The organism is Paenibacillus sp. FSL H7-0735 (assembly GCF_038008505.1).
Classification (GTDB): domain Bacteria; phylum Bacillota; class Bacilli; order Paenibacillales; family Paenibacillaceae; genus Paenibacillus_AQ; species Paenibacillus_AQ odorifer.
Map to the genome: position 1 here is coordinate 4152352 of NZ_JBBOZH010000001.1, position 57671 is coordinate 4210022.

The window sequence follows — 57671 nt, forward strand, 5'->3', positions numbered from 1 at the left end:
TTTTATAATTTTAGATCATAAGTACAATTGCAGTACCGAACTTCAGGAGGATAACGATGTCTAGACAATTTGTGACGGAAGCCGTCATGATGGCGATTTACGGCCAGCTTCTCGTATCGAGCAGCCCTGTAGAATATATAGTGCCTTATACTACTGTGATGGAACTATACGAACTGCGAGACAGCGATGATCCGTTGATGAACCGTCCGGACGACGACAAGCATGTTAAGTTGAAGATTAGTGAGCTCATTGCTTATTTTGAAGAACCGCTCAACGCGAAGAAGATCAACCGCTGTTTAGCAGTGCCATGGGCGAAAAGCTCAGGTATTCTCCTTGGCGGGCAATCCAAAATCACCATCATTAACAGTATGGATACCGCTGTCTACGGTGAGATGTTCGATCCCATCGAAACAGAGCTTCTGCTGTCCTCACAACGTGAGAAAGTACCTATCCTAACGGATCAATTTGAATTGATTCAACGGATCATCGAGGGTGGAGTTCCAGTTCAGGTGTACGATATTGACGACTTCGACTTCGCTCTGGAGGAAGAAACCTCTCGCAATTTGCACTGATAACACCTATGTATTTCCAACTGGAATACCCTCATTTTTAAAGACAGCATTTGAAAAGCCCCTGCCTTTTGGCAAGGGCTTTTCCTGATTAAAATAAACAATCATTAAGACAACGATACCTGCACTTCGCCGGATACCGGCTTTGGTTCGTACTTATATTCAATGTCATCCTCTGACTCAGAGTATACGATAGATAGGTCATAACCTTCCATATACCACAAGTCCTGCTCCTCCATGTAGAACACAATATCATCCTGTTTGACCTGAATAGCTGGACGCCCAGGCGCTTCTGTAGCAATGCCCAGCGAAAAACCGGGGTGAAGTCCACCTCCCGAGCTATAACGGGGAAATAAACGAATATAGTCTCCATTCTTAAGGTCCAATTCTCTCTTAAACCAAGCTGCCGCTGCTTGACTAATTTCCATGTTCATTTCTCTCAGCTCCTTTGTATATTCTAATCATAACGAAAATAAGTCGATATTCAAACAACTTTATGCAATTAATGATTTCCCAATCCATTTAAAATTAAGTTTGACAAATTCGCGAACCGGATGATAAACTCTGAACATAACTAAACGTCTTCTAGTTATTACCAAATTAATGAAAGGGGTGAGCGCGGTGTTTACGAAGTTACAGCCATATTATTTTACTATTGTTGGAATTTTTACTCAACCGAATACCGAAGCAGCCCAAGTGATTAAGCCATCCTGAAGTTTTTGCGAGTCTTATGGACCGTATAACTTTAGTTCTTGAAGGTCTCTCACATGCTTGGTGCTGTAACGCACCGTGCGCATGATAGCTGTAAATTACAGGCATATCGTCCGTTTTCGGATGATATGCCTTTTTTGTTTGCTGAAGAGATAATCACTTGCGCTTTTATCAGCATCACAAGCAATCATTACAACCTGAAAGGAAGGGATTTACTTGTTCTCTGTTCTTCGCGATCTCGGCTGGTTTTTTCGCCGAGAAAAAAGGCGTTACCTGATTGGACTCATATTACTCATAGGTGTAGGCGTTCTTGAATTACTCCCTCCACGTCTGCTAGGCAATGCCATTGACGACATAGTACGCGGTTCGATTACTACAGCTTCGCTTGCCAAATATATCGGCATGATCTTTATTTTGCTGCTAGTTATTTATTGGATTACCTACATATGGATGCACAAACTTTTCGGAGGTTCCAACCTTGTTGAGCGCCTGCTGCGCTCCCGATTTATGAATCATCTTATGACTATGACACCCTCGTTCTTCGAAAAAAATAGAACTGGTGACCTCATGGCCCGGGCAACCAATGATATCAGAGCCGTCTCAGCTACCGTAGGATTCGGGATGCTTACACTGGTGGATTCTACAATCTACCTCACGGTTGTGTTGTTTGCGATGGGCTTTCTCGTGAGTTGGAAATTGACCCTTGCAGCAGTATTACCATTACCCCTAATTGCAATAGCTATGATTTTTTATGGTAAAGCTATTCATGATCGTTACAGCTTAGCGCAGGATGCATTCGGAGATATGAATGACCAAGTGCTCGAATCTGTCTCTGGTGTACGCGTAATCCGTGCTTATGTCCAAGAGCGTCTTGATGAAAAACGTTTCTCGGATATTACTGAAGATGTTTACAACAAAAATATGGCCGTAGCTCGTGTCGATGCTTTCTTCGAACCAACTATCCGCTTCTGCGTCGGACTCAGCTACATTATTGGTCTTACTTATGGGATTTACCTTGTATTCCGCAATCAGATCACACTGGGTGATCTAGTCTCCTTTAATATGTACCTCGGTATGATTGTATGGCCGATGTTCGCTATTGGAGAATTGATCAACATTATGCAGCGTGGTGGAGCTTCCCTCGAACGTATCGACGAGACGTTAAACTCCAAACCCGATGTTCAAAATGCTGCCCATCCTGTTCAAGTTCCCCACCCTACTCGAATCGAGCTTAACGATGTGACTTTCCGTTATCCTTCTTCGACGATAGACAATCTAGTCCATGTCAACTTAACCCTGAACCAAGGGCAGACATTAGGTGTAGTCGGGCGTACAGGAAGCGGGAAATCTACACTGCTCAAACAATTGCTCCGCGAATATCCGACAGGTAATGGAGAGATCCTTATCTCTGGCGTGCCTATTCAACAGATTTCCCTGGATCAGCTGCATAGCTGGATGGGTTATGTTCCGCAAGAGCAAATTCTTTTCTCCAAATCCGTTCGGCAAAACATTCAGTTTGGTCTAGACAACGCCGATGACGATACGATTATGCAAGCCATTACAGCTGCCGCTTTCCAGAACGACCTGGGCACATTGTCCGATGGTCTGGATACTCTGGTGGGTGAACGTGGTGTATCTCTCTCCGGTGGACAAAAGCAACGTGTCTCTCTGTCCAGAGCTTTTATCGCTAATCCTGATATTCTTATTCTGGACGATGCCTTATCAGCCGTTGACGCTCGTACGGAAGCTCAGATTATCGACAATATCCGGAATGAACGTGCCGGAAAAACCACATTAATCTCTACTCACCGTCTCTCCGCCGTCCAACATGCCGATATGATTGTTGTACTGGATAACGGACAAATCGTTGAGCGAGGTACACATCAGGAGCTGTTGGATTTGAATGGCTGGTACCGTGAACAATATGATCGGCAGCAAGTCGAAAATAACTTATCGAATGATTAAACTACAACCATAAATAAACGAGCTACGACTACGCAAAACATTTTAGGAGGTGTCACGGTTGACACAAAGTACAGGCAAACGCCTGCTGGAATATGCATTGACCGCAAAGAAAACCTTTATCGCAGCCCTTCTGCTGCTTTCAATCGGGGTAGCGGCAGAGCTGGCAGGTCCATTTATAGCCAAAAGCATGATCGACAATCACATGCTGGCCATCGAGAAGCCCTATTTCAGCACCACGTCTCCCGATAAGGCGGCTGAATATAACAATAGTTTATACAAACGCGGCGATCGCTTTGAGCCTGGTGAAACTAAAGGCCAAGAAATTCGTGTTCTTCAAGCAGGGAGAAGTTTTTATTTTATTAACGAAGCTGTAACACAGCCTGACGGTGAACGAAAGTTCATCGATGGAGAGATGCATATCACCCGTGGTGATAACGAAGTTATCTATCCGGCGGTTAAGCTATCGGCCGATGAGCTGTTCGCTTTTTACAAACCTGAGCTTCCTGGAATCTATCAGTTGGTCGGAATGTATGCTATTTTTCTTGTAATCTCCATCTTTGCTGAATTCGGAAAAACCTACTGGCTGCAATCTTCGGCGAATCAGGTAATCCGGAAGCTGCGGACAGATGTATACGCACATATCCAGCGACTACCCGTTCATTTTTTTGACAATTTGCCTGCTGGTAAGGTAGTGTCGCGGGTTACAAATGATACCGAGGCGATTAAGGATCTATTCATTGCCGTTCTTTCCAATTTCAGCACCGGTATTATCAATATAACTGGCGTATATATCGCTCTGTTCTTACTTGATGTCCGTCTGGGTCTGATCAGCTTGTTCATTGTACCTATTCTTGTGCTGTGGATCGTGCTCTATCGCAAAATTGCGACCAAATACAATACGATCATTCGCTCACGTCTAAGTGAAATTAACGCCATTATTAATGAATCGATTCAGGGGATGTCAATCGTCCGGATATTCCGCCGTCAGAAGCAGCTTAGTGCAGAATTTGAGAACCTGAACGATGATTACTTGAAATATCAGAATAAAATGTTAAATCTGAATGCTTTCACGTCCCACAATCTGGTGAACTCACTTCGTAGTCTCTCTTTTGTGATGGTGCTTTGGTATTTCGGACATGGCAGTATTACTGGTTCAACCTTTGTATCCTTAGGCGTTCTGTATGCCTTTGTCGATGTGCTCGGACGTTTGTTCCAACCTATCACAGGTATGGTGAACCAGTTGGCGAACCTGGATACTTCTATGGTATCTGCGGGACGTGTGTTTACGCTTATGGATGAACCTGGAGAGAATGTTACTGACGGCTCCATGCCACGCTACAAAGGAAAAGTGGAATTTAAGAATGTATCTTTTGCTTATAAAAAAGACTACGTCCTTCGCGATATCTCCTTTGAAGCACGCCCGGGTGAAACTGTCGCTCTTGTAGGTCATACGGGTTCCGGCAAAAGCTCAATCATCAATCTGCTGTTCCGGTTCTATGATCCACAAAAAGGCGATATTACGATTGACGGTCAAAAGGTTACGGATATTCCGAAGCAGTGGCTGCGGAATCACATGGGCATCGTGCTGCAGGATCCGTACCTCTTCACGGGCACCATTGCTTCGAACGTCAGCCTAGGGGATGAACGAATTTCACGTGAACGTGTAGAACGTGCATTGCGTGAGGTTGGTGCGGATAAGTTGCTCGCTCATCTTCCACAAGGATTTGATGAACCGGTAATTGAGAAAGGAAGTACTTTATCTGCGGGTCAGCGGCAATTGATTTCTTTTGCGAGAGCTCTCTCCTTTGACCCAGCTATTCTTATTCTAGATGAAGCTACCTCCAACATCGATACAGAAACGGAAAGCGTCATTCAGGATGCGCTGGAAGTTCTCAAAAAAGGACGCACCACTTTCATCATCGCTCACCGCTTATCCACGATTCGCAGTGCAGATCAGATTCTAGTCCTACATCACGGAGAGATCGTAGAACGCGGTAGCCACGATGAACTGATGGCGCTTGGCGGAAGATACTTCCGTATGTACCAGCTGCAAGTAGGTGCCGCTGCTAACAGCTCTGACGATAACGCTGGCGCAAGCAACCGTCCAGCACTCGGAAACTTGCAACCCTCTCTTGAGAAAATGTAATTTACAACCCTGAGTCACTTCATTGTGATTCAGGGTTTTTTCCTGCTTGATCTTAGAACAGATGTTCTGTATTATGGGAATTAATACATATCCTTGGAGGAGTAAACGATGCTTACTTATAATCTGACTAAGAAACAAGCCAGGCTGTTTCTGCTATCTCATCAAAAGTTAACTGCCGGAGCTATCCCTTCCGGAAAACTTAGTATTTATGACTATGTTCGTCACGTAGGCTGCATCCAATATGACCCCCTTAATATTGCCGGCCATAATCATGAGCTGGTCCTCCAAGCACGGATTCCGGGATTTACGCCAGAACTGGTCCAAGAGCTTCTGTATAAAGACAGGTTGCTCGTTGATGGCTGGGACAAGAACATGTCTATTTATTGTACAGAGGATTGGCCTTATTTTAAGCGGAGAAGAACAGCTGCTGCCTCCCACCATCAGGCTAATGAGCCTGTAATGGTCGCTGTAGCACAGGTTCGTGAAGAGCTTCAGAAGCGCGGCCCCCTCTCCTCTTTGGATTTAGACGGAAAGGAGAAAGTAGATTGGGCTTGGGCTCCGACAAGATTATCACGAGCTGCAATGGAAAGCATGTACTTTTGGGGAGAGATTGTTGTCCACCATCGTGTACATACTCGGCGATATTATGATTTCGCTGAACGTTTGTTACCCTCAGAGCTGCTGAGTTCAGCCGATCCAAATGTCACGGAAGAACAATTTCACGATTGGTATGTGATACGTAGAATAGGAAGTATCGGCTTGTTATGGAATAAATCTGGAGACGGATGGCTGGGCATATCCGGACTGAAGAGCAAAGAGCGTGCGGCGGCGATTCAGAGATTGCTGGAGAAGGATAGTCTCAGAGAAGTTTGGGTCGAGGGGATTAAGGTTCCGCTTTATATCCGCAGTATAGATGCTCCAACCTTGGAGTCTGTGATGCTGCAAGAATCTGAAGAGATTGGGCTTCAACCACGTGATTCATTTGCGGCTGTTTTGGCTCCGCTGGATAATTTGTTGTGGGAACGCGAGCTGGTTCGGCAATTATTCGGATTTCATTACCGCTGGGAGGTCTATAAGCCGGCAATAGAACGAGAATATGGTTACTATGTACTGCCAATATTATATAATGATCGTTTTGTTGGCAGATTTGAACCGGTGATGGATAAGAAGAAGCAAACATTGAATATTAACAATTGGTGGTGGGAACCTGGAGAAAGCCTAACACCGGAGATGATTCCGGCATTAGGCGAAGCTTTAACTGCACTCTCTCGCTGTGTTAGAGCTTCTTCGGTTCATTTTAGACCAGAGGTTGTAACAGCTTGCGGCTTAGAAGGATTATTACAATAAGTTTTCCTCCTCTAATCCAAGCTTCGTGAACATTTCTGTGCAGTAGCCTTGCAGTTTAACTTCAAGTCTACTTGCTTTATTTTTAAAACGTTTCAGCTCCCGAATCATTTTAGCTCTTCCGGCAGGCGTAAAGGTTTCCTGTATACGCTCTTTAAAGTAATCATGAACGATGTAATTACGTTGTTTCCACACTTCCTCCAACTGAGCGGTTTCTTGCTCCGAGAAAGGAAAATGATGTTGGATTTCTTTGATGAGTTGGCCGAGTGAATTGCTGAGTTTTCGCTGATAAAGGTCTGTCAGATCTGCTTCTGTTGGCGTTTTTCCTTGTGATAGCTTAGTAAGCAATAGCAAGTTGGTAAGCTGCTGCTCGAGGGCCTGTCCATAATAAACTGCCAGTCCAAAATAGGCGAATAACTCTTTCGATTGTTCACTCTCAGGTACATATGTATCCTTCATCTTTTCCCCCACTTCTGTATCCTTGTTCCTTTTATCTATACAAGTTATGTTTTGTTGTAATCCCTCTGTCTTGATCTGTACAAATAAAAACCGATAAGCAGTGTTATATATACTAATGCTTGTGCAAATGAACCTAACAACTCCGCTAATGACAATGTATCAGCTTTCATCATGGCCTCCATTACAGGAGTTACTGGCGGCAACAACCAGATCAAAAAATGAAATATACCAGGCAAACTTTCGCTGATTTGTGCTCCACCCAGTGATAATACAACGATAGCTAATAACATACCTGTTGCGTGACTGCCTTTTTGAATCCAAGAAGATTGAAAGAATAGGGCAATAGCCACACCAAGCATACCCAACAATCCATGTCCTATAAGCGCTAGAATTAACCGATATGCCCCAGGTGATTCTGCGAAATGACCTGTTACCCAAGGATAAAGGACAATCAATAGATCTATCAGCAACGTTAGAAAACAAAGCGTTAAGATACTACCTGCACTATGTTTTGCCGCACTTCGCATGTGAACAACTGCAATCTGCCGATGAACAGCGTGCTCATGATTCAAAAAACTAAGACTCATCCAAGCGCAGCTTATAAAGAGCATTACTGCTGTAGCGGCATAGCTATTCATAACTGGATTGGGCTTATAAGAATACAATATCAAGACTGCAATCACAATCCCCGCTAACGGGCCGAAATAACGCTGAGATCGAGTATAACTTCGCAGCATGTAAACGATAAACGGATACACGTTAGCCCCCCTTGGTTCAACTCCTAGGATTCATCCATTTTTCTAAGTCATGCGATCCTCCGCGAGGTTCTACCGATTGTATTGAACCACCCGACTCCAAGATAACCCGCAAAAAAGCATCTGATACTGAACTTGTTACTGTCAACGCTGTACGTGCTATGTTACAACTATCCTTAAACGTATTTATTGCAATAAAACCTGCCATTTCCTTCAATTGCTGCAGTTTCTGAATCGACAGATTAGACAATAGTATGTATGTAGAGGGTTTAAAGTTCAGCTTCTCTGACCCCTGAATTGACTTTACAATTTTCCCTTCATGTATCACATGAACCTGATCCGCAAGCAATTCAATCCATTGGGGTTCATGTACAGAGAAGACTATAGCAGTACCCTTATTTCTCAAACCAATAAGAAGCTCAGCTAACTTATTCATTGAGGGGAGATCAAGGCCCGACATAGGCTCATCAAGAAGCAGCAACGAGGGACTTCCCAGCAAGCTTTGAATCAAATTAATTTTTTGCAGCATTCCTTTGGAGAAATTTAGCATCGACTGCTTGCGAAAGTGCTCCAGCTTAAAAAGTTGAAATAACGTTGTTAGCTCCTGCTCGATCAGGACTGGCGCAAGGCCGCTAATCTGTCCCATACTTCGCAAGTACTGTTCTGGGGTCAGCTTCAACCCTGGAAACATCTCAGGTGCATAACCAATTCTCAGATTTGAATCCTTACAACTCAGCTTTCCAGAGGAAATATGGACCAGTCCAGCTAAGATTGACAACAGCGTACTTTTGCCGGATCCGTTCCGTCCGATCAGAGCAGTTGCAGTCCCCTTTTCAATAGTAAACGATACATCTTCCAATACGGGTCGGCGTCCATACTGTTTACTGATCTGTTCTAATTCTATCAGGGGAATAGCAACATCTATACTACCGCTGGCAAAGTTACGATCTACTAAGTTCGCCACTTAACATTCTCCCTTCATATCTACTGTTAATTCTCCGGTTCCCTACGAATTTCCTCTTCTAGGAATCAAAAAAATGAAAGAACTGCCATAGCAGCCCTTTCTAAAACTTCCTTTCTATCCAGTATTCCTCCCCTTTTTTTCTACCAGTAGCATTAATCAAACAGACCTGGATATAAAAAACCAGACTATTGCTATATTTCTACAGCAACAGTCTGGCTATTAGTTCATATATGAGAGTTAAGCTATACGATCTTACGCATATACCTCAACAGCATCGCTAATCAAACGGCATGCCTCTGCAGCTTTACGGCAGGCATTAATACATTCTTGGCAGTGATTATGTATATGCTTGCTGCTCTCATCTGCGCATGCTTCACAAATCTCCGCACATAGTTTTAGAATTCCAGATACAAACGGACTTTGACGAGTCATTGCTTGAATGGCATAAGAACAAATATCCGCACATTCACGATCGAGTCGCATGCTCTCACGAAGTGATGCAAGATCATATTCTTTTAGGCTTGAGACATAGCTGTAGTTACAGGCATTCATACTTTCGAGACAAGCGTCAATGCACTCCTGATATTGAATTCGGGTCATAGCCTTCAACCTCCTGCATTTTTAATGGGTATGCCTTACTATTAACCTACAAGATTAGGAATGAACCACAGCTTCTTCTGAAGCAGAACGGATTACAGGCTTCTTTTGATCGTGCCAGGCCGAACTAAAATACGTCCTTCCATCTCCAGCAGCTTCGTGCGTAACTCACTGGATGAGAAGTGTTCCCCGATAAATACAGCTACGTCTGGGACTTCGCCTTGAGGTGTGATTTTCATAAAATCAGCTTCACGGTAAGCATATTGAAAAAGAAAACGACTGGAGGTGTCATTAAAGGTCACAATGCCTTTAGCCCTATAAACATCCCGCGGAAGCTCCTTGACGAACTGTTCAAAGGTCTCGCTGTTGACAGGTCGTTTGAAGTAATGTGTGTATGCCATCACGTGATCATGAGAAGCATGGGTGCCTCCTAAAGGTAGTTGAGCTTCCTCATGCACTTGGCTTTCGCTGTCGCTCTCTTCAAGCTGTGTATCCGTAAGAACTCCACCTGCACTACGCAGGAGCTCCTCTGTGTCGATCTCACAACGCTCCGCTGGCATAATCGGTGCATAAGAATTCCATTTTCGCAGAACAGTTGTGATCTCTTCCGCTTCATCTGCTGAGACACGGTCAGTTTTATTCAGAATCAAAACAGATGCGCAGCGAATTTGCTCCTGCATCAGTCGATAGGTTGCCCCCTGCTGCGCACGGTACAATTCGAGCAGATGCGCGGCGTCAACGACGGTGATCAAGCTTTTTAGCTCGACTTTTTGATACAGTGAAGTTTCGGTTACACCATCTACAATTTCCAACGGGTTCGCCGCACCTGTGGCCTCAATAACAACCACATCAGGTGATTCCTTCTTGATAAGAGTAGTTAGCTCTGTGCTAAGATCCCCTCGGATAGAACAACAGATACAGCCGCCGAGCAGCTCTGCCATAGGAACGGTTTGCTCAACCAGCAGCCCATCCAGGTTCACTTCACCCAGCTCATTCATCACTACTGCCGGGCGCAAGCCCTGATCTTTCCAATGTTCCAGCAGGCGCTGCAGCAGGGTAGTTTTGCCGCTTCCCAGAAATCCTGACAATATATACACAGGTACAACCTGTTCCATGATTCATCGCTCCTTGCAAATTACGGGTATGGTAGCGAGTTTACTACATGATGCCAAAGCACGCAAGCGGCACACCTATAACCTCAAAAGAATAGCGATTGATAACAAAACTTGTCTTTGCCTTCCCCATACCCTATCATGAGAACATCTCTAATTTAGGAGCTGATCTCATTGTCATCCGTTGAAGAACATCGGAAGGAAGCACCACAATCCGTTTCCTGCTACATCATTACCGTCTCAGACACCAGAACTACTGAAACAGATACCGGTGGAGCATTAATCAAATCCATGCTCGAGGCTGCCGGGTATGAAGTTATTGGTCATACCATTATCAAAGACAACTATCAGGACATTCGTGAACTACTCTATAAAAACGCTGATCACACTGAAGTTGAGGCCGTGTTGCTGACAGGTGGAACAGGAATCTCTCCCCGTGATACCACCTACGAAGCAGTTTCATCCTTGCTTGATAAAACGCTACCGGGCTTCGGTGAGATTTTTCGAATGTTAAGCTACACAGAGGACATTGGTTCGGCGGCAATCCTTAGCCGGGCAATTGCAGGTACGATTGGCAACACAGCTGTTTTTTCTATGCCTGGCTCCACTGGAGCCGTTAAATTGGCTATGGAACGGCTCATTATCCCGGAGCTTCGTCATGTAATGCGAGAGATATACAAACAATAATCCCACCCATTTTTTTATAAACTAGACAAATAACCAAGCATGCCTTTGTTCTGTGCGTATAATACGGTAAGTTCACACACAAAGGAGCTGAAGGAAATGTCAGAAGGATGTCCAAAATGCCCGGCCCAAACTGTCACTGACCCACCTAAGGTGGTTTATCAAGATTACTACCACCCTCAAGTTGTGAATGTTATTCACCCGGTAGAAATCGTTAGACGCCATCACTGTGTCCCAGTTCCTCGTCATTGCTACACCTATTCTGTTAAAGATATCATGTGCGATAACTCCATGATGCCTAGAGGCAGAAGATAACTCTACTTCATAACTCTATCAAAAGAATCCTATAAGTGAGAGAAACATCCATGTCCATCGCATGGGGATGTGCTCTCGCTTTTTTCTGTATAAAAGATTTGACAAACTTGACCATTCCCCCTATAATTTTGAACACTTTACGCGAAAGTGGTTTTTGATTAACCAAACAGTTAATCGGAAAGGAAAGAGATGAGCTCACTCCAAACTTTAAATCGAAAGATCAAAACGGTCGTCAGTCCTTTTCATGAGTTATTATGCAGTCTGCATGTCTTCCATCAACCAGAACACCATCCAACAAGATTACAATGGGCTCTGGAGCTCAAGAAAAGGATGCCTCTTGCTCTACAGGAGAACATCCACACACTTGGGCAGTTGTCAGACCGTTGGATCGCTCTGCTAGATTTACCGGACCGTATGGGTGTCCCTATTTCTTGCAATCAAGGAATCACCCTACTCAAAAAACTTCCGGATGCAGAGCTAGTGTATCTATTTATGAATCAAGAAATTGCACTAAGTACCCTAGTCGAATGGCTGAATGAATCTGAAAGCAAGCGTTCGCTGATGAAGTTGAGTGGAAACGTGAAGTACCTGATAAACAATCTGGCTAGTGTTCGCAAGCTGTTAATCTCAACATTAATTACATACGAACATGATTATTTCGGGCAGGAATGGGACTATATTGAACCATTTATGAACATCTCAGCCGCTCAGTTTCAAGACTTAGCCAGTCGATCCCCGGAAAAGGCACTAAATACGCTCCACCCACGCCTCCTCGCAGAGAACGGGACTCTAACAGTTCAAAAGGCAGTAACGTATTACTTTTCTTATGAACAGCTTGGACAAGTGTACGTTTTTCCTTCTACTTTCATATTTCCGCATCTGCTTGTTGGCTGGTACGAAGATACTTTATTTTTACCACTCACGGTGGATGTTCCCGGTCTTGCCTTTAGTGAAGGACCGCCGAGTGACCTGTTGCGCCAACTCAAAGCTTTAAGTGATGATACGCGGATGCGAATTCTGAAACTACTGTGGAAAAATCCACATTGTACCAAGCAGCTTGCGCCAATATTGGGTATTTCTGAAGCTGCGGTCTCTAAACAGCTAAAACAACTAAGTGAAGCAGGATTTACCCAATCACAGCGAAAAGGGAATTATTTATTTTATTCAGTGAACAAAGAAGTCTTTGATAATCTTCTCGTTCTGCAAAGGCAGTACCTTGAACAATAAGGTTAATGAAAGGTGTGAGTACAGTTGTGGCATATCGCTATCGCAACTCTAAAAAGAAACCAAAAATCTAATCTTAGAGCCTTTCCCTGGACCTTTACATTCGGGCACATTATTGATGGAGTTTATCTAGTCATCATCTCTTATTTTTCTTATGTGTATCTAATCAATGGGGATATAGATTCAAAATTCGCTATCTATAGTGGCAGTGATGACTATCTGACCTATGTAATTATTGGAGGTATGCTCAGTATATTTTCCGTCAGTATGATGATGAATGTATCCAGGGCACTTATTACCGAATGGAGAGAAGGTACACTTGAGGCACTGTTGCTCTCCCCTTCAAGCCGGAGCGGTTATTTTCTAGGAAACGCAGTCCAGCAGTTGTATCGAAGCGGGGCGGAATTGCTGGTGGTTCTCTTCTTTGGCCTTTTGGCAGGACTTCGGCTCCCCTCTGTTCACTTTATATCTCTCCTCGTGGGAATTTTGCTGTTTTTACTATCATGTTATGCGATGGCGCTGGTGCTAGGAAGCATTATGCTTTATACAAGGGACACCTTCATTGTTCAAAATACTCTATTTACGATAACTGCTCTACTATGTGGATTTCAGTTTCCAAGGCAATACTTGCCTGACTACTTGCAGGCTATAGGTGAGATTTTCCCATTGACCTATGCGCTACAACTGCTACGAGGCACGCTGCTAACTGGAGAATCAATACGATTAATTGATGCATTGCCTATCATACTACTTAGTGTTGTATACATAACGGTTGGTCAATGGACAAATCGGCGCATAGAGCGCGGGTTGTTCGAACGTTTCTAAAACCTTGGAGGGTGAAAACCATTGATAAACATGCATGAAGTTACTAAAATTTACGAAAGCAAACACAGACTGGGCTGGTTCCGTTCGGAAAAAAGATCAGTGACTGCAGTGAAATCACTATCTTTAGATATCGCTGCGGGGGAAATCGTAGGTCTTCTCGGTCTAAATGGCGCTGGAAAAACCACTACAATCCGTATGCTCTCTACTCTCCTAGAGCCAACCTCAGGCAGTATTGAAGTCGATGGAATGTCACTGCACAAGAATCGACAGGCCATTCAGCAAAAAGTAAATATGATCGCCGGAGGAGAACGAATGTTGTACTGGCGACTCACTGGTAGAGAGAATCTTCAATACTTCGGTAAACTCTATGGAATGAACAGCCCTCAAATCGCTAGAGAAGCAGAACGTCTTCTGGAGGAAGTAGGTTTGACCCAAGCTGCTGACCAACCCGTTGAGCAATATTCTAAAGGGATGAAGCAACGACTGCAAATCGCCCGCGGACTTATCAACGATCCACAATACTTATTTCTAGATGAGCCCACACTTGGCCTTGATGCCCCCATTGCCAGGCAGCTTCGCGGTACGATAAGAAAGCTTGCACTGGACAGTGGAAAGGGTATCCTTCTGACCAGCCATTATTTGCAGGAGGTCGAAGAACTCTGTGACCGGGTTTATGTACTGAATCGAGGCGAGCTTCTGCTCTGTGACAAACCTGAGCGGATTGTCCATCAGGTTGCAGGCTCGCAAACTGCTCATTTAGAGGTTACAGGCTGGCATGAATCACTTCGTCCCAAGCTACTAGAGCATCTACGAACATATACTCAGCCTGCGGAATTAATGGGTGTCTGCGCAACAGAAAAACTTGAACTTCGAAATGATGGACTGCAGCGCATTTCTGTAAAGACACCTTCGGCTGATAGGATCATTACAGAGCTGCTGCCATGGACTACGGAGCATGGGCTTAGCATTAAAAGCTTCGCATCCGAAAAACCTAATTTGGAGGATGCGATTATCCTCCTTTCGGAAGGAAGGGTATCATGAACTTACATAGCTTATGGTTTACCCTTAGCGCGGAGATCACTAAGCAGCATCGAAATAGAGTTAAGGGACGCGCAGTGTTTTTTTCACTTCTACTCTGGCCGGCGCTCACCTTTTTAACCACCTACTTTACTATGCAGCCCTTTAGAACAGGAGCAGGATCAGCACTCTCAAAAGTTATACCAGATGGACGGATTCCCCTTTTTCTGCTGAGCGGATATCTCGTCTTTCAGTTATACTGGACGGTTGTGCAAGCCGCATGGTTATTCGAACAAGAACGCAAAGGGGGCACACTTGAGGTAGTGTTCCTAACCCCAGCGTCAAAAATGGCCTTCCTGTATGGACGTTCCATATATTCACTATTTCACGGAATATGGATGTTCGCTTGTTTCTCCATCCTGACTTTCATTTTTCTTGCGGATGCAACGACTGTTAACTGGGGCGCCTTATTGCCTGTATTAGTACTTATCATGATATCAGCGGTTATATGGGGAGCTTTGCTGTGTGCGATATCTCTATTCTCAAGGGATTCAGGGCTACTCTATTACATCTTTCAAGCACCAATGGAGCTGTTTGGTGGGGTTCGTATTCCACCAGCGGTATTCCCAGCATGGGCAACGGGCCTATCCCTTCTGTTTCCACTCACATATAGTCTGGTTCTCGTGCGCGGGGCGTTATACGATAATATCGGGATTAGCTGGTGGTGGGCTCTCGGCGCTTTAATCGTAGGTAGTTCTTGTCTTGTCATTTGTACCCGCTATCTTCTGGTTAGGGCAGAACAACATGCAAGAGTAAAAGGGAATTGGACTTTATTCTAATTGTAAATGACCAAGTCTTTAACACATAGGACCTAAATGACGTTATTTGCCGGTTCTTAGCTTTTTCAGAAGTTTCGCGGACTCCAGTGACACTATTCCTTCAAAAAGGGTTCATATTGGGAGTTTTTAGGGCCGATAACTGCTATGCAGTCCGTTAGAATTCCAAATGGGAAAGAAGACTGTGTTTAAGGTCAGTGGTGTCCGAAAACTGTTTCTTACGCGCAAATGCTCCCTAACCACAAAAAACCCGGCAGACAAATCTGCCGGGTTTTTTCATATTTTATATGCTGGAGATAAACACATCTTATAAGTCAGGATGTTCGTGTTTTGCCTTGAGACGATTCCAACGGCGCTCAACTTCTTCTTCGAAGCTGTGCAAAGCTGGCTCATTCTCAGGTTTCAACAAGTGACGAGTTTTACCCATTGTCTTCAGCCATGCTGAGAGCTCGACACGTTTGCCCTTGTCTTCAGGATTATATGTGATATTCGTAGAACCATGCTCTACTTCATATAACGGGAAGAAGCAAGACTCAACAGCTAATGAAACGATGTTAGTGCCTTCCTTATCATCAGACATCCAGTTTAGCGGACATGCGATCAGGATTTTACCATACACCAAACCTTCGTTTTGTGCGTACCACTGTGCTTTTGCCGCTTTTTTCACCAGATCCTGCGGATAAGCCTCCGAACCCGTGAAGACATAAGGAATGTTAGTAGCCGCCATAATTTGTGCTGTATCTTTATGCTGAGTCACTTTACCTTGCTGCTGCTTGCCGATACTGGAGGTTGAAGTACGATGACCCAGTGGTGTCGAATAGGACTGCTGTGCTCCAGTATTCATGTAACCCTCGTTATCGTACTCTACAATAATCATTTTGTGACCACGCAGTGCAGCTCCAATTGCCGGTCCCATCCCGATGTCCATGCCGCCATCTCCGGTTACCATAACAAACGTAAAGTCCTCTTTAAGCCCTAGTCCATCCAGCTCACCGCGACGTTTGCGTTCCCAGAACATCTCTACGACACCGGACAAGGTAGCCGCTCCATTTTGGAAAAGATTATGGATAAACGTTGATTTATGGGACGAATACGGGTACCCCGTAGTCGTTACCATGGCACAGCCTGTATGATAAAGTGCGACGATATCCCCTTCAATCCCTTTGAAGAAAGTCTCCAGTCCTGAGAAAATCCCACAACCCGGACACGCACCATGCCCTGGGGAGAGCCGTTTAGGTTTCTTCGTCAAGCTGCGTAGCGGCGGAATCCGTACGCTTAATTTGCCCGTTGCTTCATCCTGTTTCACAGTGATCAAGCCTGTCTTCAGTGAGTCAAAGTCCATTGGCTTCAGAAGACGTTGTGGAGCTTTATCTGGTGTACCCGGATTGTGGCCGTAATAATCAAATGGTATGTCTACTCGATCTGCAGCAACAGCATCAATTGCTAATTGGAAAAATGCATGACCATCTTCTGCGTAGAAGTCCTTACCACCCAAACCGTAAATACGGCTTATTACTTTAGTCGTAGTGTTGCCATATGTGAACAGGGCTGCCTTAATTTCATTGACCATGTTACCACCGTGTCCGCCAACAGAATCTGCGCGGTCACCAACGGTGATTGCTTTAACGTTTTTCAGCGCTTCAGCAATTTGCTTCTGCGGGAAAGGACGGATCATATTCGGCGAGATTGCACCGGCTTTGATTCCTTGCAAACGAAGCTGATCTACAACATCCTTAATAATCTCAGAGGCAGAATTCATCAAGAATACGGCTACTTCAGCATCTTCCATCCGATATTCCTCGATCATTGGATAATAACGTCCGGTTAACTCAGCAAATTCCTTCGCGATTTCTTCAAAAACTTCACCCGCATTGTACATAGCTACGGACTGTTGATAACGGTTGTTAATATAGTCAGGTTCGTTCATATAAGGGCCAACGGTTACCGGATTATTGCGGTCTAAAGTATCGGTGAAACCTGTTGGAGGTTGTGCTCCAACAAATTTATGAACATCCTCCCGATGAGTAAAGGCCTGTACGCGGCGCTTCTGGTGGGAAGTGAAATATCCATCTGAAGCCACCATTACCGGAAGACGAACTTTAGCATGTTCAGCAAGCTTCAATGCCATTAGGTTCATATCATAAACAGATTGTGGATCCCGGCACATTAAAATTGGCCAACCTGTATTCAGGGCAAAATACAAATCAGAATGATCCCCGTGAATATTCAGCGGTCCAGAGATCGAACGGCAGATTAGATTCATAACCATAGGCATACGCGTACCAGCTTGTACAGGCAATTGCTCAAGCATGAACATATAACCTTGGGCACTGGTAGCATTAAATACACGTCCGCCAGCCGTTGAAGCGCCATAACAGATTCCAGCAGAGCTATGCTCGCCATCTGACGGAATCAGCATAATATCATGCTGGCCGTTCGCTTTCATCGTATCAAGAAATTGCGCTACTTCTGTCGATGGAGAAATCGGAAAATACCCCATTACATGATAATTAATCTGATGAGCAGCGTAAGCTGCCATTTCATTGCCGGATTCATATAGGAATTTCTGCTCTACTTTAGCAGAGCCTATTTCTTTTTCATAATCTATAGCCACGTGTATTCCACCTTTCCTCCGTTAATTAGGCCTCAGTAACGAGATCAAAAATATGCCGGACCGTATGACTCTCTGCGTAGCCTTCTTCCTCACGTTCGCCTGACAAGGCAGTTGTAGGACAAGCTTCTACACATTTTAAACAGCCTTTACAGTATTGGTAATCAATACCTTGCAGGAACATTTGTGGACGCCCCTTCTTATCAGGCTGCTCATCCCAAACAAAACACAGATCAGGACACACCGTATCGCACTGCGCACAATGAATACAATCCTCCTGCTTAAAATGAGGCAGCAAACCGGAGCGAGAAATGCTCAAGTTCTTTAAAAAGCTGCTCCCAGGATTCGTAATGGTACCGCCGATAGGCTGTGTTTCATAACCCAATGCGGAAATATCAGACCGCACGAATTCAGGCATTGTCACGCCCGCAGGCAGTGGAAAATGCATAAACTTAACTTCATTAAATCCACGGTCGAAAGTAGTCAGCGCTGACTGTACTGCCTGTGGATACTTTTTGCCTAGTGATTTCTCTATAACGCCTTTCATAATTTCAGGGTCCAAGAAATCACACATCCGGAACAACGCGCCCAGCATCGCCATATTAACGCGGTTTTTCTCATCTAAGGCGATAGTTGTAGCATCAACGACTGCAATAGTTCCTCCCATCATATTCAGGGAGGATTTCAATTCCTCCGGCGATTTTGCTGAGTTTACCAATACTGTGCTATGTTCATAAATTCCGCTAATTACGTTAACTGTCTTTGCTAGTGCTTCGTGAAATACCCCAACAACATGCGGGCGCTCAACCGGAGACGTGTCACGAATAGGTGTGTTCAAATCACAAAACCGGATATGCGCTTTTACCGCTGATCCCTTCTTCTCCGAACCATATGACGAAAAGCTGACCCCATTCATTCCAGCACCGACAACGCCTGCTTCCGCAAGCATTTTACCAGCCAGGTTCGCACCCAACCCTCCAATTGACTCCAGACGAATCTCAAAAAATCCGAGCTCGTTCACTTTTGGTAACTGTACCACCGACATAGCCCCTTTCAGAATGTCATCTAGTATAATATCCTTTTGACTTTTTCAACGATTGTAACTTGATTTCGCAAGACGCGAAGTGACAAATCTTGCATTTTCCAAGTGTTGCCTAAGCTTATTTATCTACTTTCATTTAGCAATAAAATTAAAAATTAAGATGTTAAATTCATCACATTGTTCATGATAAATATCACACACCGATGAAAAATCACCTCTATTTCTGCAAATGTGTATCATTTATACTTTTCAACTAGTCCATTTCAGGATAAACTGATTCTTGGTGTAATTTTTTGAACCTACTTAGGAGGCATTAAATGTGAAGTCAAACGAAGCATCATTACAGAAAAAATTGCTTCCACGGCATATCAGCTTTATGGCGATGGGCGGCGTAATCGGTACGGGGATTTTCAAAGGAAGCTCTGAGACGATAAGCATTGCTGGACCAGGGGTTGTTCTCTCCTATGTATTGGCAGGCTTGCTGCTACTAGTCGTTATGGGTGCAATTGCCGAAATGGCCACGGTATACCCGAACAAAAATATGAAGGAATTCATTCGCGAGGCTTTTGGAGAACGGCTCTCCTTTATCGTGGGTTGGCTATATTGCTTCATGTGGTTGACTGTCTGCGTGATCGAAGTGCTGGCGGCAGGAAGCTTCTTGCAATACTGGTTACCGGATGTTCCGTTATGGCTACTGAGTCTAGCAAGTGGTGCTTTAATTATTGGCATCAATATGATGAGTGTAAGCGGTTATGGAGAGACGGAGTTTTGGTTAGCAGGAATCAAAATAGCTATGATTATCATCTTTATTATTCTGGGAGCTGCATTATTGTTTGGGCTATTGCCTATGTCTGAAGGGACACCCTATTTAAGTAATTTTACGGATTATGGCGGATTATTCCCACAAGGCTGGACACCTATCTTCTCTGCCCTTCTGGTCGTCATGTTCTCATATGGCGGATCTGAGCTGATTGGACTAACTTTAACAGAAACTCAAGATGCAGAAAAAGTGTTGCCTAGAGTTGTCAAAAGCTTCATTTTGCGCGTTATTCTGTTCTATACGATTCCAATTCTGATCATCTGTGGGTTAATTCCTTGGAATCAGCTTAACGAGCATACCAGCCCCTTTGTGCAGGTTTTAGCAGCTACAGGACTTAAGGGTGCTGACCATGTTATGAACTTCATACTGATTACAGCTGTGCTCTCTGCTGCTAACTCCGGTATCTATGGCGCCACACGGATGTTGCACTCTTTGGCTTCACAGGGTGAAGCTCCACGTAGCTTAGCAAAGACCTCAGCAAAAGGTGTGCCGATCAACAGTCTTAAACTTTGCGCTATAGTTCTTTTTGTTGGTTCTATGTTAGCGTACTTCGCACAGGATGGACTTTTCCGGCTGCTGATGGCTGTTCCCGGCTTCGTAGTAAGCTTGGTATGGATCAGCATCTGTCTATCACAGCTGAAGCTGCGGAAAACCTATCCTAAAGAGCCAAGCTTTAAAGTCTGGGGCTTTCCTTATATAACGATTTTGACACTTATCTGTTTGTCGGTTATTACGATTTCCTTCCTTTTCGACACTCAGAACCGGATCAGCATAGGCACATGTCTTGGCTTCCTGCTGATGCTTACCATCTGGTCATTCGCGAAATTCCGGAAGAAGAACTAAACTAAATTGCTCGCATTGACATGTAAAAAGGTGTATCCATTGTTCTACGCGATCGCGTAGAATGGGGATACACCTTTTCTTATGGGATCGTTGATTCGCCTACTCGCACCGGATTCGTCCCGTTCTGCGGTATATATACCGTTGATTTACCTCCTCACACCGGATGCGCCTCATTCTACGGGATTTATACCGTAGATTTGCCCACTCACACCGGATTCGCCTCATTCTACGGGATTTATACCGTTGATTTACCTCCTCACACCGGATGCGCCTCATTCTACGGGATTTATACCGTTGATTTACCTACTCGCAACGGATTCGGCTCATTCTACGGGATTTATACCGTAGATTTGCCCAGTCACATCGGATGCGCCTCATTCTGCGGGATTTATACCGTTGATTTGCCTACTCACACCGGACGAGCCACATTCTACGGGATTTATACCGTTGATTTGCCTACTCGCACCGGATGCGCCACATTCTACGGGATTTATACCGTAGATTTGCCTACTCACACCGGATTCGCCTCATTCTACGGGATTTATACCGTTGATTCGCCTACTCGCACCGGATTCGCCTCATTCTGCGGGATTTAAACCGTAGATTTGCCTACTCGCAACGGATTCGCCACATTCTGCGGGAGATATACCGTTGATTCGCCTACTCGCAACGGATTCGCCTCATTCTACGGGATTTATACCGTAGATTTGCCTACTCGCACCGGACGAGCCACATTCTACGGGATTTATACCGTAGATTTGCTCACTCACACCGTCGCCTCATTCTACGGGATTTATACCGTTGATTCGCCTACTCGCACCGGATGCGCCTCATTCTGCGGGATTTATACCGTTGATTCGCCTACTCGCACCGGATTCACCACATTCTACGGGATTTATACCGTAGATTTGCCTACTCGCAACGGATTCGCCACATTCTGCGGGAGATATACCGTTAATTTGCCTAATCGCACCGGATGCGCTCCATTCTACGGGATTTATACCGTTGATTTGCCTACTCGCACCGGACGAGCCACATTCTGCGGGATTTATACCGTAGATTTGCCTACTCGTTCCGCATTCGCCCCGTTCTACGGGATTTATACCGTAGATTTGCTCACTCGCACCGGATTCGCCTCATTCTACGGGATTTATACCGTTGATTTACCTACTCGCAACGGATTCGCCACATTCTACGGGATTTATACCGTAGATTTGCTCACTCGCACCGGGTTCGGCTCATTGTACGGGATTTATACCGTTGATTTATCTACTCGCAACGGATTCACCACATTCTACGGGATTTATACCGTAGATTTGCCTACTCGCAACGGATTCGCCACATTCTGCGGGAGATATACCGTTGATTTGCCTACTCACACCGGATTCGCCTCATTCTACGGGATTTATACCGTTGATTTGCCTACTCACACCGGATTTGCCTCATTCTGCGGGATTTATACCGTTGATTTACCTCCTCACACCGGATTCGCCTCATTCTACGGGATTTATACCGTTGATTTGCCTACTTACACCGGATTCGCCACATTCTACAGGATTTACTTATTCTTTTGGGTTTATGGTAATTTGTCGATATACTTTAACTAGTGTTCTGCTGCACAAAATGCAACGAAAGCCAAATCAGATATACGCAGACAAGCTGGCTTAATATACTTTCAGAAATAAACTCGCGGCGTTCGAAGTTAACAAACGCAAGCTTCACCCAAACGTCGGCTTCACCCAAACGCAAAAAAGCACGGGAATCTAATCCTCACATGCTTCTTTCCATCGAAACTACAAAATCTACTCGATCTCCGGCTGAATATGCTCCGCGATCAATTGTTGCTTGTTGGTCCAGACCTTCTCACTCAGATTCACCCGGTACACCTCAGGATTGAGCTTACGCAGATATTCCGGCCAGAACAGATCCTTCTGCTCCCGATGGTAACGGCGAACTTCATTCAGATCCGGCAAAGTATAGACCTGGAAGCCGTTCACATAGATCGGCTCAAGCATAGGCAGCGCTTCATAGCGCTCCACATACTTGTGCATGTATGGATGCAACGGATTAAACAGCTTCACCCGACCGCCGTTGCGCGGAGCTTCCTCTTCCGGGAAGCAGATATAATCTGCTAGCGCTTTGCCATTTTTCCCGATAATCCGGAATACGTCCTTGCTGCCTGGCGTGGATACTTTTTCAGGGTTAGAAGAAATCTTGATCGTCGGTACCATTTCTCCCGTTGCGGACTCAATTTCTACCAGCTTATAGACCCCACCCAAAGAGGGTTGATCCGAAGCCGTAATCAATTGTGTGCCTACGCCCCACGTGTCGATGGCTGCACCTTGCAGCTTCAGATCCATGATTGTATTCTCATCCAAATCATTGGATGCCACAATCTTCACATAATCGAGCCCAGCTTCATCCAGCATGTTCCGCGCCTGCCGGGATAGATAGGCTAAGTCACCGCTGTCTAAGCGGATACCGATCATCTTTTTACCTTGAGCTTCAAGCTTTTTGGCGGTTCTAATCGCATTCGGCACACCACTGCGCAACGTATCGAAGGTATCAACTAATAGTGTAACTTCATCAGGCATCACCTTGGCATAAGCATCAAAAGCTTCCTGCTCGCTGCTGAAGCTCTGAACCCAAGAATGCGCATGTGTACCTTTGGTAGGGATGCCAAACATTTTACCTGCCAGCATGTTAGAGGTTGCATCAAAGCCGCCGATATAAGCCGCTCTAGCGCCCCAGACCGCCGCATCCGCTTCTTGTGCCCGTCGGGTACCAAACTCCAGCAGAATATCATTCGGAGCCACCTGCTTAATTCGGGAAGCCTTCGTAGCGATCAGCGTCTGGTAGTTCATGAAGTTCAGAATGGCGGTCTCCACCAGCTGCGCTTCCATGATCGTCCCTTCCACACGGATTAGTGGCTCATCCGGAAAAATCAACGCCCCTTCTTTCATCGAATAAACGTTGCCCTGAAAATGAAATTGCAGCAATTCTTCCAAAAAAGCGGGAGCGTAATTTTCTTCTTGCTCCGACAAGTAACGGATATCATCTTCGGTGAAACGCAAACCGCCGATGTACCCAACGATACGCTCTAATCCTGCGAACACGGCATAGCCGTTTCCGAAAGGTAACTTGCGGAAATAAGCTTCAAATACAGCTTTTCGCTTATGGCTTCCATTCACCCAGTGAGCATACATCATATTGATCTGATATTTATCTGTATGTAGCGCAAGTTCTCTCTTCAAGTCCTCATCTCCTAATATCCACGTTGCTGTATGTGTATGTTTTTTATAGTATTATGCCTTAACAACGTCTGCTCCTAAACTTCCCCGGAAATGATTTAGTGCCCATTTATGTCCATCCGCGTTGAAGCTGGCGACCGCATCTTCGTGCACAGTAATAGTAAAACCTTTGTTATATGCATCCACCGCAGTGTGCAAAACACATATATCTGTACATACACCAATCAAATGAAGGTCAGTAATGCCACGTTCCCGCAGCTTGATCTCTAGATCGGTTCCACTAAAAGCGCTATATCGAGTTTTGTCCATCCAATAGATGGAATCCTGGTCAGCTTCATAAACAGTTTTCAGACTTCCATAAAGCTCCCGCCCCTCAGTCCCTCGTACATTGTGAGGTGGAAACAGTTTACTCTCAGGATGATAAGGATCATTGTCTTCATGTAAATCTACAGCCATTACAACATAATCGCCATTTTGGACAAACTCAGATGTTAATTGGCTGATTCTTGGCTCGATGTCGATTGCAGGCTGCCCAACCGGTAAATTCCCATTGACAAAATCATTGGTAAAGTCAATTACTATTAGTGCTCTCATGAGAATCGTCCCTCCCCTGATTTAAGACACTACGTATAAATGGACAACAATGGCTCGTGATCTGTAAACATATACAGCTGAGCCGGGCGTTGTGAGTATTGATTGGAGCTGAGTGCATTGCCCTCTTCATCTCTCACTTCTTTTAATATACCCTGACGGCTGCGTGTTGACGTGATTTTACGAATAAAATTTGGCTCTTTAAATTCCGGCACTACTGTCTGAATCACCTGATAAAGCTCACTTAGCGTAAAATGCCTAGGCAAAAACTGTCTTGCTATCGTTGTCTGCAGCATTTGCTGTTGGATACGTACGTATGCATCCTTGATGATTTCATGGTGGTCAAAAGCGAGCTCCAGTTCTTCTAACGCTTCCTGCAACGTAAATAAACCCACTTCACCCGCATCGTCGGAAGCTTGTCTTTGTTCCAGCATCCACTCTTCTACTAAGGCGAAAAAGGCATGGCTGATTATCCATCCCCGAGGGTCGCGGCCAGGTGTACTATAAACTCCAAGATATTCTAAGTGACCTCCATCGACACCGGTCTCTTCTTTCAGCTCACGAGTTGCAGCATCATAAATAGACTCATCTTCCTGACAGAATCCGCCTGGTAGAGCCCACATGCCTGCACATGGCCATTTTTTCCGTCTAATTAACATTACCTTCAATTCACGTAAAGGCAACGTCTTAGTGACCGTCTTCCGTTCGCGTTTGGTCAGTGTAAACATTACAATGTCGGCCGGAACACCATCCGGTGTACGATATTTTTTGGCGTTATAGGTTAATTCCCCATTGTCGCTCATAATTGCCCCATCCTTTTCCGAAGCTGTAGTTTTACTTATTCGTATCTTTAAATGTACCAAACATGTTCTTCATAAATCAACAGCTAAATTCCATTATTTTACATTATCCTACAAAAAAGACTATATGAGAAACGACCTTGTCGTTGAATTATAAGGATTATGTATATTCTTGAATCTTACTTCTACCTCTTATATTGAAATAAAGGGACGGATCTGCATCCGCCCCCTGAACTGAGTGTGGGTTATCCGCATGTGGTCGGAGGCGCTTCGGTGCCGGCTTCCACATTTATTTTTTCCGAAACGGTATCTCTAATCACGGAAATTACCAGCTGGAGCAAATAATTAATATCGCTCTGGCTTTGCTGAAATTCATTGACGACAGGAATACCGTCGATCTCATCTTGCAGCACTTCAATTTCACGTTCAATTTTGGCGACCATATCTTTATTATTGAAGCTTTCGAAGGCCACGATTTCTTTTTGTTTTTTCTTAATGGTTGCAATCAGTCCTTGCACACGCTCGTGATTAAGAATTTTTTGCTCCGCCTGCTGAAAATGGCGAACCTCTTCGCTGGTTGAGATTAATGATGCTAATTCTTTAGCTTTGCCCATAATATCCTCGCGAACGATCAGATCACGGGTATTATAAGTCTTCATTCCATATTTATTCAACCGTTGTTCTTCTGTACTCATTAGTCATCTCCCCATTCGTATGTGATTAATGAACAGCTGCGGCCTCAACCACAATATCCCCTTTAATGTACCATGTTTTGGTATCTGTAATTCTCACTTTTACAAATGTGCCGATAAGCTCCTTCGGACCTTCAAAATGGACCAGCTTGTTAGCGCGGGAACGGCCAGAAAGGACTTCGGAGTTATTCTTACTCTCCCCTTCTACCAGCACCTCTACAACTTCACCCAGCATCCGGTCATTAATGATCCGGCTGTTCTCCTTGATGAGATCATTTAATCTTTGCAGACGTTCACTTTTCACCGACATCGGTACATTATCTTCCATAGCTGCTGCTGGTGTACCCTCCCGCGGAGAATAAATGAACGTATATGCCATATCATACCCAACCTCACGCACAAGCGATAGGGTATCTTCAAATTGCTCATCAGTCTCCCCAGGGAAACCAACGATAATATCGGTACTTAATACAGCATTCGGCACACTTATCTTAATCTTACGCACTAATTCCAGGTAAGCTTCCCGGGTATATTTACGGCTCATTTTCTTAAGAACGGCAGTACTTCCCGATTGTACCGGCAGATGGATATGCTCCACCAAGTTGCCGCCTTTGCCTAGAACCTCAATCAATTTATCGTCAAAATCCCGCGGATGCGATGTCATGAAGCGAATGCGCGGAATATCAATCAGGCGCATATCATCCATCAGGTTACCGAAAGTGTAATCAATGTCTGTAAAATCTTTACCGTAAGCATTTACGTTCTGCCCCAGCAACGTTACTTCCTTGAAGCCTTGGCGGGCAAGCTCTCTCACCTCAGCGATAACGTCCTCAGGACGACGACTGCGTTCTTTACCGCGTGTAAACGGTACGATGCAATACGTGCAGAACTTATCACAGCCATACATAATGTTCACCCAAGCGCGCATGCCTTCCCGCTTCTTCGGCAAGTTCTCAATAATGTCGCCTTCTTTAGACCATACCTCAACCACAAGCTCTTTACTAAATACCGCTTCTTTAATGAGGTGTGGCAATCTGTGAATATTATGCGTACCGAAGATCATATCCACGAAGCCATGCTTTGACATAATCCGGTTGACTACGCCTTCCTCTTGGGACATGCAACCGCATACCCCTAACAACAGACCCGGCTTCTCGATCTTCAGGTTCTTAAGATGTCCTAGCTCTCCAAATACCTTATCCTCGGCGTTCTCACGAATCGCACAAGTATTCAGCAAAATGAGATCCGCATCATTACGGTCAGCGACACTGCGGTAGCCCATCTGTTCCAATAGGCCCTTCATCGTTTCCGTGTCATGCTCATTCATTTGGCAGCCATAAGTAAAAATAGCATATTTTTTTCCTACACCATAGGTCTTCATATCCTCTGGGATTTCGAAATCATAATGAACCTCAATACCTTCTTTGCCACGCCGTTTGCCTTCTTTGTAGTTTGGCTGGCTGTTTATCTGAATGTTTCTTCCTTTAATACGATATGTTGTTTTTCCTTCTTGCTCACTTATAACCTTTGCATCACTGAAATCAAAATATTTGGAGTAATCCTTCTCTTGTGCCAACTAGAATACACACCCTTAATTAAAACTTATATTTTAAACATTCACTAAAATTATAGCATAGTCTATCTGAGTATATCCATCGAAGGAACAGACTAAATTAGCAAAAAACCCCTCAATCGAGGGGTAAAACTAAATTACTTTACCTGTAATACCATCCACTCAGAATATAATTCAGCGAAGTAATCTTCCAGTTCTTTTTTGATAGTTTCGTTAATTTTCCCAGACGCTTTCTTCTGATCAATTATTTTCTGAACCTGTTCATTTATATAAGATAAATTTTCAGGAATGATAATCGGTATCTTTTTAACATAATTAGCAGAGTTATTAGCTGTCGGATTTATGGCATTAATGATGCTGTTGAAAATTTCAGAATTAAAGAATGCCAGCATTAAGTAAAGGTATTTTTCTTCTTTTGGAAATATACCCACTACTGATTGGTCGAACACCTGATTCTCTATTAAATTAGCTCTAATTTTCGATGATTTCACCATCGGTAAAGCAATACCTTTTTTAAAATAAAATTGAGAATTCTGGAATCTTGCTTTTTTATTTGTATTATACTGTTTAACAGCTTCTTTACTCCAATCGATGTACCAATCATTTTTTCTTACATAGCTGTCTGAACTACCCTTTACTATTGGAATAAATGCATTTGTCGCATCAATGCCTTCAAGAATATTTTCTACTTCAAGATAATTATTATTTATTTCATTTTCTTCTATTACCGGACATTTACTTATATTATTTTTAACATTTTCAGATGCTACTTTAAAATATTTCTTGTTGTCACCTGTATAAATTCCAGTTACGCAAAATGCAATATCATTTAAAGTAACTGAAGAAGTATTGATTAAATCCCTGATTCCTTGACCGGATTTTATTAAGAACGCCTTATCTAGTGATTCAAAAACTTCCTTTTGTTTTAAAATTTCCACGGAATAATTACTTAAATCTCTTTTATGTGTAATTTCATCAATGTCTTCTGGTTGCTTTAAATTCGTAATAATTCTTATATCATTTTCAAGAGCGATTTCTTTATCCACTGTTTTTTGAATTGTAATTATACACATTTTCGAATAACCATAATTAACCCCAGGGAAAAATTTTGATGGAAATATTAATATTTCTTTTATTTTAGTATTCAACAACATATACTCTCTTAAATTTTTATGCATATGAAGATTCATAAATGTATCGGGAATAATGAAACTCAGGATTCCTTCTTCCTTTAGTAGAGAAATACAACGAAGTAAGAACAAAGTATAAGATTCTTTAACATAAAAACCAGCATATCTTTTCTTTAATACATCTCTTTTTTCATAATCCTGCCACGCTCCATAAGGCGGATTGCCGATTACTTTATCGTAGTATCCATTTGACATAACAAACATATCAAGTTGTACATCAAGCAATGTATCTGAATTAATCACTCTAATGTTTGGATTATCTTTGTACTTACCATTTAAAATACTTACTGCCTCTGGATTCAGATCATAAGCTTCAATTTTACTGTTAGGGTTATGTCTCAATACCTCATCGATAAAAACACCATCGCCTGCTGATGGTTCTAGTATTAAGTCATCTGGCTGTAACTCAATTTGATTAATCATATAATCAGTAATAAATTGCGATTTTGTGTAGTACGAACGAAACTCATCCATTATTAATATCTCCTTTTATAAAAAAACTTAGGTTTAACTTATGTTAAGCATAAGTTAAACCTAAGAATAATTCAAGCTTGATTTTTACCACCAAGTTAAATAGTGATCTGCAAAAGTTTTACCTTGTCGTGAAGTGTAATTGGACTTCATATACGAAGAAGTTTTTTCGTCAAGATCATCTGGTATTGATAGCTGATGTTTTTCGATAATCTTTAAAGCTTCAAACCCAGTGTATCTATGTATCATACTATAAACTTCATTTCCTCTTTCAACAGACCACAGTCCTGAATTTTCAAGCTGTCTTAGATAATTATGCCCTGTGGCTTCTACTGTTCTTACTGCCAACATACATTTATATGGCTTTTCAGTTAATTCGTAGTAGTTCAACATATCATAAACTCGTGCGACTGTAAGCAGTCGTTCTTTATTACCTTTTTCATTAGAGCCATAACTTCCTTTAAAATCGATTATTACTTTTTCGTGTTTTGTTTCTGATTCGAATATTTCACCATCTAACTCCTCGAATGTTTCAAACAATTCATCAGAATTTAGATTTATACTTTCACCAAGAAGCGTCCATATCTTTTCATAATCATTAAATATATCCCTGATTACTTCTTCTGGCAATCCTTTTTCTATTAATTTATTGATGAATTTCTTTTTCACTTGTTCTTGCACATCTCCGAAACTAGGAGCAGTAAATCTTTTCACATTTTTTTTAACTGGAAAAGTCCAACATAGCTTTACAAGGCTTTCCCACAATTCTCCTGATCTACGGGACAAATCCATCGATTCATAATTCCAAAGATAATTTCTACATTCTAGAGATACAATGATCCAACAATAATAAACCAAAAATGCACACTCTGATTTCTGACTAGCATCAATTTTTTGTGTTAAAATCCCAAAGACATTTTTGTGAAGTTCATCTAAGAACTTGTTCATTTCTTTTGTCTTATCTTGATTTTTACCTTTCATTTTTGATACCTTTTCAAGAACTTCTGCTGAGTTTGTTCTCATCACACCCAAAATCAGTTTCTTATCCAATACATACAAAAAAACTCGCCTCCATATCAAACGTTCTAATACAACGTTATTAATTTCGACAAAGTTCTTTCTTTTCCTTCAGTGTGTTATTTTTTTATTTAATATTAATCCAAATCCCCTCTCCTAAGAGAGCTAAATTACTACTGGTTTTGCCGCATTATTATCAGTTCCTATAATACAAACTCTAAGTTGGTGATTAACCAGCTTCATTGATTCATCGCTAATTGTCCTTAAATAAGCTAATAATCTCTTTTTACTAATTGTATTCATTTGAGTTACATCAACTTTACCTTTAACTACTTCCACCACGGTTATTATAGAAGCACGAAAGTTTCCAATATTATTTGAAATAACTAAAACCTCTTGAACACTTCCATCGTACATTTCAGCAAGATAAATTTGCCCCCGAACAATACATTTCCAGTCTATATAATGCTTCTTCTTTTGTTTTAACTCTTGATTAACTATTTCTTTTTCAACTTTTACAGCCTCCATTTTATACACTCCTTTATAACTCTGAATTAAAATATATCGAATTATATAAGGATTTTATATTTTATCAAAATTTATCTATTTTTAAGTATTAATGTATAATTAATTGTATATAATTTTATCATTTAGGAGTGGTAATTATGAAGGATGCAATACCAATTAATGAATTATTTAATAATTTAGATAAAATGACTAAATTAATCTTTTACAAGCTATTTTTTGATACACCTGATGCAATTTACTGGAAAGAAAATATTCGAAATCAAGAAATGAAATACAAAAGAGGAGAAGTAGAATGCAAAATTCAAATACATTCAATTCGTGTAGCAATGATTAAATTAGAAGCCTCTATGATTATTAGGGAAAGCGCTAACGGAAGAAAAACTGAATATGCTCTATCTGATTATGGTAAGCACATTGTTCAATTGTTGAAGAAAAATGGACAAAAAAAATAAGCCCTCCGTTAAGGAGGGTTTTATCATTTTCTAATTTTCGCTTCGGCTTTCTTTTTTATTGATTCAGCAATTTCATCTTCTATCATTTTTAATAGGATATCAATTTCTTTATCGCTCATTTTAATATCAACTTTATTTAATTGAACTTGTACGAAATGAATTAACACTGAACTTTTCTCGGTGAAATTTGTTCCATTATACTTATTATAATTTTGTATGTATTCATTAATCTGTTCTTCTCCAATTAGTTTGATTGCATATAATAATTGGGTTGTCGCTGTCTTACCTATTCGTGCTATTAATACTTCTTCAAATGTATCTACAATGTCTTCTGTCTTACCAATGATACCTTTATCTTTCAAAAAGTTGAACGTAACCTTGATAATAATTCCTACGATAACCGTTAATAATAAAAGTTCTGCTTCACTCATAGTTACTCACCTCTTCGAACGACTATTTCTGATAACAGATAAATGTATTCGTCCATTGTTATAGTCCTCTTTTGTATTTTTGAAATCCAATTTAAGTCTGATATGATTTTTTTGTCTAATTGCTCTTGAACAATCGCTTCAATTCTCTTCCACTGCCAATCTGATAATTTCATAAATAAATCAACCTCCACAGGTATTTTAGGTTCTTCAATTTTGGTACAATCTTCAATTTCTTTAAGTACATCTTGAATAAAATTAGCAAATGTTTTACCAATTCTACTAAAAGCGTGATCTGGATCCACTTTGCGTTTAGGGTCAAGTTGCTTATGCGATACTAGGTGTTTTATTGGATTTAAACCTTCTAAGTAGAGCGTATAGGCATTAAACCAAACAAAGCGTTTATACGCCTCCCTTGACCTTTCTAAGTCTGTAAAGAAGCATAGTTCGTGTCCTAATGCCACATCGTTTGCATCGTCACCGAATAAGCTATTATCAGTCGTTACATTGTAAAGTACGTGCCAGGCTTTTTCGTCTAATGGGATACAAACAATAATTTCCTTATCGTCAATAAATGAATGAGCAGAAGCTACTCTGAAAGGCACAGGTTTCCCATCTTTATCGTTATAAGCTTCAAATCTTTCTCCATTAACAATTTTAAATTTTCTATTTAAGTAATTTACGTTGTTTCTTGCTGTAGAATTTATATTTCCTGTATCGTGAGCAACTTGAAACAGTCGTTTATCAGCTTTTATTTTGGATCGGTTTATTGAATTGGTTAAGTATTCGTATTTAATTTCATATTTCATTTTAAAAGCCATCAATATCATTCCTCCTATTTAATTGAAATCTTTGAAGTATAACCTGAAAATCAAAAAATAAAAAAGACATTGGAGTGTCCCAACGTCTTTATAATCCTAAAAATGATAATAATTTATCTGCGTGTTTCCCTGCCAAACCAATAACACCAATACCTACACCAACTGACGAGAATTTAATAATAATATTTAGTAACTTATTAACAGTTTGTTCTTTATTATTATTTTCTTCTCTTGTTTGGTTTATTGTTTCTTGGAATAATTGTTTTTGGTCTTCTCTCGCTTCTTTTTGAATTGCTATTATTTCTTCAAAGTATCGTTTGTTCTCCAATTTTAATTCAATAACTTGATTATTTAGTTTCATAAACTGATTTACATCAACTTTCTCCCGATTTAATTTATATGCAAAAGTTTCTAACTCATTTAATTTTTGTGCATAAGCTTTAAGATTTTCTTCCTGTTTATTTATTCTTTTTAATAATTCTTCATTATTTTCTTGTGTCATATAATGTTCCTCCAAAGTATATAAAAAGCATAACTACAATGAGCTATGCTTTGCTTATTAGTATGATATTGTTTTTATTTTTATATTGAATTTTAACTTTTTGACCAGCTTCAACTTCGATTAAGCTTGGTATTTCCAAACCTCCCTCAGCTTGTGATATCAAATCAACAATGGCTTTTTTAGTTACTTCATTGTATGAAATCACATTACAAGAGAGTATTTTAGTAGAACTATTACTTATAAACTTTTGGGTATTGTTATCAAATTTCTTTCTAATTTTTAAATAATCGAAAGTAGCCATAAAAACCTCCTTAAAAAAGTAATATTGACTTGAAATGAATTGTTGTTACAAAACCACTAATATCCATACCGATAATAACAAACCTTTGATTTGCAGTTGCACCACTATAATTTGGGTCAATTATTGAAATGGTATCTCCAATATTCAAATCTGCTCTAATATTAATAACAGTTAAACTACCGTGATATATTGTTTGCTTTTGAAAGGCTAAAACTTCATTTACATAGTTATTAAGTTTAGCTTGTGTATCAAAGTGATCTGACTCTAAAGCAAGCTCATTTTCTCCCCACTCATTAATGTTAGTAATGTCTTCTGCTCTTGCAGTGTATCCTTCTGTTGCAATATGCGTTGAAGTAACAGTGACTACATTGTAATAGTCTTGGGTTTCACTAATTCCTAATGACTTTATTTCTGAAGCTTCAAATGTATATTTTGCATTTAGATTATCAATCTTCTTCAATTCAAATCTATTGTCTTTTCTTCTATAAAAAATCCAATTTGGATATGCCGCCATAAGTATTGTTATATGTTCATCTATATAATTATCATTAGAATAAAAAGCTGTATTAACAGATGGACTTGTAATAGGAAGATAAATATCACTTGAAGTGTATCCTGCTTTAATTATTAAGCGCTCTAATGTTCCTCCAAGAGAATCTGTTGGTAAGGTGAAATTAGGTTTCTTCTTATGTAATTTTGAAGCGCCAATATCTACATTAACTGTTATTGAGTTAGAGGCAACATCAGAAGCCTCAACGTTTGTTATCTTGCCGTTTAGAATGTCCATTTTCACTTCTGTGCTTAAAGGATAGATAGCTGATATTTTTACGTTGTTTCCACGCTTAAAAGCCCTCTGAGCCTTATTTGGACCAAAGAATGCCCAAACGTCCTTCCCTTTATGATCTACAAGGAATTCAAATGTAGCTGAAGTATTCATATAATCCGTAGAATACGTAACACTATAATTTTTAAGAAACTCATTTACGTTTTCTTTGTATATAATCCCAGGCTCAGCCTGATAAGTTGAAACCGACTTATAATACTTAGAAAAATTTATCTCTTTATCATAAGGAGCTTCACCGTGTCCAAATAGAAAGTATAACTCATCTCTAATTGGGTCTCTGAACCAAGAAATCCTAATAAGCGGCACTCTCTTAATATCATTATTGTCAGTTTCGAGATAAAACTTTTCTAACTTCGTAGCGTCTTCAGTCATTTTATAGTAATAGTATTTTCTCTCTGAACTATCATAGACGTAATCACTAATTACATAATTACTTAGTTTTTGATATAATCCATAGAATTTTACCAAATTATTATATGGATCGGTTTGTGAAGTAGTCGATAGTTGAGTCATATCAAAGGTGGCGAAAGTTCTAATGTCATATCTTATATAATTTACGTAAATGAAATTATAAAAAAGCATCCAACTATTTTGTGAAGCTGTATGTGAGAATGAACTTGTATCGACATATATTAATTCAAATGTCATTAAATCTGTACTTTTGAACAAACCAGCAAAATAATACATTTGTCCCAACTGCCCAACTCTTCTCACAAGATTAACTGCATAATAATTTCTATCAGCTAACATTTGAACACCACTAAAACCATCAATTAATACATACTTGTTTCCACTTTTATCACTAAAATTATCGCAATTAACGACTATATTCATTTCTGTAAATTCATTGAAAGAATCACTTTCTTGAATCGTAAAGAGTTTAAAATTCTTTCTATTATCTGGATTATCATTTGGACTGTAATAATTACTTGAAAAGATATTTAAATCAATATGTTGATAATCTAATCTTAGGTTTAACTTTTGACCCGGATTGTTAGGATCGTCTGGACGTGTCATCATTTGTATCATTCCATATTCAGCATCTCTTTTATAAATTTCGTTATCAGAATGAATCGTTAAATAGTAAAAATCGCTTAATTTATAAATTTCGTGACCATCGTATGTATTATTTCCTAAATGAGTAACTTCTCTCTCTATATAATGTGGTGTTTCTATGAGAGGCATTGCTGGCAATTTATCTATATTAATTTCTAATTTAGGAAATTGATAATAATCTGCTTTAAAATATACTGGCAAACTTGAATGAATTGGTGCTGACATTTTTTCCACCTCCCTATTAACGTTTATAGATAAATGATAAATGAACCGTATATAAACCCTGCGGTCCGGCAGGTTGTCTTAGTGAAGAAATTATTACTTTTATTTTGTTTTCAAAGTCGTCTTCAAAATCATAAATCCTTCCACGTTTAGACCATAACTCATACAACATTTCATATTCAGGTCTTAATATTTTAGAAAAGATTAACGTAAATTCATAATCTTGTTTTGATGGTTGAATTAGTTTAATTGTTCCGTCTAGCATTACTTCCTTTCTCTCTACTGGTTTGAGCATTTCAGAGGAATAATCGTCTGGTTTCAAGCGACAAACTTTTCCCGATACAGGGTCACTTATTTTTATATAATCATTCAATTGAATCACCTTCTTGTTAAAATAAAAGAAGCAGATAATATCTGCTTCTAATCGAAAACCTTATTCAATGCGTTTTTAAATGTCCATTCAGTTTCTTCTTTTGTTTGACCTACTATATTAAAGTTGTTCTCCATTTGCACTTTTGTTTTTGGTTCCTCTTTGTTATTACCAGTAGCCTCATTGTATCCCCACTTAGCGAACTTTGAGACTTGATAAATACCAGTAGTTTCCCAAGCAGCATTACCAAGGTCTTTCCAACCTTCTGGTGACTTTAAATTACTTAAATCGGTAAGTGTCTTGAATCGATCAATAGCACCATCGAGTTCAGTTTGAAGGGCTTTTAGATTCTTAGTAAGATTATCTGCTATTCCAGTTTTATTAAAGAAATCAGTCCAACCTTTTACGAACCAATCCCATTTTTGAGTTAAAACATAAACTAATGCAATAATTGAAGCAATTAATATTCCCCACAAGCCACCTTTTGCAAGCGTTGTGATACTCATACGTGCTATACCACCAGCTCCACCAGCAGCTCCACCAATACCAAGCCATCCAGCAATTGTAGATAAAGCTTTTATGACATTAACTAAACTAGGTAATAAAACAACTATTGCACCAATACCAGCTACCAATTTTAACAAAGCACTATAAGCCTCTGGATTTTTATCAGCAAATTCAGATATCTTCGTTATAATTTCTCCAAGTTTCAAAAGAAAATCACTTAATACTTTTATTCCTTCTTTTATTGCTGGTTGTAATTCAGTCGAAATTACTTTCCCATTTTTATCGAGTGTTTCCTTTATGAACAATTTGTATATTGGATCAGCTATATTTTTAATTAATTCTTGTTTGATTGTTCTGAATGTTGCTTCTATTTTTTTACCATCAATTATAGCTTTTTCATTTAGCTTTGCAGAGTTCTCATTTACAACTACACCTTTACCTAATGTACCGTGTGCTAATTCAGTCATTTGGGCTTCCCAGAATCCTTTGTTATCTTCATATTGAGAACCAGCAAGAAGAACACCAAGTTCTTGTGCTGCCATTGGGTTATTAACTTTAACTTTCTCGTATTCAGAAGCCAAAAATGTTAAAGCTTCTTTATTTCTACTTCCATCGTCCTTAATTGAGCGAAGGTAAGATAAGTATTTAATTATTTTTCCATCTATTTGTTTCTTTTCTGTTTCATCTGCTTTATTGTAGCCCCATAAAGCTTGAATACCTGTATGGTATTCTCCTCCCTCACTTAAATCTAAGGTACTTTGAACAGTCATTTCCTTCATAGTTTCAAGGAATTGAGCCGCAGAGAATGTTCCATTATCCCTAGCTAAATTTGCAGAGTCTATATACTCTTCTCTTGTTATCCCATTAATTTTTAATACGTTTGTGTATTCAGCAATACCCTCAAGCATTTCATCTTTTGCATCAGGAAATGCTTTAAGCATTGCATTTACCCAAGAAGCGGATTTCTCATAAGTATCATTTCCTAAAACATTCTTTTTACCTCTATCAACAGCAGTTATGTATTGAAGAACATCTACACCCATAGCTTCCGCATTTGCAACAAGCATCTTTGTAGTATTTTTCAACTCTGTCTCTTTGGGGTCCTTTAAAGCCGCTTTCTCCCAATGACTCTCATTCCCTGTATAAATAAGTTTCTGAGCGGCTATGATACTTGTTTGGTCTTCTCCAACACCACTTCTATTTATCTCTTCCATATTCTCTCGGTGTTGTTTTGTTCTTTCTTCAATCAAATCAAGCTGTCTTCCGTATTTAACGAATTCCAAATTATTGTTCTCACTCATTTTAGCTAGTGCAGTTGCGCCAATTGCAAATCCTCCAACCCACTTAATATAAGCATCTCTTGCGGCTGTCGCTTTATCAGAAAAGTTTTTTAACTTATCTCCAAAACTGCTTATTCCATTTGCCGCTTGATTTGAACTAGAAGCAGATTGATTACTTGCTCTCGTTAATTGACGCAACCCTTGGGAAGCACGATTTGCGTTTGAACCAACGTTTTGCAATTGTCCTGAACTATTACGTGTAGCTTGTGTTAAACGATTATTGTTATTCGCAGCCTGATTAGCTGATTGACTAGCATTTTGAAGACCTTGAGCTGCGTTGTTGGCGTTACTTCTTACCCGATTCATTTGATTAGCCATTATTTGCGTACCACTTGCAACACGAACAACCCTACCATTTAATTGATTCATTCTATTAGACATATTCTGAACGCCTTGAGCGGTACGAGTAGAACTTCTATTCAAATTATTCATTTGTTGATTCGTTCCTCTAAACTGTCTTGCTAATCTTTGAATACTACTAATAGCATTACTTACATCAATAAATACACTACCGACAACAGTGTTATTCCCACCACCGTTAGCTGACATAAAAAAAACACCTCCTTCGGTGTTAGATTGTTATTTCTCTTTTATAAACAAACCTTGACTACGATACTTTTCTAACTTTTCATTATAAATTTCATCTCTTGTAGGAGCGATATTCCAAAACTCTCTTACAAACTTCTTCTTTCCTTCTGTTATCGCTTGAAATTGTTCTGAACTCTCACAATAATATTGTTTTTCATCCATTCTTTCAAACTGAATAAAATCATATCTTTCGTTCAACTCTTTAAGAGATATTCTTGATAAATCATCTTTATAATGCATTTTGCACTGATAATATTTCAACTTAATTGTTTGTCTCAGATTTATTAAATGCTGTTTGTTTGATAATTCAGGAATACTATAATAAAATTCCTTCATCTCTTCACTTATTTCTGATTCTTCTTTCTTTTCTTCTCCCTTTTTTGAAAACGTTCGGCTAAAAAATCCTTGTACTCCACATAAAGCGTGTAGCAAACATCCACAAAATCAAATAAATCTAATTCTGCTAACTCATTTCTTGAAACATTAAAGTATATCGCAAGAGCATCGTATAAGAATTCTCTATTCTTCACGATTATCCAACCAATTTTTAATTTATTATCTCCTGCATCAACTACTTGTTGGAGAATATCAGGTGACTTTTCAGTTTCAATGAAATTCCCAATAATCTGTTCTAATAATTCTAAACTTTGTTCAACTTCTAAACTCTTTACAAACCTAAAATGTTTATCTTCATTCACTTCTATAAAGCATTCTCTTTTACCATCTACAATCTTATCTATAATGTCTAACTTAATTAAACTATCTAATGAAAACATATAATCACCTCATATATTATTTTGTAAAAATTAAAAAGGAGGGTTTCCCCTCCTAAGATTAGGCTAATGGATCTGGAAAGAATTCTTCACCAGTTTTATCTATTACATCTTTCCATTTCGTTAAAACCTTCTCCAATGTATCTGCTTCAATCCAAAATATATCTTTGTTTTCATAAGTTACCGAAAAAAACTTCAAAGGTACTTCCGCTTTAAAATAATCTTGTGAAGAAGCATTAAAATCATTTACTCCACCATTAGCTATAACTTTCAACCATAATCTATATTTTAAATTTGGTGCCTTTGGAGAAAATAACAGAGGCTCTGTTAAAGTTTTCAAATCACGATACCTTTTATATGCATCAGTAGTTACTCCATTTGCATCTGTTTCTCTATGTGCTTTACCGAATTTTGATAAAACATCGTATGTTTTTGGGGCAAGTTTAAGACTACCTTCATACGTTCTATCCATTTGATATTCATTTGCTCCTTTTTTAGCAAATGTATCACGAGATAAAGTTTCATCAGTACCATTAATACTATAACCTTCAGGGGATAAATCATTAGGATCAATTATATCCTTTTCAATTGTTAATGCTGTTTGATCAAATGATTTTACTAAACTAATTTCAAAATCTAAAAACATATGTATCACCTCATAAATTATTATTAATATGTGTATGTCAAAATGGCATTTACAGAGTAAATACCATACTTGTTTTCCGCTAATAAATAGTCGGAAGTGTATCTATGTAAAAAAGATAGAACAGTATATTTTGGAAGTTCTAAACCTTGAATTTGATCGTATTCCAATAATTCTAAAATGGAATCTGAAACGTCACTCACCTTTTGATGGTTATTGTAATATCTCACTACAAACTGAACCTGAACTTCTTTTGTTCTTTTCTTATCGTTTTTACTTATTGTTTCTCCTAATTTGATATAAACCCCCTCAAATGTTTCATCGTAAGGTTTAAACATTATCGGAATTGTATTATCAAACCCTTTTGTATATAGAATTGTTCTAATATCTGTTACTTGAAACTTCATAAAATCACCTACTATATAACTCTTTTTAGTCTATCGAATAAATCTTGTTTTTGGCGTTCAATTATCTTTGTGATGTAATGATCTTCCCCAACTTGAAAGTTAAGCGGTAATCCTGTTTTGGGATTTATCCCTTCGTGAATGTAATTCGCATAAATCAAATGAGAGGAGAAAATTATCTCAATATATCCATCACGCACGACTTGTTGCCAAGTGATATTTGCAGTAAGAGCGCTGCTGGTAATAGAGATTTGATTACCTCCATTAAATTCAACATTAATGGATTGTCGTAGCTGCCCTGTGTCAAGCGGCGTTATTTGAATCATTTCGTATTGAGCGTCAAACGCCCAGTCCTGCGCTTCTTGAATTAGAGCTTCAATAATATGTTGTGGCAATACGTTAATATTTCTTATAAGAGGTTGGAGATTTAGGTTGAAATTAAACATTGTCATTTCAATACCCCAACATAACTTCCAAATCCATTATGAAATGCGTCTTCAATATTATTGATTGGATACCATTTTCCTTTGTATAAAACTCTGTCTCCGTCTTTTAATTCGTGAGTTAATGAAAATATAGTGAGCGTAGATCCATTCTGATTATTTTGGATATTCTGAATAAAACAGTTATTAAGCGTAATAGTTTGTACCATAGTATCCCCCATTTCACTTTCCTCTGTTATTCTTTCAATTGTTATTGGATATCCATTTAACATAAGAAATTCACCATATAATCTGATAAATAATTAACAATTTGATTATGAGAATCGTTTATTTTAATATTTGATTTTCCTGTTAATTGGTAGTTCTCACTAATTTGACCGACTGTTTTACCAGACACAAAAATGCTATCCATATTTTCCATTTCATTCACGATGTTCATTGCTATCACTTGGGCTTTCTTAACCTTCAAAGGTACAGAGCTGCCATTCACACTCAAAGGAAAATTAGCTGATTGGTTCTTATCGTATTTGGGATACCTGAATACTGTATAAATGTTTTCCAACCAATCAAAGGCTTTTTTAGCTAAAAAAATCAAATCTTCATCTTGCAAGGATAATATCTCCTTTTCAAGACAAAGACTTTTTATTTCTTCTATGGTTACATAGCTGTTTATCCCTACTACTAACATAGCTATCACCTACTTATTATTTTGTCTTCTTACTTCTAAGTGCTTCTGCTTCTTCTTTTAATTGTTTAATATAATCTTTTTCGTCATAAGTAATTGCTTCATACAAACCAGATTCTATTAAATTCATTAAATTTGCGTCATCCGTCACATTATCTCCACGAGTGATTTTATACTCTACACCATTAATCTTCATATCTAGATTGATTTTTGATTTATATTTCATTTGCATAATAGATTACCTCCATAAAATTAAATAAAGGCTAGTTGTCACTAGCCTTCGATTAGATATTGCTATAATTATTTAAATTTGTATCGATGTTATTGATTACAGCCATTCTTGAAGCAAGTGGTAAGTCTAAACTCATTTTTGTGTATATGAATTTGTTGATTTCAGTATTATCAATTCCTTTTAATACGTCTAAGAAATAACCTTCACCTAATACCACACCTTCGACTTCTAACTTAGTCTTTTGCATTTGGTAGAAGATTTCTTCTTTTGGTAGGATAATTATGCCGTTGTAACCAGCAAGTAATTTACCACCACGAATACGTCTAATATCACATAAATCTGTTTCAAATAATTTAAATTTAGCTTGGTGTGTAGCCGGATCTAAAACGTCTCTTCCGTGTTTTAATACGAAAGTGAGAACCTTCGCAACATTATTAGAACAAAGCATAACCATATCGTTACCTAAACCGCCATCTTCATCGATTTTTTGTAATGCTTCATAAATAGATACGTCTGTTAGTTTTCCATTTATAACAGTTACTTTTCCATCTCCATCCACATTAGTTTCACCAAGCGTAATAATGTTACCGCCACTTTGGGAGTGTGCCAGGATACCTTGGAACTTATCACTCTTTGGCTTAGATTGGTCTTTTCTTCCGTTGAAGGTGAAATGCTCTATGGATTTAACCGCACGTAAAATTGCTTGGTCTTTTTGTTTGTCTGGATTAACTACCTGACGACCTGTTGCAGACTTAAACGTGTAACCATATGGAATTACGAACTCTTGAAATGGATTTTCAAAAGTGTCAGGTAATACAGTTTGTTTATTTGATAAATCAGCATTTCCTTCATAAACGTCATTATAATCACCACTCAATTGAGATAAATCATTAACGCTTACTTCTATTGTTTTTTCATCAGTTTCTTTAATACCATTACTTGCTATTTCGTTAAATAAAAGTGTTTCATTTTCACCGATAGTTTTTAATCTTTCACTGACTTCTTGTGTATAAGTCGTGGAATCAAAGTTTTTCCCATTTACTAACATTTGCAATTACCTCCAAAATATAAATTCTTAATTTTTTAGAATGTGAGTTTTAACGACATACCTTCTTTTAAACTTTCGGGTAATAAAAAAAGACCCTACTGGTCTGGTCGGTTCATTACTTATATTTTCTCATTAACTCTTGGGCAGCAGTGTATTTACCTTGTCTAATAAGTGCGTTATATTCCTCTTCCCAATTCACTTTTGTTTCACCTTTATTGGAGCCGGTATCAATTTTTGGTTTTACATCTGATTTCTTAATGAAATTATTTATTTCAAGTACAGATTCAATTAACTTAATTGTATTATCAAATTCTTCTTTGCTTTGAAACTTGGTTGAAGGTAATTTATAAGGCTTTTCCTTCAATTTAGATTCAACATAAATTCCAATTTCTTTTTGCGCTTCTTCTTCTCTTTTGTTTTTTATGTATTCTAAGTCGTCTTTATTTAAACCTAATTTAGCAAATAAATCTTCTTCTGATAATTCTGTTTTTGGTTCTTCTTTAACCTCTTCCTTTTTTTTAGTTCCAAATAACTCACCAAAGAATTCAGAAATTTCTTCCTTCACCGTTTTCTTTGGCTGTTTTTCTTCTTTTATTTCTTCAAAAACTTTTTCAATCTCTTTCTCTTCTTCATCTATATTTTTTTCTTGTTGTTCATCTAATAATTGATCTTCTTCCATTCTTCTAATACCTCCTAAATTGTAGTTCTATATAATAATCAAAATAAAGCGAAAAAAACGGACACATTTTCACGTGTCCAAATTTTGTGCCTATATAATTAATAATCCTTTTAAAAATTCACAGGCACTTAATTTGTGCTTATATAGTAAACAAACATTCAAAAACCGTTTTCTTTAGCTCGATAAAAATAATTATTTATTTCTTGGCGGTCTTGCAGGATATACTACGCTTACGTGTTTGCAATTTGGATGGAATAACTTTTTAACACCAGTTACATCGTCTAAATGAGTTTTATTAAGAAAATTATCTTTGGGATTCTTTCCAACATAATATATTTTTCCTTCATAAGGCTCACAAGCTTTACTTGGATTAGGGTGCGAACTAATACGTACATAAAGATACCCAAGCTCCTCTGTACGCTGCTTAACGGCTTGTGTGTGCATATAGCGTGACTCCGTTCGCAAAATCATACGAGAATAGGTTTTAATATCGTATCTACGTTTAGAAGTCGTTACCATTTTAATGCCCTTATCCTCTATTTCCTTTACCATTTCTTTAACAGCTCTGTTAAGCGATTGACCTGATATAGATTGCTTTATTACCTTATCATTCACCAATTTATTAATAGTAGCTTTTATTTGAGGTGGTATTCCTTCTGATGCTCTTTTTAAATAGGTATTCACTTCATTTAAAGTCGCCTGAACTAAATGAAGATTAGGTTTTGCAAATTGAACAGTAGCACTCATAGAAGAAGGGGCATTTTGTAAAATTAATTGTTGATCAACATCATCTATTCCTTGTTGATATACCTCTATAAATAAATCTTGTATTGATAACTGCTGTGAATCTAAATAGTTTTGAAATATCTTATTCACCTTTTTATTTATCGTTTTATAATGTTCAATTTCACTTAACGCAAGTGATGGGTTTTTACTCTTTTGTTTTACTATTTCGAATAATGCTTGTTCTACTTCTTTACTTATCTGCTTATTTACTTTATTCAGTGCATTTATAAGCTTTTTATCCAAGTGTTTATTTATTAAACGGTCAAGACGTTCTGCTTCTGTTTCTTTCTTCTTTTTAGCCATTAAAATCAACTCCTAAAAATAAAGACAGCCCCTTAATTGGAGCTGCCTTTGAATACATTTTTGATTGCTTGAATGATTTTATCAAGTAAGCCCTGATTACCCACCAGCTCTTGTGATTGTTCGTATGGTGCCTCTGTAACGCCCTCTGGTTCCTCTCCTGTATCCTCAGTAGTAAATCCTTCACCAAACTCATTGCGGATTGGTAGATCGGCGTCCTGTTCGTCCTGGACTAACTGAGCCTCAACGTCTAACTCTTCGTCCGTTGAACCTTCAATCTCTTTGGTCATTGTACGCTTAGACTTAATTAAGCCTAAATCAGCCTTTTTCTGTTCCAGTTCAACCTTCAATTGCTCTAATTTTATTTCTTCTTCTTTATCCTTAAATAGAGTGATTTCAAATTCCACTTCTACATCTTCTAACGCTTCTTCATCCACTTCAATATTTTTTCCGTTTTTTAGTTCCAGGAATTCCATTGTGCGGTATAAATCCTGCAAGAATTCTACATAGTTACTTAACTTAGCTTCTACATTGGATAAGGTTTTATAATTTTCCATTTCTAATGCTTTACCTGATTGGATATTACCCGATGCTTGCTTCTCCCTAAATAGCCCTGAATCAATTCCCATAGCATTTAATATCTCGTCTTTTAACTTCTCTTTTCTCTCCATTAACTCTGTAATAAATGAATCAACAGTTAATTTTTCTAATTTGAAGTTTTCCCCGGAAGTTGGTAAGAATTTTTTACCTTCTAAACTCAATTCCTTAATTCCATCTATCATAAATTCAGCTTCTCTTGCAAGTAATTGAATCGTTCCTCTATCTAAAAAGTGATGTGGATTAGCAAAATCAAGAATAGTCTTCTCTTCGACAGTCGCTAATTTATTTAATCGACTTACCTTTGTAATTATATTCTTAGTGTAATCGGAAACAGAAATAAAATTATTAGTTGATTCGTTCTGTACATTCCAAAAGAAAAAGTCACCTTTCTGATGATTAAGATAACCAGTATCTTGATCATAAAAAAATGACTCGTCTGAAAAATCATTGTCTTGATAAGTAATGTATTTATTTATAAGAGTCATATACATATCTTGATTAGTAAGTACATACTTCCCATTATCTTTTACATAGAGTAATTTCACACAATCTATTGGAGAATGTAATATCATTTCAATCTGCTCTTTATCGTCTGATTCATTAACGCAATAAACATAATCAATGTCATTTACATATTCTTCGCTTTTTATACAAAATACATTGGTTGGGTGTGCTTGTCTCAGCTTAAATTCGAATTCATTTGGATTTTTTAAGTTAGGAGCAAGTTGTAAATAAAAATAGGAATTTTTAAACACCATAGAGTGTTCAAATGCCGATGCTAATTGTTTTCTTAATTTATTTTTCTTATTCCATTTCATTATCTTATCCTTACGTTTTAAGGAATGTACAATTATTTTTGCTTTCCTCATAATGTCTAATTTTATTTTTGTTCCATCTCGAAGGATATTATCAATTACATAATGCTCTTTATAAATGTCTTTTAATTCGTGTTGGAAAACACTTAAATGGTCGCCTTCGTATAATCTCTTCAAGGTGTCTAATTCACTCAAATGTTTATCCCTATCTCCAAAAAAATCTTGTGGTAATTCACTATATTTTATTATAAATTCAATTACTGATTTCATTTTACTTCACCTGTCTTATTTATTTTTTAATAAATGTTGAATATTTAATTTTTCACGACTATGAATGACATAACGACAGCTATCAATGGAGTGGTTCCAAGCATCAAGTATTTGTCCGTTAGGCATACGTTGATAAAGGTCTAACTCTTTAATTGTATTTGTGCAATTTGAGCAAATAAAAAAACGCCCTGCTCCTAAAAAGGAGTGAAGCGTTCTAACACCAGCTTCTATACCGTTATCTACATCTTCGAGAAAGAATCCAGCGTCCTCATATTGCTCTCTATAACTCTTCTGTGACTTATCTGCATACATTCCTAAATAAGCCAAACCCATTGATTTATATTTTCTCAATAAGTCTCTATCAATCTTAATCCAATCTCTTCCACCACTATGATTTACGGTATGTATTTTTGTTTCATAAACCTCTTCAATCAAATAATAATTAGCTTGACCTTGAATAAATTCAATACCAAAAATTAATGTCACTCCCGGATCAGGGTCATATCCCCAATCTTTTCCTATGGCAAAGTGAGTTATAGATTTTTCTCTTATTTTTTTATTTATTACCTCTTGGCTAACAGTATGTATATCTGGTTTCCAAATATCAAAAATCATTCCTTCATAAGAAGTGAATTGTCCCAATAATTCTTGTGCATATGCGTTACCTTTGTACTGTTGTTCTAAATTATATAAGTATTGTCTATCTAAAAAAGGATTCTCATAACTGGTAGCGTGAATCATTCTATTACTCATTAAGGGGTTTTTATAAAAATCCCCGTATAACCAATTCTTTCCTCTTGGAGAAGAAGCGATATACAATTTACTTGGAAAAAACTTCTCCTTAGTAGCAGGGTCCTGATACCTCAAGCGTCCATTTACAACATTCATCGCTTCTTTTCCCCGATTGGGGTTGGCTTTCGTTTGAAGGTAATTAATTTCATCGATTCCTGCCATATTATACTCCCAACCTCTTACTCGGTCATAATTATCAAGACCAGTAAAGAAGGTTGTGCTTTCTTTATACTTTCCAAACTTCTCTGATTTAGAGTAAATAATAATTTGATATTTGCTCTCTAAATAATCATAAGGAATATTATATTCACTTACTATTTCCAAGAATTTTTGTAAAGTTGCTCCCTTTGCCATTTTTAAAGTCGGACTTCCAAGGAGATAACGACTGCCTGGATAAATTAGCGAACCTAAAACTGGAGGAACAACTAACCCTACTGATTTACCTGTACCTATACCTCCGTTAAATAATGTGTTTGGAGATTGACTTGTTACAAAATCATATTGTTTATCATATAACTCAATTGGCTTTCCATTTATTCGTATCGTGTGTATGATTCCACTTGGAGTTTTTTTTATTTCCATTATTCTTCACCTTCATCTTCATTTTTATCTGATGGAGGTAAGAACTTCTTATCAACATTAAAAATATCCATTGCATTATTTGTATTATTACTGAACTGAATAATTACGTTTCCACCCTTACCGTCTTTATCTTCATTTAGTTTCAATTCCTTCATCTCAATTAATTTTAGTCTCAATGTTTCAAGGGAGGTTAATTCCTTTCTCGCCATTGATAAATCCATTAATGAGATTTGTTTCTTCTTTTCTTTAATTGCCTTTTGCTTATCTTCGTCTATATCAATTTCACCAAATCGGTTATAACTTGGTACAAATTCAATTTCATCCAAGCCATATAGACCTGTCACCTCCATATCCTCAATCAGAGCCATTTGAGAGGCTATCTGGTCGTCTAATCGTATGATTTGGTTATCTAAGTCGGACAAATCCTTTTTGAAGAATGAAGCTTTAATTTCCTCTTTTAATGCTTTACGTCTTCGGCTTGCTCCCATATGAACAGCAGCTATTGTATTTCCTTTCAGTTCTGGATCACCTTGCTTACGTCCATTGGGTTTCTTCTTATCAGAGCGCCCAGAATGGCTTATACAGCGTCCATTACAGTTTCCCTTAATGTCTTTACTAGGCTTACCCTTACAGAAGCCAGAAAAGCCTTCTATTTGCTTCTCCTTGAATCCATTACATTTACCTTTGAATCCAAATAGAGCGACAGCAACCTTATAGTCTTTTGACCACTTCGCACCAGGAATCACATTTAATTCTTCTTTGAGTAATTGATTAATTTGCTTTGGCTTCATTTTTAATAATTCTTGAATATCAAAATCCCTCTTCTTATTTCCTGTTATCTCCTCTAATTGTTCAAGTGTATATTCAGTTCCTAATATATTTAATTTCATATTTCTTTCACCTACCTATAAAATAAAAAAACCTCCAATGGAGGTTAATCGTCATAAAATCCTGATTCAATTTTTTCGCCTAATCTAATATCAACAATTATCTTGGTAAATACATCGTCTATTTCTTCAAATGATTTATTTAATACTTTCTTAAAAAGTGAATCCGCTAAATCCTTACTGTAACAATAAAAATCTGCAAATGCATTCCATAATTCCAAAAATGTATTCTGCAATTCTTTTGCGTCCTTATCCAACCCAATCATATAGAACTTCTCACCTAAGTTTTCTTCTTGTTTCTTCTTATACTCTGCTAATGCTTCATTATATCGCACGATAAATAATAAAATATCCGATTCATTAATATTATTCATTTAAAACACTCCATTTATAATTTTATAATTTTAACTTGAGTTTTATTTGGTAATACTTTATATTATCATTAAAGTTAAAAACTCAGAAAAACGGAGAGTGAATATTATGACATTTGAATTTTTCGATTTTAGTAAAGCAACTACTCGCAGTGTAAATAAATCACCAAGTATAAACATTGCAAAGTCAGGTAGAATATCATTCAACCGCGCATTAACTGTTCTAAAAGAAATTACACAAGAGAAATATGTTATGATCGGCTTTGATAAAAAGAGCAATAAAATTGCAATTAAGGTATTGGATACAAACAAGAACGAAAAAGGTGAAGTGGATGTAAGAGCAATTAAGGTTAATGTCATTGAAAAGACAAACACCTTTTATGTAACGGCGACTCCATTTTTCCGAAGTATTGAATTTGATTTAGAGAACGGAGTAGGCTCTGTTTCAGTTGAAATTGACAAAGACGGTCTAATAATTGCCCAACCACCGCTTCAGGAAAAGCTTCACATTGAAGAGTTGGACGGAAAGAAAGAAGAAGCAGATAAAAAAGAAGAAGTTAAGAAAGAAGAAAGTAAGAAAGAGACTGACAAAAAAGAAGAAGTTAAGAAGTAAATTAGAACAACAAAAAGAGAGGGCGCAAGCCCTCTTTCTTATTTTCCTATGCTATTACTAACTTTCCTTCATTAATCCGTTTAACCATACCTTTAATATATTCCATTTCCATTCTATCCAGTTCCTCTAATTCGTTTTGTTTAATTATTATTTTTTTATTCCTTACTAATCCTTTTTCATTAAAAAACATCGTCTCATTAATTTTCATTTTAAAAATTTCTTTCAATACTTTTTTCTCTAATTCACTGAAATTTAGCATTTTACATCCCCTCCAATTTTCTAGCTCGATGGTACCAGAACTGGAGAGGAATTCATACCATCTATTTCGATGTGCTGATTTAAGGGCGGTGCGCAGGGGGCTTGGTTTTGTATCACGTTGCTTGACGCTCTGGTATGCCCTCTGGTGCCTTTGATGGGTATGACCGAATATGTTTGCACTCCTAATCTACTTAAATGTCTAGGAATGAATTTTAAGAGTCAATTAAAAACAAAAACCTTTCTTTGCTCAATAAAAGAAATTGCTTAAAAGAAGACTTTAATCTTTTAGAACAATCTTTTTATTTATCTAGCTAAAGAACGGTTTTATGTCTTTATTATTAATAGGCATAATATTTCAACCTGTGTTATTCTCTTAAAAGATTATTATATTAATATGCACATATTTTGTTCGCGTGATTTAATTGTTTCTCTATATAATAATCAAACTCAGAATGAAAAAACGGACACATTTTATAATTTTAATCTCTCCATATATGTATCAAGCGGATATAAACAATCTAATTTACAACAATATCCCTTTTCTTCTGAAAATAAAGGAAAACGTTCTGAACCTAGATTATATCCAAATCCATAATAAAATGCTCTTTTATCTTCATTCTTATAATTTTGATGTAAATCAACTAAATTAAGATATTCTTCAGGTGTAATACAACCATAAATAATAATTTTCCCTTTGTCTTTATCTTCATACCGGTTATTGAAACCAGTTAAAATTATCAAATCAACGGTTTGTTCGTATTTATAGAAGTCGTACATTTTATTCCAACCCTTCATAGGAATCGGGAAATTCCAGTTAGCTGCTGGATTACACTTACTTCTAAATTCAATACATTTAACTTCTACCTTCTTCTTAGATTCATTTATACATAAATCAAAATCGTAAGGATTCCCTTTACCTATAACCTCTTTATCAATAATGCTATGCCCTAATTGCTTAAAATAACTTTCAGCTACCAATTCACTTAGTCTTGAAAAATAATTCTTAAAAGAATTTTTCGTTTTAGTGTTCTCAGTTACAATATCTTTCGTTTTATAATAATAATCCCACGCCTGGTCAGACATTTCCTTAGAGTGATCAAAATAATTATTATACTGCCTCATACTCGCCAAACCTCCTAATAAAGAAGGCAAGACGTTCAAATTCTATACGACACACATTTTCTTCTTCTAATTTCTTTCTGTAACCTTGGATATTTTTCTTTATAACTTTGTTATCAGTTTCGTCTTCCTTTTCAATCAATCCATCAATGATTTCCCACTTTTCTTTTACTTTTAATTCAATTTGATTAATGTAATCAATCCCAAACTGTTCTTCGAGTATTTCTGCAATCGTATTCTCAATTTCCATACGATTACGCCTTGCTGTCTTCTCATTAACTTCAATTGTTTTAGCTATAAAAGAAAGGTTATAACCCAAAATTACATTTAAATAATATATTATAAAGGCACGATCACTATTAAAGTCTGATTTCTTTTTACTTTTCACTCGATTCTTTATTTCATTGATAAAATCAGGATTAATATACTGCAAATAACTAATATTTAACTCCAACTGATTAATTATCTCTGAATTATCTATGTAAGGTTTATTATTCTTTCTAGTTACACTTTCATATCCTGTCTCACTTAATAAGTAATAATACTCACGATTTACTCTGCGATTATTATAATTTAATGTAATTCCTTTTAATAAGATATAGAAATATGCATCTTCATACTTTTTATTCCAATCCTTCTTATGTAATTCAATTCTAGCTTCTTGAATGATATCAGCAGAATCTGAGATGTTTCGAGCGTACTGCATTACAACGTATTCAAATTTCTTCAATATTTTTTCTATATCTTCTATTTTATCCTGTGTTGTTATATCCATTAATGTAATACCTCCAAATAAATTTAAGTAATAAGTTTTTCATTGTAATCTCTCCTTTTTTTTCATTAAACAACCTATTATTATTAACTTTATATTAGGATCATCCCTTATGAGGATAATCCTTAGTTTGTTACTCTTCTAGAAAATCATTGTATCCATATGCAAATAATCTTTTTTCTTCAAAACTTAATTCTTCATATGGTATTTCCGTTGCATCTGATTCTACTTCGTCATTTTCTAATTGTGTGTCATATTCCCATTGCGTAGTGTAGCCATTAATATAAATTTCTTCTGAAATAACTGTCTCACCGTTTGGTTCAACATAAATACTTGGTTTAATACCTAATTGGTCACAGAGGTTAATTATCTCTTCTATTCTATCTTCACTATCAACTAATATTGACTTTACTTTATCAATTCCTTTTGTTAATACCAACGACTTCACAACACCTGCATAACTTGTTAATTTGATTGATTTCATTGATTCCATTTTCAACACACTCCTATGTTCTTTTTTAATTTTTTTGTTTTTATAATTTAATATTTTTACTTCTTATATAATTATAGTATTTTTTTAATTCTTGTCAAATGCACTTATTTTATGCATTTAACTTACTCTTAATATTATACCATATTAAAAAAACATCCAAATTCAATGGATGTTTTTATCTAAACAAAAATACTTTAATCCACAATTATCTCTATATAAAATAATATACATAAAAGTTAAATCACCTTGTTTATTGTTATGATTACAATACAACTTCTCTTTCAGTAACTTTTTCAATTCTTTTTTAATATTCATATTAGTAGAAATTTCAATCAGACTCGCATAATCTTTATTCAGATAAACCGTAATAATCTCTATATTTTTATTATCTAAAAATTCTTCAACTTTTTTAATTGCATAATAACCTTCAAAGAGGCGTTCATTCTTTCGTTCAATCACTTTAAAAAACTTACTCATTATTTCATTCATTTCAATATTATAAAAACCATCTCTCTCTAACATAAAGTCTCCTCCTTTTTTCCATTTATTTAATTCTATATCGGAACTTTAAAAGATCAAAAAAGGCTCACCATCTGGTAAGCCTAAACATTATAGAGGTTCGATAATAAAGTTAAATGGTATATCAACTAAACGGTTTTCAACTTCAATATAAATAATTACTGGCTTCCCATAGGTATCATACCTTGAAGTATTTTCTCGGTCACTTGAAAGAATTGAAATATCATACACTTCTGACTGTCTTTGAATCTTTTCTACACTTTCGTTAGCGGCGGCTTTATCTGCGAAAAACGAGGTGTTTATACAAATCACCTTAATATCTTTTCCATTTTCATTAATATACTCTATTACTTCATTAGTTAATATTTCTTCTTTCTTATTCATAAATTGTAATTCAAACATTTTGCACCACTCCTATATGGTTTATTTTTATATACTCTAAATTATAACTCGATTATTAAAAACACAGAAATCCCACAAAAATCGTGCTACAATTAGCCTAAATAAAGTACATAGAGGTGTATTATGAGAAAGATACTTATTAAAGCAATGTTAATTCCATTAACCTTTTCTACCCTCACCACTTATTCAGTTTCAGCATCTAGTAATTCCTTAAAATTAAAATTAGAAATTGGTAGTAAAACAGTAGTGATTAATGAAACTCAAAGCGCTCAATTATTACAGTCACCTTTTATCAAGGATAATTCTACTTATGTACCTTTACGCTTTATATCGGAGCAATTAAATGCTGGTGTTCAATGGGATCAGAAGAATAAAGTAGTTACTATTACAAAAGACGATAAAATCATCATTTTGAAAGTTGATGATAAGCAAGTAAAAATTAATGATTCTGTTCAGTCCTTAGAATCACCAGTTCTAATTGTTGGAGGTGCTACTTTTGTCCCTTTGCGTTTTGTTAGTGAGAATTTAAATGTATCTCTTACTTGGGAACAAAAAAGCCAATCAATTACCATACAGACACAATCAGGCGCTGGCGCTAATTCTAATGCTGTCACTACTTCTGATACTGCCACGAACACTAAACCTGTAACACCAAATATTAAAACAGATGAAGAACAAATAAGAGAAGTAATCCAAACACATATTGATTATCTAAATAATAAGGATGCTGATGGCGTATTACGTATTACCTATAAACCTACTGAAACAAAGGAGCAGCTACAAACTAATTTTGATAATTATGATATGGAGTATTCTATAGATAGCGTAAGTAATATAACTGTCAAAGGATTCGAAGCTACTGCCCTTGTTACTAGGATTGCTAAAAGATATGCAGTTGATTTTAACAAAGTTGAACCAGAAAAATACTTAGAGGTTCATATGAAGATTGTTTTTGATACTTCTTTTGTTAAAGTTAATGGTGAATGGAAAGTTAATAGACTTAACAATAAAGGTACGACAAATCTACTTCAAAAATAATAAAAAATGTCCTCTACATTAAAGCTATCCAAACAGTAGAACCCCCTGCATCATAACAGGGGGTAATTTATATTGCTTTTATTTTCGTAAGCGTTCTTAATGTTGGTATTTCCTTCAAATCATAGTCCTGTAAGCAATCCATTCTAAATGGGCAACTGTCGCAAGCGTATTGGACACAAACACCGTCTTCTATCTTCGTCTGAACGTTAATAAGCTTGTCTATTTTTAATTCGTTTATTTTTTGTTGGATTTCGTTAATCATTATTATTACCTTCCTCTTTAACTTCTGTAAGATACACAGTCGAACTCACAAAGGTTAAGTAAAAATCATATTGTTCTTTAGCTTTCTCTAAATTCCCATAAATTTCTATTGATGGTTCATAATCGTAATTAACTATTACTATGTATATCACCTATTGTTTTTATTGCTTTTTTAAGTTGATTAACTACTGCTTCGTCCTTAATATCATATGATTGTTCGAATATCGATAAAATTTCTTGCAAGTCCGAAAGATTGTTTTCCATAAATTTATGAAATTCTTCTTTTATTTCATTAAATTCTTCTATTTCTTCATTAAATAAAATCTCACGTGTTTTTAAATTCATTATCTTAAAGAATAACTCAAGTTCTAAATGCTCAAAATTCTTTAACCTATTCCATTTCTTTATTAAATTCATTTCTTATCCACTCCATAATTTATTTGTTTTGCCTGACTAAAATCTATTTCTAATTCAATCTTCAACACGAATCTTATGTAATAAATAGCCATTAGAATACTGTCGCTCATATTGTCGTCTATGTCCTCAAAACTGTTTAAAAGCCCTTTAACTATGCTAATACTTGTTTCCTTATCAACTTCACTAACTCCGAATAATGCCTTAATGCCTGTCGCTGGTGTTGCTGGTTCTATTACACCATTTCGTTTCTTCTTTTCTTTTTGAGCAACTGCTCCTTTCCACTCACTCACAGGTATTGGATCCGCAAAGTCTATCCTGTTCCTGATAAAGTAAGATTGTAAGAAATGTTGCATTTTTATAAGAAACTTAGTGGTATTAAAGTTCAATCCACCAAATACATCTTCAAAAATAATAAAATCACTTTGCTTGATAATTAAATCTAAAAAATTATCCATATCCTGAATCCTTATATAATCCTTTGGTTCTTGTTTCTTAACTTTTAACTGAATTGCACCATACTGTTCTAAAACCACCCTCTCGCTTCTTATGTCCCATATCGAATAACCAGTGCGTGTTGCACCATCTAGTGCTATAAGTCTCATTAATAACAAACCAGGAAGCCGTTAGGCTCCCTCGTATGCTCCAAGCGTTATTTGGTTAATCTTTCTTTGGTTGTTGGCAGTATGGGTTATTGTTTTCATATGGTATTGTTTAAATTGAATTATTTCTTTTTGATTCATATAATCTTGAACGCCAATTGCGACCAACTCGGCTTCTTCAGGTGTAAGTGCAATATACGCTTGCCTAATGGGTCCAGAAGTCGGTGTAATCGCTCCCTGATCGGTTTGCTTACCACTGTGTTCGCTTAACTTAAAATTCAGATTCCCTTTATCGTCATAAGACAAGGTGAAGATACGTGATAGTACGTGACCGTTCGTGATAGTTCCCTTCATATCCTTATAACAAGGGATTTTCTTACCTCTAATGTCTTCTGTCTTATTAAAGAGCCTATTTAACGAACCGTTCAGTATGTGGAAGCACACACGCTTCATTACAAGAACATCAAGATAATGATCAAGGTTTCCTTCTTTATTGGCTTTATTATCTACATTCAGAGGAATAAGCCTTAAATTGATTTTGTATTGCTTCGGATTTAACTTATTGGTCATTAAGTCAGCTAAACTAAAAATAATCTTTTTATCACGATACACTTTTATAATTTCATTATTTTGATACTCTGCCATTTTAATCACTCCTATTGTTAAAATGTTTTCTTATCATAATTTTAATATAGAAGTTATTTTTTTCAAATTTTGCTTAATTAAAAAGAGCATTTCTGCTCTTTGTCAATTTTCTTTTATTCTCTTCAAACAGTATAATGCCGTAGCTATTTCTTCTAAACGACCTTCATAATATTTTCGTGCATAGCTTGGATCGTGTGCTATCAAATAATCGAAATAATTATCCTCATCTGAAACTTCTTCTTTTTGCGTTTCTTCCACGTCTATAATTCGCAGATACCTTTCACAAAGTTCTTTTTCTTCTTCTAAATAAACAACTGCTTCTTCATAATTTTCTTCGTTTAACATATTCCCCTCCTAGTTGATTCTCGTTGTCTTCGTCATAATCTTCGTATCTATTGTGTAAGCCAAACTCTTCTGCTGCCTTAAAAAAGAACCAGGCGTGTGTTCTGCGGTAAAAATGAGAGCAAACTAAATCCTCAAAAATATGGTCAGAAATTTCGCTTAATTCTTCATTTAAATCTCCTGTATCCCAATCATATACGGTCGGTTCATTTTGCTCTAAATTTATCGAATCATTAGTACAACTAAGTGTAAAACCAAGGAGAGAGTATAATTTACCTTTGTATTCAAATTGAAATCCAATCCCATTCTTAACTTCACTCATTATGAAATTAACCATTTTATATTCACTATCTTCTTTAATCCATCCATATTTTTTTGACATTTTTATTCACCCTTTAATTTATGTATTTAATTCACTTTTTCATTCTATTTTATTTTTTATCATTAGTCAATAAATTTTTGTAATTTTATATTTTTAAATAAAAAATAATAACCTCTTTTTATGGTTATTCTTTATCTCTTTCATTCTTTTTCATTTAACATACTTCCAAACTTCTTGTGTTCGTTCCAGTATTCCAATTTTCTCAAAATGACCTTTAACTTCTTGGGGTTATCCCACACCTGCTCTGCCATACTATATACGAGCTGTTTATTCGGACATTTCCCTGATTCAGCAAAGTTTATTATTTCTTGTTGAAACTGTTCAAGTGTTCTTATATTATTTATGATCCCCCTGATACAAAGCAGTCAATATCCTTGCGAGTGTATCTGTATATTTTTCATCCATAGTAGTGTAAAATTCTCTTATAATTTCAGCAGAAGCCTTACTATCTAACTTCTCAATTAATTGATAAACAAAATCCTGTTCTTCTTGCTTATGTATGTGCAGTAATTCGTGAAATATAGTGTCAATTAATTCTTGTTCATTATACTTACTAAGCAAAACTATATTGAATTCAATTGTAGCTATATTCCGTTTAACATTAGTCTCAACTCTGGCAAAACAATTTTCGTCTTTTATTACCTTTATCTCGATCTGGTAATTCTCTAACCTCATTATCTTTTGAATTGCTCTAACCTTTTTTTCAATTTCATTTATTGTTAATTTCATAACTTTACATTCCAATCTTCTATGGTATAACTGTTTTCTAAGTTCTTTAAAAACTCTTGACGATAATCGCTATTTTCACCATTAACCTGATCATAACTATCTTTTTCCTTTTTCATTGACAATAACATAAAATTATTTGCATCTATTTCATTAGAAAAAATACCTTCAATTACATTATTGTTATATCCATAATCACAAAGAACCACATATACTAACATTTTCATCACTCCATAAATTAATATTTTCATTGCTTTATAATTTTATATGTAAAATTAATTTAATCAAAATTTCACTTAAATCCATTCCAAAACAATAAAAAAGAGTGCTTTTTAGCACCCTAAACGATTACGCATTCCATTGGAAGTCTAAATTCATTAACTCACTTAGTA

68 protein-coding genes (1 of these 68 running past the window's edge) are annotated in these 57671 nt (G+C 37.5%); 15 read left to right on the forward strand and 53 right to left on the reverse strand.

Translation table 11 applies throughout. The annotated features are described in order from the left end of the window. Positions 1–56: 56 nt before the first annotated feature. Positions 57–572, forward strand: a complete 516-nt coding sequence (locus tag NSS82_RS18855; RefSeq protein ID WP_038571616.1) for a hypothetical protein — start codon at positions 57–59, stop codon at positions 570–572. Between the two features lie 104 nt (positions 573–676). On the opposite strand, the gene NSS82_RS18860 is transcribed toward NSS82_RS18855, so the two are convergent. Then, complete coding sequence (locus NSS82_RS18860) at positions 677–1003, reverse strand: HesB/YadR/YfhF family protein (RefSeq protein ID WP_076273303.1); 327 nt, start codon at positions 1001–1003, stop codon at positions 677–679. A 493-nt stretch (positions 1004–1496) separates the two neighbouring features. Between NSS82_RS18860 and NSS82_RS18865 the strand changes: the two genes are divergently transcribed. From NSS82_RS18865 to NSS82_RS18875, 3 genes are all read left to right on the forward strand, one after another. Beyond that, positions 1497–3245, forward strand: coding sequence for an ABC transporter ATP-binding protein (locus NSS82_RS18865; protein WP_076273304.1), 1749 nt, complete (start codon positions 1497–1499; stop codon positions 3243–3245). Positions 3246–3303: 58 nt separating this feature from the next. Then, the gene (locus tag NSS82_RS18870) at positions 3304–5391 is read left to right on the forward strand and encodes an ABC transporter ATP-binding protein (protein ID WP_036688022.1); all 2088 of its coding nucleotides are present in this window, start codon (positions 3304–3306) and stop codon (positions 5389–5391) included. A gap of 108 nt (positions 5392–5499) precedes the next feature. After that, positions 5500–6738 carry a winged helix-turn-helix domain-containing protein gene (locus NSS82_RS18875; RefSeq protein ID WP_076273305.1) on the forward strand — a complete coding sequence of 413 codons (1239 nt, stop codon included), beginning with the start codon at positions 5500–5502 and terminating at the stop codon, positions 6736–6738. Here NSS82_RS18875 and NSS82_RS18880 read toward each other — a convergent pair. The 5 genes from NSS82_RS18880 to NSS82_RS18900 all read right to left on the reverse strand — a co-directional run bounded on the left by NSS82_RS18880 (position 6730) and on the right by NSS82_RS18900 (position 10625). Further along, complete coding sequence (locus tag NSS82_RS18880) at positions 6730–7194, reverse strand: hypothetical protein (protein ID WP_038571625.1); 465 nt, start codon at positions 7192–7194, stop codon at positions 6730–6732. The two genes, NSS82_RS18875 and NSS82_RS18880, sit on opposite strands and share 9 nt — an antisense overlap. A 44-nt stretch (positions 7195–7238) precedes the next feature. Then, entirely contained in the window at positions 7239–7952 is a 714-nt protein-coding gene (locus NSS82_RS18885) for a hypothetical protein (protein WP_076273306.1), read from the reverse strand. A gap of 16 nt (positions 7953–7968) precedes the next feature. Continuing rightward, the gene (locus tag NSS82_RS18890) at positions 7969–8913 is read right to left on the reverse strand and encodes an ATP-binding cassette domain-containing protein (RefSeq protein WP_076273307.1); all 945 of its coding nucleotides are present in this window, start codon (positions 8911–8913) and stop codon (positions 7969–7971) included. Between the two features lie 252 nt (positions 8914–9165). After that, positions 9166–9513, reverse strand: coding sequence for a four-helix bundle copper-binding protein (locus tag NSS82_RS18895; RefSeq protein WP_036688030.1), 348 nt, complete (start codon positions 9511–9513; stop codon positions 9166–9168). A 92-nt stretch (positions 9514–9605) separates the two neighbouring features. After that, positions 9606–10625 (reverse strand): CobW family GTP-binding protein, encoded by a 1020-nt coding sequence (locus NSS82_RS18900; protein WP_038571630.1) that lies wholly within the window; start codon positions 10623–10625, stop codon positions 9606–9608. 165 nt (positions 10626–10790) lie between these two features. On the opposite strand from NSS82_RS18900, the gene NSS82_RS18905 reads away from it, so the two are divergent. The 5 genes from NSS82_RS18905 (at position 10791) to NSS82_RS18925 (ending at position 15526) form a co-directional block, all read left to right on the forward strand. Then, positions 10791–11309, forward strand: coding sequence for a MogA/MoaB family molybdenum cofactor biosynthesis protein (locus NSS82_RS18905; RefSeq protein WP_036688034.1), 519 nt, complete (start codon positions 10791–10793; stop codon positions 11307–11309). Positions 11310–11810: 501 nt separating this feature from the next. After that, a complete protein-coding gene (locus NSS82_RS18910) occupies positions 11811–12848 on the forward strand; it encodes an ArsR/SmtB family transcription factor (RefSeq protein WP_080742514.1) in 1038 nt (345 codons plus the stop codon). A 24-nt stretch (positions 12849–12872) separates the two neighbouring features. Continuing rightward, a complete protein-coding gene (locus tag NSS82_RS18915; protein WP_036688041.1) occupies positions 12873–13670 on the forward strand; it encodes an ABC transporter permease in 798 nt (265 codons plus the stop codon). Positions 13671–13700: 30 nt separating this feature from the next. After that, a complete protein-coding gene (locus NSS82_RS18920) occupies positions 13701–14711 on the forward strand; it encodes an ABC transporter ATP-binding protein (RefSeq protein ID WP_038574550.1) in 1011 nt (336 codons plus the stop codon). Further along, positions 14708–15526: an ABC transporter permease gene (locus NSS82_RS18925; RefSeq protein WP_076103969.1), complete on the forward strand. Its 819-nt coding sequence runs from the start codon at positions 14708–14710 to the stop codon at positions 15524–15526. Before NSS82_RS18920 ends, NSS82_RS18925 begins: the two co-directional genes overlap by 4 nt. 304 nt (positions 15527–15830) lie before the next feature. Here NSS82_RS18925 and NSS82_RS18930 read toward each other — a convergent pair whose 3' ends face one another. Together NSS82_RS18930 and NSS82_RS18935 are read right to left on the reverse strand one after the other, a co-directional pair. Then, positions 15831–18137: a thiamine pyrophosphate-dependent enzyme gene (locus NSS82_RS18930; RefSeq protein ID WP_076273308.1), complete on the reverse strand. Its 2307-nt coding sequence runs from the start codon at positions 18135–18137 to the stop codon at positions 15831–15833. A 25-nt stretch (positions 18138–18162) separates the two neighbouring features. After that, positions 18163–19173 carry a 2-oxoacid:acceptor oxidoreductase family protein gene (locus NSS82_RS18935; RefSeq protein WP_076273309.1) on the reverse strand — a complete coding sequence of 337 codons (1011 nt, stop codon included), beginning with the start codon at positions 19171–19173 and terminating at the stop codon, positions 18163–18165. 322 nt (positions 19174–19495) lie between these two features. On the opposite strand from NSS82_RS18935, the gene NSS82_RS18940 reads away from it, so the two are divergent. The 3 genes from NSS82_RS18940 to NSS82_RS18950 all read left to right on the forward strand — a co-directional run bounded on the left by NSS82_RS18940 (position 19496) and on the right by NSS82_RS18950 (position 22446). Next, a complete protein-coding gene (locus tag NSS82_RS18940; RefSeq protein WP_036688050.1) occupies positions 19496–20839 on the forward strand; it encodes an amino acid permease in 1344 nt (447 codons plus the stop codon). A 197-nt stretch (positions 20840–21036) separates the two neighbouring features. After that, complete coding sequence (locus NSS82_RS18945) at positions 21037–21435, forward strand: hypothetical protein (RefSeq protein ID WP_143761299.1); 399 nt, start codon at positions 21037–21039, stop codon at positions 21433–21435. Between the two features lie 9 nt (positions 21436–21444). Continuing rightward, complete coding sequence (locus tag NSS82_RS18950; RefSeq protein WP_340961110.1) at positions 21445–22446, forward strand: hypothetical protein; 1002 nt, start codon at positions 21445–21447, stop codon at positions 22444–22446. Positions 22447–22641: 195 nt separating this feature from the next. Here the strand turns inward: NSS82_RS18950 and NSS82_RS18955 are convergent, their stop codons facing one another. The 8 genes from NSS82_RS18955 to NSS82_RS18990 all read right to left on the reverse strand — a co-directional run bounded on the left by NSS82_RS18955 (position 22642) and on the right by NSS82_RS18990 (position 30952). Continuing rightward, positions 22642–24093 (reverse strand): nicotinate phosphoribosyltransferase, encoded by a 1452-nt coding sequence (locus tag NSS82_RS18955; RefSeq protein ID WP_036688051.1) that lies wholly within the window; start codon positions 24091–24093, stop codon positions 22642–22644. Positions 24094–24144: 51 nt separating this feature from the next. Continuing rightward, on the reverse strand, positions 24145–24684 hold the full coding sequence (locus NSS82_RS18960; RefSeq protein ID WP_076100056.1) for a cysteine hydrolase family protein: 540 nt from the start codon (positions 24682–24684) through the stop codon (positions 24145–24147). 29 nt (positions 24685–24713) lie between these two features. Beyond that, the gene (locus NSS82_RS18965) at positions 24714–25484 is read right to left on the reverse strand and encodes an NUDIX domain-containing protein (RefSeq protein ID WP_036688055.1); all 771 of its coding nucleotides are present in this window, start codon (positions 25482–25484) and stop codon (positions 24714–24716) included. A 242-nt stretch (positions 25485–25726) separates the two neighbouring features. Continuing rightward, positions 25727–26176: a RicAFT regulatory complex protein RicA family protein gene (locus tag NSS82_RS18970; protein ID WP_036688057.1), complete on the reverse strand. Its 450-nt coding sequence runs from the start codon at positions 26174–26176 to the stop codon at positions 25727–25729. Positions 26177–26201: 25 nt separating this feature from the next. Beyond that, the gene (gene miaB / locus NSS82_RS18975) at positions 26202–27749 is read right to left on the reverse strand and encodes a tRNA (N6-isopentenyl adenosine(37)-C2)-methylthiotransferase MiaB (RefSeq protein WP_341109841.1); all 1548 of its coding nucleotides are present in this window, start codon (positions 27747–27749) and stop codon (positions 26202–26204) included. 134 nt (positions 27750–27883) lie between these two features. Continuing rightward, the gene (locus NSS82_RS18980; RefSeq protein ID WP_341109842.1) at positions 27884–29410 is read right to left on the reverse strand and encodes an Eco57I restriction-modification methylase domain-containing protein; all 1527 of its coding nucleotides are present in this window, start codon (positions 29408–29410) and stop codon (positions 27884–27886) included. An 84-nt stretch (positions 29411–29494) separates the two neighbouring features. After that, positions 29495–30466 (reverse strand): hypothetical protein, encoded by a 972-nt coding sequence (locus NSS82_RS18985; RefSeq protein WP_341109843.1) that lies wholly within the window; start codon positions 30464–30466, stop codon positions 29495–29497. Between the two features lie 123 nt (positions 30467–30589). Next, positions 30590–30952: a hypothetical protein gene (locus NSS82_RS18990; RefSeq protein WP_341109844.1), complete on the reverse strand. Its 363-nt coding sequence runs from the start codon at positions 30950–30952 to the stop codon at positions 30590–30592. Positions 30953–31089: 137 nt separating this feature from the next. Here NSS82_RS18990 and NSS82_RS18995 point away from each other — a divergent pair, with 137 nt between their 5' ends. Beyond that, a complete protein-coding gene (locus NSS82_RS18995; RefSeq protein ID WP_341109845.1) occupies positions 31090–31404 on the forward strand; it encodes a hypothetical protein in 315 nt (104 codons plus the stop codon). A 23-nt stretch (positions 31405–31427) separates the two neighbouring features. Here NSS82_RS18995 and NSS82_RS19000 read toward each other — a convergent pair whose 3' ends face one another. From NSS82_RS19000 to NSS82_RS19105, 22 genes are all read right to left on the reverse strand, one after another. Beyond that, on the reverse strand, positions 31428–31835 hold the full coding sequence (locus tag NSS82_RS19000; RefSeq protein WP_341109846.1) for a hypothetical protein: 408 nt from the start codon (positions 31833–31835) through the stop codon (positions 31428–31430). 2 nt (positions 31836–31837) lie between these two features. Next, positions 31838–32653 (reverse strand): peptidoglycan recognition protein family protein, encoded by an 816-nt coding sequence (locus tag NSS82_RS19005; protein ID WP_341109847.1) that lies wholly within the window; start codon positions 32651–32653, stop codon positions 31838–31840. An 88-nt stretch (positions 32654–32741) separates the two neighbouring features. Then, on the reverse strand, positions 32742–33155 hold the full coding sequence (locus tag NSS82_RS19010; protein ID WP_341109848.1) for a hypothetical protein: 414 nt from the start codon (positions 33153–33155) through the stop codon (positions 32742–32744). A gap of 43 nt (positions 33156–33198) precedes the next feature. Beyond that, positions 33199–33456 (reverse strand): hypothetical protein, encoded by a 258-nt coding sequence (locus NSS82_RS19015; protein WP_341109849.1) that lies wholly within the window; start codon positions 33454–33456, stop codon positions 33199–33201. A gap of 10 nt (positions 33457–33466) precedes the next feature. Beyond that, a complete protein-coding gene (locus NSS82_RS19020; protein WP_341109850.1) occupies positions 33467–35581 on the reverse strand; it encodes a hypothetical protein in 2115 nt (704 codons plus the stop codon). 16 nt (positions 35582–35597) lie between these two features. Then, positions 35598–35960 carry a hypothetical protein gene (locus NSS82_RS19025; protein ID WP_341109851.1) on the reverse strand — a complete coding sequence of 121 codons (363 nt, stop codon included), beginning with the start codon at positions 35958–35960 and terminating at the stop codon, positions 35598–35600. 38 nt (positions 35961–35998) lie between these two features. After that, a complete protein-coding gene (locus NSS82_RS19030; RefSeq protein ID WP_341109852.1) occupies positions 35999–38344 on the reverse strand; it encodes a hypothetical protein in 2346 nt (781 codons plus the stop codon). 30 nt (positions 38345–38374) lie between these two features. Continuing rightward, complete coding sequence (locus NSS82_RS19035) at positions 38375–38719, reverse strand: hypothetical protein (RefSeq protein ID WP_341109853.1); 345 nt, start codon at positions 38717–38719, stop codon at positions 38375–38377. A gap of 8 nt (positions 38720–38727) precedes the next feature. Continuing rightward, positions 38728–39159 (reverse strand): hypothetical protein, encoded by a 432-nt coding sequence (locus NSS82_RS19040; RefSeq protein WP_341109854.1) that lies wholly within the window; start codon positions 39157–39159, stop codon positions 38728–38730. A 58-nt stretch (positions 39160–39217) separates the two neighbouring features. Further along, positions 39218–39802: a hypothetical protein gene (locus NSS82_RS19045; RefSeq protein ID WP_341109855.1), complete on the reverse strand. Its 585-nt coding sequence runs from the start codon at positions 39800–39802 to the stop codon at positions 39218–39220. Between the two features lie 23 nt (positions 39803–39825). After that, positions 39826–40206, reverse strand: coding sequence for a hypothetical protein (locus NSS82_RS19050; RefSeq protein WP_341109856.1), 381 nt, complete (start codon positions 40204–40206; stop codon positions 39826–39828). An 11-nt stretch (positions 40207–40217) separates the two neighbouring features. Next, positions 40218–40655: an HK97 gp10 family phage protein gene (locus tag NSS82_RS19055; RefSeq protein ID WP_341109857.1), complete on the reverse strand. Its 438-nt coding sequence runs from the start codon at positions 40653–40655 to the stop codon at positions 40218–40220. Next, entirely contained in the window at positions 40652–40918 is a 267-nt protein-coding gene (locus NSS82_RS19060; RefSeq protein WP_341109858.1) for a hypothetical protein, read from the reverse strand. The genes NSS82_RS19055 and NSS82_RS19060 overlap by 4 nt, the downstream gene beginning before the upstream one ends. After that, positions 40912–41334, reverse strand: a complete 423-nt coding sequence (locus tag NSS82_RS19065) for a DnaT-like ssDNA-binding protein (protein ID WP_341109859.1) — start codon at positions 41332–41334, stop codon at positions 40912–40914. Before NSS82_RS19065 ends, NSS82_RS19060 begins: the two co-directional genes overlap by 7 nt. A gap of 16 nt (positions 41335–41350) precedes the next feature. Then, on the reverse strand, positions 41351–41563 hold the full coding sequence (locus NSS82_RS19070; protein WP_341109860.1) for a hypothetical protein: 213 nt from the start codon (positions 41561–41563) through the stop codon (positions 41351–41353). 52 nt (positions 41564–41615) lie between these two features. Beyond that, positions 41616–42611 carry a hypothetical protein gene (locus NSS82_RS19075; protein ID WP_341109861.1) on the reverse strand — a complete coding sequence of 332 codons (996 nt, stop codon included), beginning with the start codon at positions 42609–42611 and terminating at the stop codon, positions 41616–41618. Between the two features lie 115 nt (positions 42612–42726). After that, on the reverse strand, positions 42727–43290 hold the full coding sequence (locus NSS82_RS19080) for a hypothetical protein (protein WP_341109862.1): 564 nt from the start codon (positions 43288–43290) through the stop codon (positions 42727–42729). 192 nt (positions 43291–43482) lie between these two features. Continuing rightward, positions 43483–44379, reverse strand: a complete 897-nt coding sequence (locus NSS82_RS19085) for a phage minor capsid protein (RefSeq protein WP_341109863.1) — start codon at positions 44377–44379, stop codon at positions 43483–43485. 32 nt (positions 44380–44411) lie between these two features. After that, the gene (locus tag NSS82_RS19090; protein ID WP_341109864.1) at positions 44412–46061 is read right to left on the reverse strand and encodes a hypothetical protein; all 1650 of its coding nucleotides are present in this window, start codon (positions 46059–46061) and stop codon (positions 44412–44414) included. A 15-nt stretch (positions 46062–46076) separates the two neighbouring features. Continuing rightward, complete coding sequence (locus tag NSS82_RS19095) at positions 46077–47435, reverse strand: phage terminase large subunit (protein WP_341109865.1); 1359 nt, start codon at positions 47433–47435, stop codon at positions 46077–46079. Then, positions 47435–48325, reverse strand: coding sequence for a hypothetical protein (locus tag NSS82_RS19100; protein WP_341109866.1), 891 nt, complete (start codon positions 48323–48325; stop codon positions 47435–47437). Before NSS82_RS19100 ends, NSS82_RS19095 begins: the two co-directional genes overlap by 1 nt. A gap of 44 nt (positions 48326–48369) precedes the next feature. After that, on the reverse strand, positions 48370–48696 hold the full coding sequence (locus NSS82_RS19105; RefSeq protein ID WP_341109867.1) for a hypothetical protein: 327 nt from the start codon (positions 48694–48696) through the stop codon (positions 48370–48372). 106 nt (positions 48697–48802) lie between these two features. Here NSS82_RS19105 and NSS82_RS19110 point away from each other — a divergent pair, with 106 nt between their 5' ends. Continuing rightward, the gene (locus NSS82_RS19110) at positions 48803–49306 is read left to right on the forward strand and encodes a hypothetical protein (protein ID WP_341109868.1); all 504 of its coding nucleotides are present in this window, start codon (positions 48803–48805) and stop codon (positions 49304–49306) included. A 46-nt stretch (positions 49307–49352) separates the two neighbouring features. Here the strand turns inward: NSS82_RS19110 and NSS82_RS19115 are convergent, their stop codons facing one another. From NSS82_RS19115 to NSS82_RS19140, 6 genes are all read right to left on the reverse strand, one after another. After that, entirely contained in the window at positions 49353–49565 is a 213-nt protein-coding gene (locus tag NSS82_RS19115; protein ID WP_341109869.1) for a hypothetical protein, read from the reverse strand. Positions 49566–50035: 470 nt separating this feature from the next. Then, the gene (locus tag NSS82_RS19120; protein WP_341109870.1) at positions 50036–50686 is read right to left on the reverse strand and encodes a hypothetical protein; all 651 of its coding nucleotides are present in this window, start codon (positions 50684–50686) and stop codon (positions 50036–50038) included. Next, a complete protein-coding gene (locus NSS82_RS19125) occupies positions 50673–51458 on the reverse strand; it encodes a hypothetical protein (protein WP_341109871.1) in 786 nt (261 codons plus the stop codon). The genes NSS82_RS19120 and NSS82_RS19125 overlap by 14 nt, the downstream gene beginning before the upstream one ends. Positions 51459–51588: 130 nt before the next feature. Next, complete coding sequence (locus NSS82_RS19130; RefSeq protein WP_341109872.1) at positions 51589–51948, reverse strand: hypothetical protein; 360 nt, start codon at positions 51946–51948, stop codon at positions 51589–51591. A 162-nt stretch (positions 51949–52110) separates the two neighbouring features. Further along, entirely contained in the window at positions 52111–52470 is a 360-nt protein-coding gene (locus tag NSS82_RS19135) for a hypothetical protein (RefSeq protein ID WP_341109873.1), read from the reverse strand. 87 nt (positions 52471–52557) lie between these two features. Next, positions 52558–52869 carry a hypothetical protein gene (locus NSS82_RS19140; protein ID WP_341109874.1) on the reverse strand — a complete coding sequence of 104 codons (312 nt, stop codon included), beginning with the start codon at positions 52867–52869 and terminating at the stop codon, positions 52558–52560. 123 nt (positions 52870–52992) lie between these two features. On the opposite strand from NSS82_RS19140, the gene NSS82_RS19145 reads away from it, so the two are divergent. Further along, on the forward strand, positions 52993–53907 hold the full coding sequence (locus tag NSS82_RS19145; RefSeq protein WP_341109875.1) for a copper amine oxidase N-terminal domain-containing protein: 915 nt from the start codon (positions 52993–52995) through the stop codon (positions 53905–53907). Positions 53908–53974: 67 nt separating this feature from the next. Here the strand turns inward: NSS82_RS19145 and NSS82_RS19150 are convergent, their stop codons facing one another. The 9 genes from NSS82_RS19150 to recD2 form a co-directional block, all read right to left on the reverse strand. Then, positions 53975–54169: a hypothetical protein gene (locus NSS82_RS19150; RefSeq protein WP_341109876.1), complete on the reverse strand. Its 195-nt coding sequence runs from the start codon at positions 54167–54169 to the stop codon at positions 53975–53977. Between the two features lie 128 nt (positions 54170–54297). Beyond that, positions 54298–54585, reverse strand: coding sequence for a hypothetical protein (locus NSS82_RS19155; RefSeq protein WP_341109877.1), 288 nt, complete (start codon positions 54583–54585; stop codon positions 54298–54300). Next, entirely contained in the window at positions 54582–55187 is a 606-nt protein-coding gene (locus NSS82_RS19160; RefSeq protein WP_341109878.1) for a hypothetical protein, read from the reverse strand. Before NSS82_RS19160 ends, NSS82_RS19155 begins: the two co-directional genes overlap by 4 nt. A 21-nt stretch (positions 55188–55208) precedes the next feature. After that, entirely contained in the window at positions 55209–55829 is a 621-nt protein-coding gene (locus NSS82_RS19165; RefSeq protein WP_341109879.1) for a hypothetical protein, read from the reverse strand. A gap of 102 nt (positions 55830–55931) precedes the next feature. Beyond that, complete coding sequence (locus NSS82_RS19170) at positions 55932–56174, reverse strand: hypothetical protein (protein WP_341109880.1); 243 nt, start codon at positions 56172–56174, stop codon at positions 55932–55934. Next, positions 56152–56553, reverse strand: a complete 402-nt coding sequence (locus NSS82_RS19175) for a hypothetical protein (protein ID WP_341109881.1) — start codon at positions 56551–56553, stop codon at positions 56152–56154. The genes NSS82_RS19170 and NSS82_RS19175 overlap by 23 nt, the downstream gene beginning before the upstream one ends. A gap of 336 nt (positions 56554–56889) precedes the next feature. Continuing rightward, on the reverse strand, positions 56890–57282 hold the full coding sequence (locus NSS82_RS19180) for a hypothetical protein (protein WP_341109882.1): 393 nt from the start codon (positions 57280–57282) through the stop codon (positions 56890–56892). Then, entirely contained in the window at positions 57279–57500 is a 222-nt protein-coding gene (locus NSS82_RS19185; RefSeq protein WP_341109883.1) for a hypothetical protein, read from the reverse strand. Before NSS82_RS19185 ends, NSS82_RS19180 begins: the two co-directional genes overlap by 4 nt. A gap of 127 nt (positions 57501–57627) precedes the next feature. Continuing rightward, on the reverse strand, positions 57628–57671 hold the 3' portion of the coding sequence (gene recD2 / locus NSS82_RS19190) for an SF1B family DNA helicase RecD2 (protein WP_341109884.1). The gene runs 2290 nt beyond the window's last position; 44 of the gene's 2334 nt are visible here — the last part of the coding sequence; its start codon lies off the right edge, out of view; the stop codon is at positions 57628–57630.

What these genes read in the sequence shown, in the direction of transcription:
- NSS82_RS18855 (WP_038571616.1), top strand. Translation starts at nt 57, where the DNA reads ATGTCTAGACAATTTGTGACGGAAGCCGTCATGATGGCGATTTACGGC.
- NSS82_RS18860 (WP_076273303.1), bottom strand. Translation starts at nt 1,003, where the DNA reads ATGAACATGGAAATTAGTCAAGCAGCGGCAGCTTGGTTTAAGAGAGAA.
- NSS82_RS18875 (WP_076273305.1), top strand. Translation starts at nt 5,500, where the DNA reads ATGCTTACTTATAATCTGACTAAGAAACAAGCCAGGCTGTTTCTGCTA.
- NSS82_RS18880 (WP_038571625.1), bottom strand. Translation starts at nt 7,194, where the DNA reads ATGAAGGATACATATGTACCTGAGAGTGAACAATCGAAAGAGTTATTC.
- NSS82_RS18895 (WP_036688030.1), bottom strand. Translation starts at nt 9,513, where the DNA reads ATGACCCGAATTCAATATCAGGAGTGCATTGACGCTTGTCTCGAAAGT.
- NSS82_RS18900 (WP_038571630.1), bottom strand. Translation starts at nt 10,625, where the DNA reads ATGGAACAGGTTGTACCTGTGTATATATTGTCAGGATTTCTGGGAAGC.
- NSS82_RS18910 (WP_080742514.1), top strand. Translation starts at nt 11,811, where the DNA reads ATGAGCTCACTCCAAACTTTAAATCGAAAGATCAAAACGGTCGTCAGT.
- NSS82_RS18920 (WP_038574550.1), top strand. Translation starts at nt 13,701, where the DNA reads ATGCATGAAGTTACTAAAATTTACGAAAGCAAACACAGACTGGGCTGG.
- NSS82_RS18925 (WP_076103969.1), top strand. Translation starts at nt 14,708, where the DNA reads ATGAACTTACATAGCTTATGGTTTACCCTTAGCGCGGAGATCACTAAG.
- NSS82_RS18960 (WP_076100056.1), bottom strand. Translation starts at nt 24,684, where the DNA reads ATGAGAGCACTAATAGTAATTGACTTTACCAATGATTTTGTCAATGGG.
- NSS82_RS18965 (WP_036688055.1), bottom strand. Translation starts at nt 25,484, where the DNA reads ATGAGCGACAATGGGGAATTAACCTATAACGCCAAAAAATATCGTACA.
- NSS82_RS18970 (WP_036688057.1), bottom strand. Translation starts at nt 26,176, where the DNA reads ATGAGTACAGAAGAACAACGGTTGAATAAATATGGAATGAAGACTTAT.
- NSS82_RS18980 (WP_341109842.1), bottom strand. Translation starts at nt 29,410, where the DNA reads ATGGATGAGTTTCGTTCGTACTACACAAAATCGCAATTTATTACTGAT.
- NSS82_RS18990 (WP_341109844.1), bottom strand. Translation starts at nt 30,952, where the DNA reads ATGGAGGCTGTAAAAGTTGAAAAAGAAATAGTTAATCAAGAGTTAAAA.
- NSS82_RS18995 (WP_341109845.1), top strand. Translation starts at nt 31,090, where the DNA reads ATGAAGGATGCAATACCAATTAATGAATTATTTAATAATTTAGATAAA.
- NSS82_RS19000 (WP_341109846.1), bottom strand. Translation starts at nt 31,835, where the DNA reads ATGAGTGAAGCAGAACTTTTATTATTAACGGTTATCGTAGGAATTATT.
- NSS82_RS19005 (WP_341109847.1), bottom strand. Translation starts at nt 32,653, where the DNA reads ATGGCTTTTAAAATGAAATATGAAATTAAATACGAATACTTAACCAAT.
- NSS82_RS19010 (WP_341109848.1), bottom strand. Translation starts at nt 33,155, where the DNA reads ATGACACAAGAAAATAATGAAGAATTATTAAAAAGAATAAATAAACAG.
- NSS82_RS19015 (WP_341109849.1), bottom strand. Translation starts at nt 33,456, where the DNA reads ATGGCTACTTTCGATTATTTAAAAATTAGAAAGAAATTTGATAACAAT.
- NSS82_RS19020 (WP_341109850.1), bottom strand. Translation starts at nt 35,581, where the DNA reads ATGTCAGCACCAATTCATTCAAGTTTGCCAGTATATTTTAAAGCAGAT.
- NSS82_RS19030 (WP_341109852.1), bottom strand. Translation starts at nt 38,344, where the DNA reads ATGTCAGCTAACGGTGGTGGGAATAACACTGTTGTCGGTAGTGTATTT.
- NSS82_RS19035 (WP_341109853.1), bottom strand. Translation starts at nt 38,719, where the DNA reads ATGAAGGAATTTTATTATAGTATTCCTGAATTATCAAACAAACAGCAT.
- NSS82_RS19040 (WP_341109854.1), bottom strand. Translation starts at nt 39,159, where the DNA reads ATGTTTTCATTAGATAGTTTAATTAAGTTAGACATTATAGATAAGATT.
- NSS82_RS19045 (WP_341109855.1), bottom strand. Translation starts at nt 39,802, where the DNA reads ATGTTTTTAGATTTTGAAATTAGTTTAGTAAAATCATTTGATCAAACA.
- NSS82_RS19050 (WP_341109856.1), bottom strand. Translation starts at nt 40,206, where the DNA reads ATGAAGTTTCAAGTAACAGATATTAGAACAATTCTATATACAAAAGGG.
- NSS82_RS19055 (WP_341109857.1), bottom strand. Translation starts at nt 40,655, where the DNA reads ATGACAATGTTTAATTTCAACCTAAATCTCCAACCTCTTATAAGAAAT.
- NSS82_RS19060 (WP_341109858.1), bottom strand. Translation starts at nt 40,918, where the DNA reads ATGTTAAATGGATATCCAATAACAATTGAAAGAATAACAGAGGAAAGT.
- NSS82_RS19065 (WP_341109859.1), bottom strand. Translation starts at nt 41,334, where the DNA reads ATGTTAGTAGTAGGGATAAACAGCTATGTAACCATAGAAGAAATAAAA.
- NSS82_RS19070 (WP_341109860.1), bottom strand. Translation starts at nt 41,563, where the DNA reads ATGCAAATGAAATATAAATCAAAAATCAATCTAGATATGAAGATTAAT.
- NSS82_RS19075 (WP_341109861.1), bottom strand. Translation starts at nt 42,611, where the DNA reads ATGTTAGTAAATGGGAAAAACTTTGATTCCACGACTTATACACAAGAA.
- NSS82_RS19080 (WP_341109862.1), bottom strand. Translation starts at nt 43,290, where the DNA reads ATGGAAGAAGATCAATTATTAGATGAACAACAAGAAAAAAATATAGAT.
- NSS82_RS19085 (WP_341109863.1), bottom strand. Translation starts at nt 44,379, where the DNA reads ATGGCTAAAAAGAAGAAAGAAACAGAAGCAGAACGTCTTGACCGTTTA.
- NSS82_RS19090 (WP_341109864.1), bottom strand. Translation starts at nt 46,061, where the DNA reads ATGAAATCAGTAATTGAATTTATAATAAAATATAGTGAATTACCACAA.
- NSS82_RS19095 (WP_341109865.1), bottom strand. Translation starts at nt 47,435, where the DNA reads ATGGAAATAAAAAAAACTCCAAGTGGAATCATACACACGATACGAATA.
- NSS82_RS19100 (WP_341109866.1), bottom strand. Translation starts at nt 48,325, where the DNA reads ATGAAATTAAATATATTAGGAACTGAATATACACTTGAACAATTAGAG.
- NSS82_RS19105 (WP_341109867.1), bottom strand. Translation starts at nt 48,696, where the DNA reads ATGAATAATATTAATGAATCGGATATTTTATTATTTATCGTGCGATAT.
- NSS82_RS19110 (WP_341109868.1), top strand. Translation starts at nt 48,803, where the DNA reads ATGACATTTGAATTTTTCGATTTTAGTAAAGCAACTACTCGCAGTGTA.
- NSS82_RS19115 (WP_341109869.1), bottom strand. Translation starts at nt 49,565, where the DNA reads ATGCTAAATTTCAGTGAATTAGAGAAAAAAGTATTGAAAGAAATTTTT.
- NSS82_RS19120 (WP_341109870.1), bottom strand. Translation starts at nt 50,686, where the DNA reads ATGAGGCAGTATAATAATTATTTTGATCACTCTAAGGAAATGTCTGAC.
- NSS82_RS19125 (WP_341109871.1), bottom strand. Translation starts at nt 51,458, where the DNA reads ATGGATATAACAACACAGGATAAAATAGAAGATATAGAAAAAATATTG.
- NSS82_RS19130 (WP_341109872.1), bottom strand. Translation starts at nt 51,948, where the DNA reads ATGGAATCAATGAAATCAATCAAATTAACAAGTTATGCAGGTGTTGTG.
- NSS82_RS19135 (WP_341109873.1), bottom strand. Translation starts at nt 52,470, where the DNA reads ATGTTAGAGAGAGATGGTTTTTATAATATTGAAATGAATGAAATAATG.
- NSS82_RS19140 (WP_341109874.1), bottom strand. Translation starts at nt 52,869, where the DNA reads ATGTTTGAATTACAATTTATGAATAAGAAAGAAGAAATATTAACTAAT.
- NSS82_RS19145 (WP_341109875.1), top strand. Translation starts at nt 52,993, where the DNA reads ATGAGAAAGATACTTATTAAAGCAATGTTAATTCCATTAACCTTTTCT.
- NSS82_RS19150 (WP_341109876.1), bottom strand. Translation starts at nt 54,169, where the DNA reads ATGATTAACGAAATCCAACAAAAAATAAACGAATTAAAAATAGACAAG.
- NSS82_RS19155 (WP_341109877.1), bottom strand. Translation starts at nt 54,585, where the DNA reads ATGAATTTAATAAAGAAATGGAATAGGTTAAAGAATTTTGAGCATTTA.
- NSS82_RS19160 (WP_341109878.1), bottom strand. Translation starts at nt 55,187, where the DNA reads ATGAGACTTATAGCACTAGATGGTGCAACACGCACTGGTTATTCGATA.
- NSS82_RS19165 (WP_341109879.1), bottom strand. Translation starts at nt 55,829, where the DNA reads ATGGCAGAGTATCAAAATAATGAAATTATAAAAGTGTATCGTGATAAA.
- NSS82_RS19170 (WP_341109880.1), bottom strand. Translation starts at nt 56,174, where the DNA reads ATGTTAAACGAAGAAAATTATGAAGAAGCAGTTGTTTATTTAGAAGAA.
- NSS82_RS19175 (WP_341109881.1), bottom strand. Translation starts at nt 56,553, where the DNA reads ATGTCAAAAAAATATGGATGGATTAAAGAAGATAGTGAATATAAAATG.
- NSS82_RS19180 (WP_341109882.1), bottom strand. Translation starts at nt 57,282, where the DNA reads ATGAAATTAACAATAAATGAAATTGAAAAAAAGGTTAGAGCAATTCAA.
- NSS82_RS19185 (WP_341109883.1), bottom strand. Translation starts at nt 57,500, where the DNA reads ATGTTAGTATATGTGGTTCTTTGTGATTATGGATATAACAATAATGTA.